Below are 57,671 nucleotides of genomic sequence, written 5' to 3' on the forward strand. Positions count from 1 at the left end.
GTCGTCTCGTCGACGCCGGTGCCGCCCTGCCCCAGTTTCTGCGCGAGGAGGGTGGAAGGGGTGACGGCCGCGAGTGCGGCCGTCACGGCGAAAAGACGGGCAGCGTTACGCACCGGCCTTCGCTCCCTTGGCATGGGTGGTCGGGTCGCAGATGCCGGCGCGTTCCTCGTTGGTCGGCGTCGCCTTCGCCACCTTGTCGCAGTCGTCACACTCCCGGCAGTCCGCGCAATCCTTGCACTTGCCCTTGTGGTGGGCGTGCGCGCGGTAGTGCGCGGTCTTCTCCGCGGCGCGGTGCGCGGCGTCGGCTCCGGCGGTCTCGCCGGCAAAGCTCGCCATCGCGAGCAGGACCGGGCTGGCCGGCGCCGCGCTTGCTGCTGCCGGCATCGCGAACGCGAAACCGGCGAGCAGAAGCGATGAAATGGATTTCAAACATTATTTCCTGCCGCTGGTCACCCCGCTCTCCGTGTTCGCGGCGGCCACCTTCGATGTCGGGCGGCGCGATCGCTGGCGCGCCGTGGCGGTGCTGGGGCTGGGCCTCGTGATCGCGGCCGGAATCAGCATGCAGCGCGGGCGCCTGCGCGGCGGCGAGGATCGTGTGGCTGACGTGGTCGCGGCGATCCGCCCGCACCTCCATGATCGTCTGTTCGTGTTCGATGGCGAGCCGATCCTCTATCTGCTCACCGGCGCCCGGCTGGCGACGCCTTATGCTTTCCCCCTGCATCTGGCGGAAAACAAGGAGGCGCCCGCGATCGGCGTGGATCAGGCGACGGAGGTGCGCCGCGTCATGGCGACGCGGCCGAGCGTGGTGGTGGTCACGGATCGCCCCGCGCGCGATCGCAATCCCGTGACGTGGGAGATCGTGCGTACCGCGCTCGCCCGTGATTATCGACGGGTGGGAGCGGTCCATTTCCACAAGAACTGGCGGCTCGTCTATGCGCTGCGCGGCAGGATGCCGGCGGAGGCACGCCTCCTCCCCGCCAAGGCGCGGAGCCTGCCCGAGAAAAGCTGAACCCGGGCAGGCCCGCCCCTGGGGGAGGCGGGAAGAGGGGGGAGGCGGGAAGAGCGGCCGCGATCAGCCCGCGAGCGACGCCATATCGATCACGAAGCGATATTTCACGTCGCTCTTCACCATCCGATCATAGGCCGCTTCGATCTGCTGGATCGGGATCATCTCGATATCGGCGGTCAGGCCATGCTCGGCGCAGAAATCGAGCATCTCCTGCGTTTCGGCGATGCCGCCGATCAGAGATCCGGCGATGGCGCGGCGCTGGAAGATCAGATTGCCCACGTTGGGCGACGGGTGGGGATGTTCCGGCACGCCGACCAGCACGAGCGGTCCGTCGCGCTTCAGCAGGCTGGTGAAGGCATCCAGATCATGCGCCGCCGCCACCGTATTGAGGATCATGTCGAAGCTGCCGGCATGCGCCGCCATCTCGTCCGGATTTCGCGAGACGACCACCTCGTGCGCACCCAGCGTCTTCGCATCATCGATCTTGGAGGGCGAAGTGGTGAAGGCCACGACATGCGCGCCCATCGCCGCCGCGATCTTCACGCCCATATGGCCGAGCCCGCCGAGGCCGACGACGCCCACCTTCCTGCCGGGGCCGGCGCCCCAATGCTTGAGCGGGGAATAGGTGGTGATGCCGGCGCAGAGCAGCGGGGCGACCGCCGCCAGATCAGGCTCGGCATGCGCGATCTTCAGCACGAAATGCTGATCCACCACGATTTTGTCGGAATAGCCGCCTAGGGTGTGGCCGCCCGAATGCCTGTCTCGCCCGTTATAGGTGCCGACGAAGCCGGTGGTGGTGCAATATTGCTCCTCGCCATCCGTGCAGGAAGGGCAGGTGCCGCAGCTATCGACCATGCAGCCCACGCCGACGACATCGCCCACGGCGAATTTGGTCACCTCGTCGCCGATCGCGGTGACGCGGCCGACGATCTCATGGCCCGGCACGCACGGAAAGACCGTGCCGTGCCATTCGCCGCGCGCGGTGTGGAGATCGGAATGGCAGACGCCGCAATAGGCGATATCGATCGCGACATCGGTGGGCAGCGGATCGCGCCGTTCGAAGCTGAACGGCGCAAGCGGTGTGGTGGCGGACTGGGCCGCGAAAGCTTTGGCTTGGCTGGGCATGAATCGTCCCTGGGGCTGGGCGTTATTCGGGGTCGCGCCCGCGAAGGCGCGACCCCGAATATAGCGACAGGGACGATATTTCTCTACCGCCCGGTAGAGAAAAGATCGCGATACCGGTTCGGTTGCGAACGGAGATATTGCGGGGCGGCCGAAACATGCGCGCCAAGATGGGCCGCGGCATGCCAGGGCCAGCGCGGATCATAGAGGATCGTGCGGGCGAGCGCGACCAGATCGGCATCGCCCGTGGCCACGATCGCCTCGGCATGGTCATAATCGGTGATGAGCCCGACGGTGACGACGGGGATGCTCACCGCCTTCTTCACCGCACGGGCCAGCGACACCTGATAGCCCGGCCCCACCGGGATCTTCTGGCGCGGATCGAGGCCGCCGGAGGAAACATGGATGGCTGCGCAGCCGCGTGCTTCCAGCGCCTTGGCGAAGGCGATGGTCTGCTCGATATCCCAGCCCCCCTCGACCCAGTCCGTGCCGGAAACGCGGATGGTGACGGGCTTTTCGGCCGGCCAGACGGCGCGGACCGCGTCGAAAATTTCGAGCGGGAAGCGCATGCGGTTTTCCAGGCTGCCGCCATATTCGTCCTCGCGCCGGTTGGAGAGGGGCGAGAGGAACTGGTGGATCAGATAGCCGTGGGCGCCATGAAGCTGGATCGCATCGATGCCCAGCCGATCGGCGCGGCGCGTGGCCTCGACAAAGGCATCGCGGATGCGGGCAAGCCCTGCCTTGTCGAGCGCGACGGAGGGGGCATCGCCCGCCGTAAATGGCTCGGAGGAAGCGGACACGGTCTGCCAGCCATTCTCCGCATCGGGCGCGATCTGCGCGCCGCCCTTCCAGGGCAGATCGGTGGATGCCTTGCGGCCGGCATGGCTGAGCTGGATGGCGATCGGGATGGGGGACCAGCGACGGATGCTCTGTAAGACCTTGCCCATCGCCGCCTCGGTGCGATCGTCCCACAGGCCGACATCGCCATAGCTGATCCGGCCTTCGGGCAGGATGGCCGTGGCCTCGACCGTGAGCAGGGCCGCGCCGGATTGGGCGAGCTGGCCCAGATGCTGCTGATGCCAGTCCGTCATCGCGCCATCCTCGGCGGAATATTGGCACATGGGCGCGATGACGATGCGGTTCGCCAGCTCCAGCCCGCCGACGTTGAGCGGCGTGAACAATTTCGATGCCATGAAATACTCCCTCACAATGTGAATCACGACGGGCATGCGAACCTACGCCGCCTCTTCGGTCCGCCTATGCCGAACAAGGGCAAAAGTGGGCGAGCGGCCATTTATGTACCGAAAGGTAGCTTTCAATCCCCCGCGCGACTACCTAAGTGGCGAGCGTAGGAGACACGTGGATGGTTGCAATCTCGATCCTTGATCTCGTTCGCATCCGCGAACGGGGCGATGCGCGCCAGGCGCTGGACGAGGCGCGCGATCTTGCGGCCCATGCCGAGACGCTGGGCTATACCCGTTTCTGGATGGCCGAACATCACAACATGCCCGGCATCGCATCGGCGGCCACCTCGATCGCGATCGCGCATGTCGCGGCCGGCTCGCGCCGCATCCGTGTGGGGGCGGGCGGGATCATGCTGCCCAATCATTCCCCCGTGGTGATCGCCGAACAGTTCGGCACGCTGGAAGCCCTGTTTCCGGGCCGGATCGATCTGGGGCTGGGCCGGGCGCCGGGCACGGACCAGATCACGCTGCGCGCGCTGCGCCGCGATCCCTCCGCCTCCGAACATTTCCCGCAGGACGTGCAGGAATTGCAGCAACTGCTCGGCCCCCTCCAGCCGGGCCAGCGCGTGCAGGCCGTGCCGGGCACGAACAGCCACGTGCCGCTGTGGATTCTGGGCTCCAGCCTGTTCGGCGCGCAACTGGCCGCGCATCTGGGGCTGCCATATGGTTTCGCCTCCCATTTCGCGCCGCAGGCGCTGCTGCCCGCGCTGCAAATCTATCGCGAGCGCTTCCAGCCTTCGGCGCAGGCCGCGCGGCCGCACGCGATGGTGGGCGTGAACATCATCGCCGCGCCGACCGATGAGGAGGCGCGCTTCCTGGCGACGACACAGCAGATGGCGATCGCCAATCTGTTTCGCGGCGCGCGCGGGCTGAGCCAGCCGCCGATCGACGATATCGACAGCTACTGGACGCCGCAGGAAAAGGCGCAGGCGCAGGGCTTTCTCGCCCGCGCCATCTATGGCGGGCCGGAGACGGTGGCCGCCGGGATCGCGGCGCTGGTGGCGGAAACGCAGGCGGACGAACTCATCATCGTTTCCGACGTCTACGATCATGATCTGCGCAAGCGGAGCTATCGCCTGATCGCGGAGGCGGCAGGCGCAACCGGGCTGGCGGAGGCTGCCGAATGAACGACGTCATGACCATTGCGCGCCAGCCGACGCTCTATATCCCGCACGGTGGCGGCCCCTGCTTCTTCATGGAAGATCCACGCGGCATGTGGACCGAAATGGCGGCGTTCCTGCGCGGCCTTCCCGCGATGCTGCCGGAGCCGCCCAGGGCCATCCTGCTGGTATCGGGCCATTGGGAGACGCAGGGCTTCGCCTTCACAGGCTCTGCCGCGCCCTCGCTCGTCTATGATTATTATGGCTTTCCGCCGCACACCTACCAGTTGACCTTCCCGGCACCGGGCGATCCGGCGCTGGCCGCGCGTGCGGCGCGCCTGCTGGAAGAGGCCGGGATTGGCGCGCATGTCGATGCCGGGCGCGGGCTGGATCATGGTGTCTTCGTGCCCCTCAAGGTCGCCTGGCCGGAGGCGGACGTGCCCGTGGTCGAGATGTCGGTGGATCGTTCGCTCGATCCGGCGCTGCACATCGCGGCGGGCCGCGCGCTCGCGCCGCTGCGGGACGAAGGCGTGCTGATCGTGGGCTCGGGGATGAGCTTCCATAATATGAGGGCCTATGGCGATCCTCGCGCGCTGGATCCCTCGGCGCAGTTCGATGCGTGGCTTACGGAGGCCACGGGCAAGACCGGCCCGTCGCGCGATGCCGCGCTGGGCGGGTGGCGCGCGGCGCCGGCGGGCGCCTTCTCGCATCCCCGCGAGGAGCATCTGATCCCGCTGATGGTGGCGGCGGGTGCCGCCGCCGGGCCGGGCGAGCGGATCTTCGGCGGCGAAGTGCTCGCGACACGGATATCGGGCTATCGCTTCGACTGATTGTCCCGGCGACAAGTTTATCTTGTCCCGCGCCAATCCGATCGCGGATCCCCTCTCCGGCTGGCCCTGCTAAGGCGCCATCCGGGCACGGGGCCGCCTCGCTCATTCCGCAAACTTCGCTTCGCATCTTCGCAAGATTGCACTCGCCTTGCCGCCGGGGGCTGCTAGGGGCCGCCCGTAAAGACGAGGGGAGGACCGATGTTTGCGATCGCTCTGCTGGCGGCCAATGCCGCCGGGGCCGCCGATGCCATGCCCGCCGCCGGCGCGGAGATCGTGGTGACAGCGACGCAGCGGCCCACGCCGGCCGGCGACGTGCCCGTGGCGATGACGACGATCGATGCCGAGGCGATCCGGGCCGGCGCCGTGATCGATATCCGCACGCTCAACATGCTCGCGCCCTCGCTCCTCGTTTCCTCGTCCTCCAATGAATCGGGCGGCGGGGGCGCGCGCATCCGGGGCATCGGCACGGTCGGCGACAATGCCGGGCTGGAAAGCTCGGTCGCGACCTTCGTGGATGGCGTCTATCGCGCCCGCGCGGCGGTGGCGCTGACGGAGCTTGGGCCGCTGGAGCGGATCGAGGTGCTGCGCGGGCCGCAGGGCACCCTTTTCGGGCGTAACGCGTCGGCCGGGCTCATCAACGTGGTGACGGCCCAGCCCTCGCGGACATTGGGCGGCTATGCCGAGGCGAGCGTCGGCAATTATGATTACCGGCGGCTCTCGGCCGGGATCACCGGGCCGCTGGGCGATCAATTCTCCGCGCGGATCGATGGCGTCTATGTGAAGCGCAGGGGCTCCATCGAGGATGTCGTCTCGGGCAGGCACATCAACAATCGCGATCGCTGGCTCGCGCGCGGCAAGCTGAAATGGGAGCCGGACGCGACCTTCGCCGCGACGCTGACCGTGGATGTCGCCAGGCGCGACGAGGAATGCTGCGCCGGCGTGTACAGCGTCGTCCGCGATCTGCGCAGCACCACGCCGGGCGCGGGCGGCGGCGGCCTCGTCTCCGCGCCATCCTCGATCGCGGCGCTGATCCGCGCGATGCCGGGCGGGCAGGTGCTGGAGGGGCTGAGCGAGCGCAAGGTCGCGCTGTCGCCCGGCCAGAGCTTCCGTCAGGACGTGAAGGACGGCGGCATCGCGCTGAACGCGACGAAGACGCTGGGCGGCGTGACGATCGACAGCATCACGGCCTGGCGATCCAACACGTTCGTCCGCGGGCAGGATGCGGATTTCTCGAGCCTCGATCTGATCCGGCGGCCGAGCGATGGCACGGGCTTCATCCGCTTCCGCAATTTCAGCCAGGAAGTGCGCGCGCGGGGCGATGCGCTGGGCGGCCGGCTCGATTGGCTGGTCGGCGGCTATTGGGGAGAGGAGCGGCTGACGCTTCAGGACAATATGGCCTATGGCGCCGATTATGATCGCTTCGCCTCGGCGCGGATCGGCGCGCTGGGCGGGGCCTTTGCGAGCTTTCCCGCTTATGGCTTCGCGAACCTTTCCGGCTTCGCGCAGGCCTATGGCGGGGCGGCGCTGGCGGCACAGGTACGGAATGTGCCGCTGGCGGGTACGGGCGAACTGGATCGCTTCCGCCAGCATGACAGCAACCAGGCGCTGTTCACCCACGATATCCTGCGCATCACGGATCGCCTCTCGCTAACGCTGGGCGCGCGCTATACGCGGGATCGCAAGACGCTGGATGCGAGCCTCGCCTCGAACAGCGCCTGCGGCGTCTATATCGACAATATCGCCCGCCTGCGCGCGCTGGGCACGGCGGCGGCCACGACGCTCGCCAATTCGGTCCTGGCGCCGCTGACCGGCTATCCCTGCAACATCAATAGCGTCAACGGAGCTATCTCGCAGCGCCGGACCGAGCATCGCTGGTCGGGCACGGCGGCGCTGGGCTATCGGATCGCGGCGGGCGCGAACGTCTATGCGAGCTGGTCGCGCGGCTACAAGGCGGGGGGCTTCAATCTCGATCGGGGCGGCCTGTTCAACACCGGACGCCTCCAGCAGCTTCCCACCACCAGCCTGGGTTTCGCGCCCGAGACGGTGGATGCGTTCGAGCTGGGCGCGAAGCTGCACCGGCGCCTGTTCGATCTGGATATCGCCCTGTTCCACCAGGCGTTCCGCAACTTCCAGCTCAATTCCTATACGGGCACGAATTTCATCGTTTCCAACGTGCAGGGCTGCAAGGCATCGCTCGGCAATCGCGATTCCGACACGATCGCCGCCAATTCCGCCTGCTCCGATACGAAGGCGGGCGTGATCTCGAAGGGCGTGGAGCTGGATGCCGCGCTGCGGCCGGCGGCGGACTGGCTGCTGGCCGCCGGCTTCACCTATGCCGACACGCGCTATGCCAAGGACATTGTCGGCTCGCCCGATGCGCTGACCGGCGACAATTCGCTGCCACCGGTGCTGTTCCTGCTGCCCGGATCGCGCCTTTCCAATGCGCCCGCTTATACCGCCACCGGATCGGTGCGGTGGACGCCGGCGATCGGCGATCGGCTGCGCGCGCTGGCCTATGTCGGCGCGCGTTATCAGAGCCGGATCAATACCGGATCGGATCTGCTGACGGAAAAGGCGCAGAAGGGCTTCGGGCTGGTCGACGCGAAGATCGGGCTCACCGCCACGTCGGGCTGGAGCCTGGAGCTGTGGGCGCAGAATCTGTTTAACGTGACCTATCGGCAGGTGGCGTTCAGCGAGCCGCTTCAGGGTGGCGGTTCGGGCGGCGTGCCGGGCACGGCCGCGGCGGTGACGGCGTTCGGCACGACATCCACCCAACTCTTCGGCGCCTTCCTCGGCGAACCGCGAACATGGGGGCTGACGGCGCGGAAAAGCTTCTAGGCGCGGTCGCGCATCGCTAGAATGACGGGCGACTGTAAACGGGGGCTGGCGTGAGCGCGATCATCCGAAGGGCGCTGCGCAAGGCGGAACGCGCACGCGTCAGGGCGATGTGGATGGCGCATCGCGCGCACGGGCGGCGCCCGATCGCGGTGTTTCTCGGGGATTCGATCACCGAGCAATGGCTGGAGCATGATCCCGGCTTCTTCCGGGGCAAGCGGCGGCGCAATGCGGGAAGAGGCGGCGAGACAAGTGCGGACATGCGCGCGCGCTTCGAACGGGATGTGCTGAAGGTGGCGCCGCGCGTCGTCCACATCATGGCCGGTACGAACGATCTGTGGCATGGCGATCCCGGCCCGGAGGCCAGCCGGGCGATCGCCAACATCGCCGATATGGCGGCCCGCGCGAAGGCGGCCGGCATCGCCGTGATCCTGGCCGCCCCGCCGCCGATCGGCGCCAATGCCGTGCCCCTGTTCGGGCGGCCGGGCCTGCTGCCGATCCTGCGCGAGGGGGTGGCGCGGCTGTGCGGGCCGGGCGGCCCTGTCCATGTCGATTATGCGGCGTCGCTTTCTGACGGGATGGGCGGGATCAGGCGCGAACTGACGACGGACGGCGTGCATCTGACGCGGGCGGGCTATCACGCGATCCGCGCGCAGGCCGAACGCGCGCTGGCGGCGGCCTTGCCGGAGTGAATGGCGGATCGGCGGGCGGCCTTGCCCCCCATCGCCCTATGCCGCAAACCCCCGGGCCATGAGGGAGCCATCATGACCGACCAGACCGCCCTGCGCACGCCGATCCGCTCGATCCTCGGCGCTTCGGGCGGCAATCTGGTCGAATGGTATGATTGGTATGCCTATTCGGCCTTCACGCTCTATTTCGCGCCGGCGCTGTTTCCGAAGAGCGATCCCACCGCGCAATTGCTGAGCGCCGCCGCCATCTTCGCGGTGGGCTTCGTGATGCGGCCGCTGGGCGCATGGATCATGGGCGTCTATGCCGATCGCCACGGGCGCAAGGCCGGCCTCACGCTTTCTGTGACCTTGATGTGTGCCGGATCCCTGCTGATCGCGGCCACCCCTTCCTTCGCCACGGTGGGCGTGCTGGCGCCTGCGATGCTGCTGATCGCGCGGCTGATGCAGGGCCTTTCGGTGGGGGGCGAATATGGGGCGAGCGCCACCTATCTTTCCGAAATCGCCACCAGCCGGCATCGCGGTTTCTTCTCGAGCTTCCAATATGTCACGCTGATCGCAGGGCAGCTCGTGGCGCTGTGCCTCGCTTTGCTGTTGGAGAGCGTGCTGAGCGAGGCACAGCTTAAGGCATGGGGCTGGCGCGTCCCATTCGTCATCGGCGGCGCGCTCGCCATCGCGGTGTTCTTAATCCGACGGCGGATGGAGGAAACTCAGGACTTCCTCGCCACCAAGGTCGAGGCGCCAAGATCGAGCGGACTCTCTCTGTTTCGCGAGCATCCGAAAGCTGTGGCGCTCGTCATCGGCCTCACGGCGGGCGGCACCGTCGCTTTCTATGCCTACTCGATCTACATGCAGAAATATCTCGCCAACACGGTCGGCTTTCCGGTGAAGACGGCCACATTGATTATGGCAGCCGCGCTCTTCTGCTACATGCTGCTCCAGCCTGTCGTGGGCGCCCTGTCGGATCGGATCGGGCGGCGGCCTTTGCTGATCGCGTTTGGCGTGCTGGGCACGTTGGGCACGGTGCCGCTGTTTCGCGCAATCGAAGGCACTGGCGGGCATCCGCTGCTCGCCTTCGTGCTTGTGATGTGCGGGCTGGTCGCTGTTTCCGGCTACACGGCGATCAACGCTGTGGTGAAGGCGGAGCTGTTCCCCGCGCACATCCGCGCGCTGGGCGTGGCGCTGCCTTATGCGATCGCCAACGCCATCTTCGGCGGCACGGCCGAATATGTGGCCCTGCTGTTCAAGTCGATGGGCGTGGAACAGGGCTTCTACTGGTATGTCGCCGGGCTGATCGCGATCTCGCTGATCGTGTTCGTGCGGATGGGCGATACGCGGAAAACCTCCACGATCGGGCGATGATCGCCGCTTTCTGCCATCGGATTCAGGTCTGCGAGAGGCTCAGGACATTGCCGTCGGGATCGAGAAACCAGGCGACCTTCGTCCGGCCGTCCGGCGCGGTCCAGATCCCGTCCTCGTCCTGATTGATCCCCTCATAGATATTGAGCGTCACGCCACGCGCAGTGAGCGTGGCCACGGCGGCGCGGATGTCCGTGACGCTCCAGCCCAGCACGGGATGCGGGTGGGCGACATAATCGGGGATCACCGTCATCCGCAGCAGCGCATGATCGAGATCGAGGAAATCGCCGAACGGATCGCTGCTCCGGAGCGTGAAGCCAAGCCTGTCGCGGTAGAATTCCAGCGCGCGCCCGCGATCGGAAACATGGACGAAGGCGACGATCCCGGCCTTGGACAGATCTTCCATGCGCGCCGCTCCCGGCATCTTGCGATCACGCATCGTTCCGGAGCGGGACTAGCCTGTCAAGCGGCGGCCTATGGGCTTTTCCGGAAGAGCGCGCGATCATCGCTGGTGAAGCCGAAGCGCCACACGATCGCACCATAGACGCCCAGGATCAGCGGCACGCCGAAGGCCAGCTCCACCCATTCCAGATGATGCGGCAGGCGCGTGACGGCCCAGCCGGCCACGCCGGCCACGATCGCGGCAAACACGAGCGACCAGCGCCAGCCCGAAACCTTCGCGCGCAGGATGCGCCGCAGCAACAGCGCCTTGGCGATGGAGGCGCCGCCCAGCGCCAGCATCAGCGCGATGGCCGGGCCGGCGGCGGCGATCACATCATCGTGCAGATCGGGGCGCGGCCTGATCCAGCCCCAGCGCGCCACATGCGGCAGCGCCGCGCGCAACGCCCAGACGAGCAGCACTGACAGCACGGCCTGTCCGACGATCATGGCGAGCGAGATGGCGAGGTTCCGCTTGGCGGCGACATAGATGAGCGCGGCTTCGCTGACGACGGCGGTGGCGGCGATCGCCTCCGCCGCGAGCAGCACGGCCAGCGCGCCCGTGCCGCTCACGAAGCTGGGGCCGACGAGGCCCATCACGGCCTTGCCGGGAATGGAGAGCGCGATGGCGATGCCGAGCTGTGCCGCGATGATCCAGAAGCCCACCTGCCGCACCTGCCGCGCCACCGCCTGCAGATTATCCTCGGCGAGATTCTGGGTGATGACGGGCCCCAGGATCGGATCGAAGCTGGTCTTCAGCTTCTGGGGCAGGCTCGCCACCTGCTGGGCGACATAATAGATGCCGACGATGGCGGGTGAGAAGAACAGCCCCAGCATCGCGATATCCAGGCGGCGCGATCCCCATTCGATCGCGTCGGCGCCGGCGATGGGCAGGTTGCGCAGCGCCGTCCTGCCCAGCTGCAACGGCTCCGGCCGCCACTGATCCGGGCGGCCATAGGTGCGGAAGAGCGGCCACAGCGAGGCGCCGAAAGCGGCGATGGCCGAAAGCGCATAGGACAGGATCAGGCCATCGCGCGTGGAATAGAAAGCGAAGCCGAAGGCGGCGATGCTGATCGTCCATGGCTCGATCAGGGATCGCGCGCGCACGGTGGCGCCGATGTCGCCGCGATAGGCGAGCGCGGCCAGCGCGATATCCGATCCCGCCCAGCCGAAGATGGTGAGCGCCAGCAGCCGATCCATGCCGTTGATCGCGCTGTTGGGAAACATGATCTCGGGCACGGCGATCAGCACGCCCGAGGCGACGAGCGAGGCGATGAAGGCCACCAGCAGCGCATCCCACACGACATGGACGTGCGGGCGATGCGTGGTGGAAAGCTGCTGGGCGAGGCCGCGCTTGAGGCCCATCGTCGCCAGCTGCCCGGCAAATTCCACGATGATCGTGGCATAAGCGAAGCGGCCGAGCGCGTCTGCGCCATACCAGCGGCCGGCGATGAACAGGAAGGGCAGGCGAGCCGCGAGGCGCAGCAGGAACCCGAAGAAATTCGTGCGGCCGCCCTTGGCGAGCTGCTCGATATCGCCGGGGCCATCGGGGGTGGGATCAGCCATGGGCGGGGATACCGACAATGCCGTTCGCGCCTTTCGCGCCGGGCGACGCCGAGGCGCAGGCTGCGGGCGCGGCGCCTGCGGCACGCCCTTCGCCTTCGCCGGGCGCGAACGGAATGAATGGGCCGATCATTTCAAAAATGCTGGAAGGCGAAATCAATGCGCGGCGCCCCAGCTCGGCCCGTGGCCGATCTCCACGCCCAGCGGCACGGAAAGCGTGAGATAGGGCTCGGCCGCGCCGGCCATCACCTGCCGGATCACGGCCTTGGCTGCCTCGATCTCGGCATCGGGCGCCTCGAACACCAGTTCGTCATGCACTTGCAGCAGCATGCGCGTGCCGCCGAGCCCGGCCTGCGCCAGTGCATCCGGCATGCGGATCATCGCCCGCTTGATGATATCGGCGCAGGTGCCCTGGATCGGCGCGTTGATCGCCTGCCGCTCGGCCGACTGGCGCTCGCCCACCGTCTTGCCCTTGATCCCCGGAAGATGGGTCTTGCGGCCGAAGAGCGTGGTGACGAAGCCCTTCTCGCGCACCTGCGCCACCGTTTCCGCAATATAGGTCTGCACGCCGGGAAAGCGCTCGAAATAGCGATCGATGATCGCCTGCGCCTCGTTGCGATCGACCCCCAGCCGGCCGGCGAGGCCCCAGGAGGAGATGCCGTAGAGGATCGCGAAGTTGATCGTCTTGGCGCGTCCCCGCGTTTCGCGATTCACCTCGCCGAACAGCTCTTCCGCCGTGAGATTGTGGATATCCGTGCCCTGGGCGAAGGCTTCGCGCAGCTGCGGCACATCCGCCATGTGCGCGGCCAGGCGCAGTTCGATCTGGGAATAATCGGCCGAGATCAGGCTGTGGCGGGGTCGGGCCACGAAAGCCTCCCGGATGCGGCGGCCGATATCGGTGCGGATCGGGATGTTCTGCAGGTTGGGATCGGTGGAGGAGAGGCGACCGGTCTGCGCGACCGCCATGGAGAAGCTGGTGTGGACGCGGCCCGTGGCCGGGTTGATCTGCTCCTGCAGCGCATCCGTGTAGGTGGATTTCAGCTTCGAAAGCTGGCGCCATTCCAGCACGAGGCGCGAAACCTCGGCCGCCGCATCATCGCCCGCGCCGATCCGCTCCAGTTCGTTCACATCGGTGGAATAGACGCCGCTCTTGCCCTTGCGCCCGCCGGCGGCGCCGAGCCGGTCGAACAGGACCTCGCCAAGCTGCTTCGGGCTGCCGATGGTGAAGGGCCCCTGCGCCTTTTCGTGGATCACGCCTTCGAGGCGCAGAATTTCCTCTCCGAATTCGGCCGAGAGCTTCGCCAGCTGGGCACGATCGACGAGGATGCCGGCGCGCTCCATCTCGGCCAGCACGGGCACGAGCGGGCGATCGACCAGTTCATAGACGCGCGTGGCGGATTCGCGGGGCAGGCGGGGCTTGAGGCGCTTCCACAGGCGAAGCGTGACGTCCGCATCCTCCGCCGCATATTCGGTGGCGCGGTCGAGCGCGACCCTGTCAAAGGTGATCTGCGCCTTGCCGGTGCCGCACACGCTTTTGAAATCGATGCAGACATGATCGAGATGGCGCTTGGCCAGTTCGTCCATGCCATGGCCGCCAAGGCCGGCGTCCAGATCGTAGGAGAGAAGCATCGTATCGTCGTAGGCGACGATGTTTGCGCCGTTTTTGCGGAACATGATGAGATCGTATTTCAGATTCTGGCCGATCTTCAGGATCGACGGATCCTCCAGCAGCGGCGCCAGCTTCGCGAGGACCAGTGCCTGATCGAGCTGCACGGGCTTTTCCGCGAGCAGATCGTCTCCGGCATGGCCGTGTGCCAACGGAATGTAACAGGCCCGGCCAGGCTCGGTGGCGAGGCTGATGCCGACAAGCTTCGCGCGGACGCAATCGACGTGATCGGTCTCGGTATCGACCGCGACGATGCTGGCCGCGCGGATCGCCGCGATCCAGGCGTCGAGCTGCGCCTCGGTCGTGACCGTCTCATAATCCTTGTGGACGAAGGGGATCGCATCCTCGACGCGCGGCGCGATCGTCTCGGTCGCCACGTCCGCGCCCGCCAGCTTCGTCAGAAGCGAGCGGAAGCCCATGTCGGCGAGAAATTCCTTCAGCGGTTCGGGCGGGATGCCCTTCATCGCCAGATCTTCCAGCGGCTCGGGCAGCGGGCGATCATCTACGAGGCGGACCAGCTCGCGGCTGAGGCGCGCATTGTCCGCATGATCGATCAGGTTCTGGCGGAGCTTGGGCTTCTTGATGTCGGGGGCGGCGGCCAGCACGGCCTCCAGATCGCCATAGGTCTGGATCAGCTCGCTCGCCGTCTTGGGGCCGACGCCGGGCACGCCCGGCACATTATCGACGCTGTCGCCCATCAGCGCCAGAACGTCGCCGAGCTGCGCGGGCTCGACGCCGAATTTCTCCAGCACATGCTCGCGACCGAGCCGGCGATTGTTCATCGTATCATAGAGATCCAGCCGGTCAGGCTCGATCAGCTGCATCAGATCCTTGTCCGACGACACGATCGTCACCTGCCAGCCCGCTTCCAGCGCGGCCTTCGCGTAGCAGGCGATGATGTCATCCGCTTCCAGCCCCTCCTCCTCGATGCACGGCACGGAGAAAGCGCGCGTGGCGACCCGGATCAGCGGGAATTGCGGAACGAGATCCTCGGGCGGTGGCGGCCGGTGCGCCTTGTACTGATCGTACATGTCGTTGCGGAACGTCTTGGAGGACGCATCCAGAATCACCGCGAGATGAGTCGGCCCATCGGCCTTGTGGAGATCGTCGAGCAGTTTCCACAACATCGTCGTAAAGCCATAGACGGCGCCCGCAGGCACGCCATGGCGATTTGTGAGCGGCGGAAGCCTATGATAAGCCCGGAAAATATATCCCGAGCCATCGACCAGATAGAGGTGATTGGCGGACATCGCGCGGCTTGTAGCAGCGCTTCTCGCCCCTTGCATCGCCCGTTTATCGGGGGAAGAGGAACGGCACGCGCTCCGCGCGTGTTACGCGTGCACCAGAAGGCCCCCGAAAAGCAGAAGGAACCGCCATCCATGCGTCTGTCCCATAGCCTCTCGCTGCTGATCGCCGTCGCGCTCCCCGCGGCCGCCATCGCGCATGTCGTGCCGCTCAAGAATGCTGCGGGTGGATCCGCCGGCTCCGTCGATATCCTCGCGGCACCCAAGGGGCTGCTCCTCAAGGTGGACGCCACGGGGCTCACGCCCGGCTGGCACGCGATCCACATTCACGAAAAGGGCGATTGCTCGGATGCCGCGTTCAAGAATGCGGGCGGGCATGTCCACGATGCGACGCCGGTCGTGCATGGCCTGCTCAACCCGCAGGCGAACGACAAGGGCGACCTGACGAACATCTATGCCGGCGCTGATGGCACCGCCAAGGCCGAGATCTTCACCCCGCTGACGATGATGGCGCCGCTGCATGACGCGGATGGCTCCGCGATCGTGATCCATGCCAAGGCGGATGATTATACGACGCAGCCGATCGGCGGTGCTGGCGATCGCGTCGCCTGCGGCGCCTTCAAATAAGGGAGTTTGCGGGGGCGTCCGTTGGCCGCCCCCCTCCCTCGGCGCCACGCCGCGCGTCGGGCTTCGTCGCGCTGGCAGGGCTGCATCCTGGCTATCGCGGGATGCCGCGCCTTTGTGCCGCCGCGCCGTTTCGTTTCAGTCTTTCCGCTGGTCCGCGCGATCGATCGCCGCGAGCAGATCCTGGAAATCATGCTCCTTTTCCAGTCGATAGGCGCGCCGGAACCCTTGTCCGAGCACGCCCAGATCATGCTCGGTGAGAAAGCCGACCGCGACGATGCGTTCTTGCTGTGTCGGCTGGATGGGATCGATGTTCGGCATGGGAAGGCAGGAACGATCGGCCATGCCATTTTGTGCCGGGATTTTTCCGGCGAGGCGCAAGATTTCTGGCCAAAACGCGCGGCGCCTGCGTCAAGACGTGGCTATATGGCGATGGAATGAGGAAAATCTGAAAAATCGGCATTGACTTCTGCATCCGATGGATCGTCGTGGCCGTAGCTTCGTTTTGCCGACAAGGTTCACGGAGCGTCATCATGAAGTTCAAACGCCGGCCTGCGCCCGCCGATTGGCGCCTTCTCCTGCTCACCGGCGCGGCCTTCTGCGCGATGGGAGCGGGCAGCGTGCCGGAAGCGCCTGTAACGGCGCCTGCCGCCGCTGTGGCCGGCGAGGCGGAGACAGTCGCGCCTGCTCCCGCGCCCGCCCCGATATGGAAGAAATCCGCTGTGAAGGATCTGATCGGTGCGATCGAGGCATCGGCCGATCAGGGCCTGCGCCCGGAGGATTATGGCCTCGCCGCGCTGAAGACCGAACTGGATGCGGGCGAAGGCCCCGCCCTCGATGCGATGGCCGAGCGCGCGGCGCTGACCCTGGCGCATGATTATCAATATGGTCGGGTGGGCGATCGTGCCGATCTCGGCTGGCATATCGATCGCGCCGGCGGCACGATCGATCCGATCGTGCTGAACGCCATGGTCGAACGCGGCACGGTGCGCGGGTATCTGGAAAGCCTGCTTCCGGTGGATGCGCGTTACAAGGCGCTGCGGGCGGCACTGGCCGATACGCCCGATGGGGCCGCCCGCGATCGCATCCGCGCCAATATGGAGCGGTGGCGCTGGATGCCGCGCGATCTGGGCCGCGACTATCTCTATGTGAACGTGCCGAGCTATCGTCTCCAGCGGATCGAGGACGGCACGGTGCTTTCCACCTATACGGTGGTGGTCGGCGCGCCGGAGACCCCCACCCCGTGGATTGCGGGCGACGCCCCCTCGCTCGTCGTCAATCCGTGGTGGAATGTGCCGCAGAGCATCGTCAGGAGTTCCAATCTGCGGCCCGGCCGGGGCGGCTATGTCTTCAAGGCCTCATCGTCAGGCTATGTCGTGCGGCAGCCCCCGGGGCCGCGCAACGCGCTGGGCCGCCTCAAGATCAATCTGACCAACGATCAGGCGATCTACCTGCACGATACGCCGGCCAAGGCGGGCTTCACCAAGGATGATCGCGCGCTGAGCCACGGCTGCATCCGCGTGAAGGATATTGATCGTCTGGCCGCCGAACTGATGTCGGATGGCGGCGACGATGGCCGGCTGGACGAGGCGCTCGCCCAGGGCGATACGCGCACGCTGCAATTGCCGAAGCGGACGAATGTCTATCTCGTCTATTTCACGCTCGATCGGGGCGAGAATGGCGATCTGGTTTCCTATGGCGATCCCTATGGCCGGGATGCTCAGGTGATCGCGCGGCTGGATGGCCCGCCCGCGAAAGACAATCGGCCGAGCCTTCAAATCGCCCAGAACTGAGCGGGCCGCCACTTTCATCGTTGCCGGCAAGGATAGGCCATCGAGCAGCATTGCACGATGCTGCCCGCTTCGCGCGCAATGGCGGCGAGTCGGGGCCTTGATGCCGCAGGTGCGAACCGGCAGGCAGACGCCACGAACTTTCGAGAGGCGTCGTCGATGAAGACCGGTTTGATGTGTGGTGTGGCTTTCTTCCTGGGTGCGGCGCCGTTGTTCGCTCAGGCTGCTCCCTCCCATTTCGATGCCGCCCGGATCGCCGGGCATATCGAGACGCTTTCTTCCGATGCCTTCGAGGGGCGCGGCCCGGCGACGCCGGGCGAGGACAAGACCATCGCCTATCTTTCGCAGAAAATGGGTGAAGCGGGGCTCGTGCCCGCCGGCGATCCCAAAGCGGATGGCACGCGCGCCTGGACCCAGGATGTGCCGCTGCTGCGATCGGAAAATGTCGGCACGCCGGCCATCACGCTCACCGAAGGCGGATCGACCAAGGCGCTCACGCAGGGTGAGGAGATCGCCGTGCGCGCGCCGCTGGACGGCACCAACGCGATCGACATCCGGAATGTGCCGCTCGTCTTCGTCGGCTACGGCGTGACCGCGCCTGAAAAGAAATGGGACGATTTCAAGGGCGTGGACGTGCGCGGCAAACTGATCGTCGTGCTCGTCAACGATCCCGATTTCGAGACCGGTCAGGGCGATTTCGGCGGCAAGGCGATGACCTATTATGGCCGCTGGACCTACAAATATGAGGAAGCGGCGCGGCGTGGCGCGGTCGGCACGCTGATCGTGCACGAAAGCAAGCCTGCCTCCTACGAATGGGCCACGGTCAAGAATTCGAACACCAATGCGATGTTCGATATCGTTCGCGAAAATCCGAAGGCCAGCCACGCGCCCGTGGAAGCCTGGATCCAGCGCGATCTGGCGGTGCAGCTGTTCCGCGCCTCCGGCCTCGATTTCGATGGCGCGAAGAAGGCGGCGCAGAGCCGCTCGTTCCGGCCCATGCCACTCAACGCGACGCTCTCGATCGATCTGAAGGCCACGAGCGGGACGATCGTTTCCCACAATGTCGTGGGTCGCGTCATAGGCTCCACCAAGCCTGACGAGACGCTGATCTATTCGGCGCACTGGGATCATCTGGGCGTCGGCGCGCCGGATGCGAAGGGGGATAAGATCTACAATGGCGCGCTCGACAATGCCTCCGGCACGGCGGCGCTGATCGAGATGGGCCGCGCCTTCGCCACCGGACCCCGGCCGCAGCGCTCCGTCGTCTTCCTCGCGGTGACGGCGGAGGAGAAGGGGCTGCTCGGCTCCGAATATTATGCCACCCACCCGCTCTATCCGCTGGCGACGACGGTGGGCGCGATCAACATGGACGGCATCCAGATGCTGGGCGTGGCCAGGAATTTCAGCATTTTGGGTAGCGCCAAGCTGGGCCTGCTCGATGATCTGATCGCGGAGGGCGCGAAGGTCGGCCGGACGTTCACGCCCGAGGCGCATCCCGAAAATGGCGGCTTCTTCCGATCGGATCACTTCACGATGGCGAAGCAGGGCGTGCCGGCCATCTCCTTCGAGGCCGGCAACGATCTGGTGGATGGCGGCACGGCGAGGGGCGAAGCGCTGGTGGCCGAATATACGAAGAACCGCTATCATCAGCCGGCGGACGAATGGGATCCGAAGACCGATCTTTCGGGCGCGGTGCAGGATCTGGATCTGCTCTACACGCTGGGCGAGCGGCTCGCCAATTCGCGCGAATGGCCGCAGTGGAGCGCGGACAGCGAATTCCGCGCCGCGCGCGACCAGACGGCCTCGGCGCGGAAATAATCCGATCATGGCGCCGGATCGGGATGCCGAGAAGGCGATCGCGGCGGAAGCCGCCGTCGCGATGGTCGAGGCCGGCATGCTCGTGGGCCTCGGCACCGGCACCACCGCCGCGCATGCGATCAGCGCGCTGGGGCGCCGCGCGGCGGGGGGATTGAAGGTCCGCACGGTAGCGACCTCGCTCGCCACGGCGCGGGCGGCCGGGGCGGCGGGCCTTGCGGTGCTGGATTTCGCCGATTGCGCCGCGGTGGATCTGGCGATCGACGGGGTGGACGAGATCGATCCGTCGCTGCGCGCCATCAAGGGCGGTGGCGGGGCGATGCTGCGCGAGAAGATCGTGGCCAGTGCGGCCGCGCGCATGATCGCGATCGCGGATGGATCGAAGCCGGTGCCGGTGCTCGCCCGCGCCGTTCCGGTGGAGATATTGCCCTTCGCGCGTGCATCGGTGCTGGCGGCGTTGCGCCGGCTGGGCGGCGATCCGGCCTTGCGCGCGGGCGCGGCGAGCGATCAGGGCAATCTGCTGGCCGATTGTCGCTTCCCCGATCTGGGCGATCCGGCCGCGCTGGCGCTGGCGATGGCGGCGATACCGGGCCTGCTGGGGCATGGCATCTTCCTCGACGAGATCGACATGCTGATCGTCGGCCGGGAGGGGGGTGTCGAACGATACGACAGGCCGTTGGCTTAATCGCGATCGGCGCGCATCCTTCCGGCGGCCGCTTCGTTCAGGCGGTTCATCAGAAGCGGATGCTGGCTTCGCGCGTCATGCCGATGCCGCCAGCGTCCGGCGAGGGATCCTCCATGAACGATCAAAGCGCAGATTTCTCCCGCATCCACGAGGACGGGTCTCCCGAAAGGCTGGCGATCGATACGATCCGGACGCTGGCGATGGATGCCGTGCAGAAGGCCAATTCGGGCCATCCCGGCACGCCGATGGCGCTGGCCCCCGTCGCCTACACGCTGTGGCGGGATTTCCTGCGCTACGATCCGGCCACGCCCGACTGGCCTGATCGCGACCGCTTCGTCCTCTCGGTCGGCCATGCCTCGATGCTGCTTTATGCGGTGCTGCATCTCGCCGGCGTGATCGAGATCGACGCGGACGGGAAACCGACCGGGGCGCCCGCCGTGAGCCTGGAGGATATCGAGCAATTCCGCCAGATGGGTTCGAAGACGCCCGGCCACCCGGAATATCGGATGACGACGGGCGTCGAGACGACGACCGGCCCGCTGGGGCAGGGCTGCGGCAACTCGGTGGGCATGGCGATCGCCGAGCGCGCCCTGGCGGCCCGCTTCAACCGCGACGGCTTCGATCTGTTCGATCACGACGTCTATGTGCTGTGCGGCGACGGCGACATGATGGAGGGCGTTTCGGGCGAGGCCGCCTCGGTGGCGGGGCACCTGAAGCTCTCCCATCTCTGCTGGATCTACGACAGCAATCATATCTCGATCGAGGGCAGCACCGAGATCGCCTTCACCGAGGATGTGGGCCTGCGCTTCCAGGCTTATGGCTGGAACGTCCTCCACGTGGACGATGCCAATGATACCGCCGCCTTCGCGCAGGCGATCGCCGCCTTCAAGGCGACCGACGACCGGCCGACGCTGATCGTCGTCCACTCGGTGATCGGCTGGGGCAGCCCGCGTGCCGGCAGCGAGAAGGCGCATGGCGAGGCGCTGGGCGAGGAGAATGTCGCCAAAACGAAGGAAGCCTATGGCTGGCCCGCCGACAGGACATTCTATGTGCCGGAAGGCGTGGCGGAGGGCTTCCACGATGCGATCGTCGCGCGCGGCCGCCCCGCGCGCGAAAGCTGGGAGGCCGGGTTCGCCCGTTACGCCGAAGCCTTCCCGGCCGAGGCGACCGAATTCCAGCTGATGCGCGAGGGCCGGCTGCCCGATGGCTGGGAGAAGGCCGTCCCAATCTTCGAAGCCGATGCCAAGGGCATCGCCAGCCGCGATGCGGGCGGCAAGGTGATGAACGCGATCGCGCCGAAGCTGCCGATGCTGATCGGCGGCGCGGCCGATCTCTCGCCTTCGACCAAGACCGACATCAAGGGAGCGCCCTCCTTCGAGGCCCGTGATTATGGCGGCCGCAACCTGCATTTCGGCGTGCGCGAACATGCGATGGGATCGATCGCCAATGGCATGGCGCTCTCCTATCTGCGTTCCTACACGGGCACCTTCCTCGTCTTCGCGGACTATATGCGAGCGCCGATCCGGCTGGCGGCGATCATGGAAGTGCCGACCATCTTCGTCTTCACGCACGACAGCATCGGCGTGGGCGAGGACGGGCCGACCCACCAGCCGATCGAGCATCTGGCGACGTTGCGCGCCATCCCCGGCCTCGATACGATCCGGCCCGGCGACGCCAACGAGACGGCCGTGGCCTGGAAGGTGGCGCTGACGCACACGCACGAGCCCACCGCGCTGATCCTCTCGCGCCAGGCGATCCCGACGATCGATCGCACGAAATATGCGGGCGCCGATGGCGTGGAGAAGGGCGGGTATGTGCTAGGCGATTGCGAGGGTACGCCGGATCTGATCCTGATCGCGACTGGCAGCGAATTGCCGCTGGCGGTGCAGGCGCATGAGACGCTGACGGCCGAAGGCGTGAAATCCCGCGTGGTTTCGCTGCCGAGCTGGTATCTCTTCGAAAGGCAGGATCGGGCCTATCGCGAGAGCGTGCTGCCGCCGGGCGTCACGGCGCGTCTCGCGATCGAGCAGGCGGGGTCGCTCGGCTGGGATCGCTATGTCGGCACGAAGGGGGGCACGATCACCATGTCCACCTTCGGCGCATCCGCGCCCCTGGCGAAACTGCAGGAGAAATTCGGCTTCACGCTGGATAATGTGTGCAAGGTCGCACGCGACCTGATCGGAGGCGCAGACGCATGAAATTGGCGATGATCGGCCTTGGCCGGATGGGGGCGGGTATCGCCCGCCGGTTGATGGAGCACGGCCACGAAATCGTGGGCTACGACCGTGATGCGGAGGCGGTGAAGAAGCTGGAGGCGGATGGCGCGATCGGCGCCGCCTCGCTGGAGGAGGTGCTGGAGAAGCTGGAGCGGCCCCGCATCTTCTGGGTGATGCTGCCGGCCGGCGCCCCCACCGAGGAAACGGTGGCGAAGCTGGCCGGGATTTTGGAAGAGGGCGATATCGTCATCGACGGCGGCAATACCTTCTACAAGGATGATATTCGCCGGGCGAAGGCCTGTGCCGCCAAGGGGCTGCACTATGTCGACGTGGGCACGTCCGGCGGCGTGTGGGGCCTCCAGCGCGGCTTCTGCATGATGATCGGAGGCGAGAAGGCCGTGGTCGACGGGCTCGATCCGATTTTCGAGGCGCTGGCGCCGGGCATGGGCCAGATCGCGCGCACGCCGGGGCGGGAATGCGACGATCCGCGCCCCGAAAAGGGCTATATCCACGCGGGGCCGGCCGGAGCGGGCCATTTCGTGAAGATGGTGCACAACGGCATCGAATATGGCCTGATGGCGGCCTATGCCGAGGGCTTCGATGTGCTGAAGGGCAAGGCATCCGAGAAATTGCCCGAAGAGGAGCGCTTCGATCTGAACCTGCCCGATATCGCGGAAGTCTGGCGGCGTGGCAGCGTGATTTCGTCATGGCTGCTCGATCTCTGCTCGATCGGCCTCGCCAAGGATGGCCAGCTGGAACAGTTCACCGGCAACGTGGCGGACAGCGGCGAGGGCCACTGGACGATCGACGCGGCGATGGAGGAGGCGGTGCCCGCTTATGTCCTCTCGGCGGCGCTGTTCGCCCGCTATCGCAGCCGCGTGGAGCATACGTTCGGGGACAAATTGCTGTCCGCCATGCGCTTCGGCTTCGGCGGCCATGTGGAGATGCCGCAATGAGCCGCCGGCCCGCGAGGCACGCGGCGTGAGGAAGCCGCCGGTCGCGCCGCTGGCGACCTTCGTGATCTTCGGCGCCCTTGGCGATCTCACGCGCAGGCTGCTGGCGCCGGCGCTCGTGAATCTCGTGCGCGACGGGCTGCTGACGCCGGGCACGAAGATCCTGGGCGTAGCCCATACGGACGGCGACGACGAAAGCCTGCGCGCCGTGCTGGCCGAATATATCGAGGACAAGAGCGACTGGCCGGGCATGGCGGCCCATGTCCATTATCGGAAGGGCGATTTCACCAGGGCCGAAACCTTCGCGGCGCTGGCGAAGGAACTCAGGGGCAATGCCGTTTTCTATCTGGCGACGGCACCGCAATTTTTCGGGCCGATCGTGGATAGCCTCGGCGATGCGGGGCTGCTGGACGAGGGGGATGGCTTCCGCCGGGTCGTGATCGAAAAGCCGTTCGGCACCGATCTCGCGTCCGCGCGGGCGCTGAACGAACGCATCCTCGCGCGCGCCTCCGAAGAGCAGATCTATCGGATCGATCATTTCCTGGGGAAGGAAACGGTTCAGAACATCCTCGTCACGCGCTTCGGCAACGCGCTGATGGAGGCGGTGTGGAACCGTCGCTATATCGATCATGTGGAGATCACCGCGGCCGAACTGGTGACGGTGGGCACGCGCGGCGCCTTCTACGACGCGACGGGCGCGCTGCGGGATATGGTGCCCAACCATCTGTTCCAGCTGCTCTCGCTGGTGGGGATGGAGCCGCCCGGGGATCTTTCCGCCGATGCGATCCGCACCGAGAAAGCGAAGGTGATCGCGGCGGTCCGCCCGATCGCGCCGGAGGATGCGGTGCGCGGCCGCTATACGAAGGGCAAGGTCGGCAAAGCGAAGGTGCCGGATTATACGGCCGAGCCGGACGTGAACCCCAAGGGCCGCACCGAAACCTATGTGGCGATGAAGGTGCTGGTGGAAACGTGGCGCTGGTCGGGCGTGCCCTTCTATCTGCGCACGGGCAAGGCGATGGCAGCGCGCGATACGGAGATCGTGATCCATTTCCGCGATGCGCCGCTCTCGCTCTTCCCGGATGCCCAGGGCGGGCGATTGCCGCCCGATCGGCTGCTGCTCCAGATCCAGCCGAATGAGGGCGTGAGCCTGGAAATCGCCGCGAAGGCGCCGGGGCCGATCGTGGCGCCGGTGCCCGTGAGCCTCCAGTTCGCTTATGCGGATCGTTTCGAAATCGGCCATCGCACCGGTTATGAAACCCTGCTTTACGATGTCCTGATCGGAGACCAGACCCTGTTTCAGCGTGCGGACCAGATAGAGGGCGGCTGGGCCGCCGTGCAGCCCCTGCTCGATTCATGGGGGCGCAAGGGCAAGCCGGAGCCCTACAAGGCGGGCAGCGACGGCCCGGCGGGCGCCGCGGCGCTGCTGGAGCGGGAGGGCCGATCCTGGCATCCGATCCGATGAGCGCGCCTTCCATGCGCGGGCCGCTCCGGCTCGTCATCTCGGATGTGGATGGCACGCTCGTCCGCCGCGACAAGACGCTTTCGCCCGCGGTCGTGGCGGCGGTCGGGCGGCTGGAGCAGGCGGGCCTGCCCTTCACGCTCATCAGCGCGCGGCCGCCCAGCGGGCTGCTCTGGATCGCGGAGCGGCTGAAGCTGAGGCAGCCGATGGGCGCGTTCAACGGCGGCACCATCGTGCATCCGGACGGCACGATCCTCACGGCGGACCGGCTGGATCCGGACGTGGCGGCCCGCGCGATCGCGATGCTGGCGGAAGCGAAGGTCGCCCTGTGGCTGTTCGCGCACGGCAAATGGTATGCGCAGGATGCGGGCAACACGCATATGGATTCGGAGCGGAACTCCGCCAATGCGGAGCCCGTGATGTTTCACGATCCGGCCGAGGTGGAAGGGCCGTTCGACAAGATCGTGGGGGTTTCGGACGATTATCCGTTTCTCGCCACGCTCGATGCGAAGCTCTCGGCGGCGTTGGGCGAGGGCGCGACGGTCGCCCGCTCCCAGCCTTATTATCTGGATGTGACAGCGCCCGGCGCCGACAAGGGCCATGGGATCGAGGCGCTCGCCAGTGCGCTCTGGGTGGAGCTGGATGAGGTGGCCGTGCTGGGCGATCAGCGCAACGATCTGCCCATGTTCGCGCGCGCGGGCTTTTCGGTGGCGATGGGGCAGGCCCCCGAAGAGGTGCGCGCCGCCGCCACCTGCACGACGCTTTCCAACGAGGAGGATGGCGTGGCGCATGCGATCGACACGATCCTGCTGCCGATGGTGAAGGCCGGGTGAGCCGGCCGCCGCTGATTGCGCCTTCGGTGCTGGCGGCGGATTTCGGGCGGCTGGCGGAGGAGGTGCGCGCGGTGGATCGCGCGGGGGCGGACTGGATCCATGTCGATATCATGGATGGCCGCTTCGTGCCCGAAATCTCCTTCGGGCAGCCGGTCGTGCGGGCCATCCGGAAGGCGACGCAAAAGCCGCTGAACCTGCATCTGATGGTGGTCGAGCCGGAACGGTCGCTCGCCGCCTATGCGGCAGCGGGTGCCGATCATCTGCTGGTGCAGGCGGAGCCCGGATCCACCGTTCACCTCCATCGCGTGCTGAGCCAGGTGCGCGAACTGGGCCGGAAGCCGGGGGTCGTGATCGATCCGGCAACGCCGATCGTCTGGATCGATCATGTGCTGCATCTGGCCGACATCATCCTGGTGATGACGGTCAATCCCGGCTTTGGCGGGCAGGCATTCCTGCCGGAAATGCTCCCCAAGATCGCGGCCCTGCGCGCGCTTTGCGCGGAACGGGGCCTGCATCCGCATATCGAGGTGGATGGCGGGCAGGATGCGGGGACGGTGCGCCGCGTGGTAGAGGCCGGCGCCGACGTGATCGTGGCGGGCACGGCGATTTTCGGGGCGCAGGATTATGGCGCGGCGATGGATGGCATCCGCCGCTGCGGCACAGGCGGAGAAGCTTGATGAAGACCATGATCGCTTTCGATCTGGATGGCACGCTGGCGGCAAGCAAGCAGCCGCTGGCGGATGACATGGCCGCCACCCTGAAGACCCTGCTGGACGTGGCCTTCGTCGCGGTGATTTCGGGCGGCGACTGGCCGCAGTTCGAAAAGCAGGTGGCCTCGCGCCTGCCGGAGGGCACGAAGCTGGACAGGCTGTTCCTGATGCCGACGACGGGATCCAAGCTCTACCGCCATCGCGACGGTGCCTGGGATCGCATCTATGCCGAGGATTTCTCGCGCGGGGAGCATGACGAAATCCTCGCGGCGCTGCGCAGGGCGGCAAAGGCATGCGGCTATGACACGGAAAGGACCTGGGGCGAGCAGATCGAGGATCGCGGCAGCCAGATCACCTTTTCCGCGCTGGGGCAGGAGGCGCCGCTGGATGCCAAGGAAGCGTGGGATCCGGACCAGAAGAAGCGCCGCGCGATGCAGGCTCTGATCGAGAAGGATCTGCCCGGTCTTTCGGTTAAAGTGGGTGGTTCCACCTCGATCGACATCACGCGCGCGGGCGTCGACAAGGCCTGGGCGATCGAGAAATTATGCGAACATTCGGGCGTCGCGCGCGATGCCATCCTGTTCATGGGCGACGCCATCTATCCGGGCGGCAATGACGATCCCGTGCGGGCGGCGGGAATAGACAGCATCAAGGTGCGCGATCCGGCCGAGACGATCACGGCGATTTCAGCGGTGGTGGCCTGTCTGAAATAGGGCCGGTCGCTGCGTCGCCCGGATTTTCCGGGCGATTATCCCTTCCAGCCTATGCCGTGCCCCGGCGACGGTAGGGCGGGCCGAAAAGGAAAGGGCGGCGACACCCTCCAGTGCCGCCGCCCCTCTTTCTCACGCTTTCCGCCCGATCAGAATTCGAACTTTGCGCCCACGCGGATCGCATAGAGCGAGACGCGGCCGACATTGTCGACGGCGGGGTTCGAGAAGTTCGAATAGCGATACTGGGTGCAGTTGCTGCCCGAGGTGGTGGCGCAGGCGACGTTCACCACCGAGGCGAGGTACGGGAAGGTCACCTGCCGCAGCGAACCCCAGTCTTTGTTGAGCAGGTTCAGCACGTTCTCGATATCGGCGAACAGCTTGATGCGGCCGCCGCGCAGCACCGGAACGGGCACTTCCTGATCGACATGGAGATCGATCTTGAACCAGCTCGGCGCGCGCATCGTGTTCTTGCCGATGATCTGGCCCTGCTTCAGCTTGTTCGTCTGCACGAAATTCTGGAGCGAGGCGAAGGTCGCGGCGCTGTCATAGGAGACGAGCGGATCGGCGGTGATGCTCGATACGTTCGGCACATAGAGCAGGAAGCGGCTCGACGAACCGGCCACGCCGAAGACGTTGCCATGGCTCAGCGTCTGGACGCTGTCGTTCATCGTCAGGCTGTAGGGAATGCCCGAGCGCCGCTCGCCGAACAGGCTGAACCGGGTCTTGTAATCGCCGAAGAAGGCGTGATCGAAATCGACGTGGAACTTGATGCTGTTCTTGATCTCGTAGATCGAGGTCCCATAGGCGGCGATGTTCGGATCGACCATCGCATTCTGGCCATAGGTGCCCGATGCGGTCGTGCCGTTCATCGAGCTGCGATCCTTCACGTCCTGATAGGTATAGCTGACGCCCAGCGAGAGGCCGAAGTCGAAGCTCTTGTCGATCCGGGCGACCGTGACGAGCGAATAGCCGTCGCGGCTGTTGGTCAGCAGCAGATCGGTGTTGGCGCTCGTACTGGTGAGCGAGGCGTAGCGCGGGCGGCCATCCGGCGTCACGCCGATCTGGCGCAGGCGCAGATCCTTGTAGATCGGCGCATAGTTCACCCAGCCATAATAGACGTCGCCGCCGACATTCCAGCCGCCACCCAGGAAGCCTTCGAACTTGGGCGTCCAGTCGACCGACAGGCTGGATTTCCAGGTGGATTCCATCCGGTAGCCCGGATCCATCGCATTGACGTTGGCCACGGAGAGCGAGGCCGTGTTGGTGCGGAGGTAATCGGTGAGCAGCGAATTGAAGTTCGTGCCCGTCACGCCATCCAGCGCGGCCGAGCAGAGGGCCGTCGAAATGCCGCCCTGGCAGCCCACGCCGTTCAGGTTGCGCGTGATCGTCACCGAATTGGCGAACACGCCTGACACCGAATAGCTGTTGCCCAGGAACACGTCCGGCGATCCGCCGGCGAACAGGCCGATGCCGCCGCGGATGCGAACATCATCGATCGGCTTCCACGTCGCCTGCAGGCGCGGCTGGATCACTTCCTTGCCGTTGATCACGCTCTGGTTCGAGAAACCGTAGCGGCCATAGAAGAAGTTGTTGAGCGCCGGCGCGTCGATGCCGCCCCACATGTCGGTGCGGACGCCGGCCGTGATGTTCAGATCCGAATTGGGATCCCACGCCACCTGGCCGCCGACCGTATATTGATCATATTTGAAGCTTGCGAGCGTATCGTTGAGATTGCCCGTGATCGATCCGGCCAGCGTGACGCTGCCGGCGCGGCGCGCCTGGAAATCGGCGAGGCTGTCGAAATAATAGGTGCCCAGCGCATTCGCGGTGAAGGCGTTGGCCACGTCCAGATGGCTCCACGCCGCTGTCAGCTTCATCGAAAACTGGCCGGCCTCCCAGCGAACCGCGACATCGCCGCCATATTGCTTGGTGCGGACATAGTTGAAGTGGCGGAACTGGTCCGGGCCGAAATAGACGCGCGCGGCGCCCGGCGCGGAGGTGGAGCCCTGCGAACAGAGCGTCGCGTTGCTGTTGGTGGCACCGTTCAGCTGCGTCGAGGCGTCCGGATCGGTACAGACCTGCATCTGCGAGAAGTTGAACGCGCCGAACGGCACCGGCGTCAGATCATATTTGCGGTAATTGCCGCGGATTTCGGTGTGGAATTTGCTCGACCAGTCGGAATTCAGCTGGGTGACGTAGCTGTCCACCTTCTCGGGGCGCTGATAATTGTTCGATTGCAGCGCCAGCGCCGGGCTGGCCGAAACGGTGGAGGAGAAGCCCGCCGTGGAGGCGTTGTTGCTGTTGTTGTGGATCCAGGTGGCGGAAAGGCGCTGGCCGGTCGTGATGTTCCAGTCGGCCTTGACCGTCCACTTCTCGTCCGTCTCGATCGTGGTCTGCTGCACGCCGAGCGTGTCGTAATTGTAGATCGACTTGGCGATGGACGAGACGTTGGTGATCTGCGCGTCCGTCAGGTTCGGCACGACGCTCGGGAAACCGGCGGTGCCGATCTGGATTGGCGTGCCTTCGCGCAGATGCTCATAGGAGACGGCGAGGAACAATTTGTCCTTGATGATCGGGCCGGAGAGGAAGCCGCCGTAATTCTTGGAACTGAAGTCCAGATTGATCTTGCCGGTGGGGTTGGCGATGCCGGGCTTGGTCTTGCTGCCCGTCAGGCTGTCGCTGTTGTAGGTGTAGAAGCCCGAGCCGTGATAATCGTTCGTGCCCGAACGGAGCACGACGTTGACGGCGCCGCCCTGGAAATCGCCTTCCGAAATATCGAAGGGCGCGATCTTCACCGACATCTGCTCGATCGCGTCGATCGGCACCGGGCCGCGCGCGGTGGGCAGGCCGCCCGTATTCAGGCCGAAATTGTCGGAGAAGCGCAAGCCGTCGACCGAGAATTTGTTGAGGCGCGCATTCTGGCCGGCGATCATGACGCCGCGATTCTGGCCCGGATCGATCGTGGCGAAGGGATCGCGGCGGACGATGTCGCGAATGTCGCGGTTGACGGTGGCGACGCCCTGAATGTCTTCACGCGTGATGTTGGTGGAGGGGCCGGCGGCGAGATTGACCGTCTTGGCGCGGGTCGCGCTCACCACGATCTCCTGCCCCTCGGGCTCGAGCGCGAAGGGGATGGCGAGCGGCTGGCCGGCGACGAGCTGCACGTCCGTCACCGTGCTGTCGGCATAGCCGGGTGCGGAGACCGTGACGGTGAAGGGGCCGCCGACGCGCAGACCGGAGGCGGAGAAGGCGCCGTCCGCGCCCGATTTCGTAACGGCCTTCGTGCCGGACGGAACGTGCGTCACCGTGACGGCGGCGGCGGCGATCGGCGCGCCCGCCGCGGTGACGGTGCCGCGCACCGACGAGGTGACTTCCTGGGCAGAGGCGGCGCCGGCGACACACAGCGCCGCGACACATGCTCCCGCATAGAGATAATTCCGCATCGATAACCCCCTTCTGGTTGATCGCGCGGTCCGGCCTCCCCCTTTCCGCTCGATCCGTGATTGCGCTTACTTCGTGACAATTTCCTGCGCGGCGCCGGGAACGGTGTCGCGATAGCGGCTCCAGTTTCCGGTGATCTCGTCTTCCACCTTGCTGCCCACGCCGAAGGCCGCGTCCAGCGATGCCTGGAAGGCGGACAGCCCCTTCAGCTCACCGATCAGGCTGGATGCTGCGTCTCCGCCGGCGGGCTGGGTGGTGAAATTGCTGCCCGTCCGCAGCACCATCAGCCGCGACGGATCGGCCTTGCCCAGCCGGCCCAGGCCGTTGAGCGCATTGGCGACGCCCGTATCTTCCATGCCCGTCATCACGAAGCTGTCCGGGCGGCCCGTCCAGTAGGCCACCCAGCGCTCGGCATGGTCGTTCATCAGCTTGCCGTGCCAGAAGGTCTGGCCGGTCGCCTCGTCGCCCCGGATCACCGAGGGCGGCTTCATCGCGGCGGGGCTATCGGCATAGCCGGCGCGGATCTGCTGCAATGCTGGCGTGTCCGGCAGCTTCATGTCCTTCGTGAGCGCATAGGCCCAGTCGCGCAGGCCCTTGTTCAGCGGGAACAGATTATACTGCGTATCTCCGGCCTTGCCCTGATAGGGCGCGGTGCGATCGCGCGGGAACATGCCGGTCGTCCAGCCCTTCGGGGCCTCGCGCGGATCGACGCCATAGCCATAATCGGTATCGACGAGATCGCCGATCCACGCGGCGGAGCCCACGGTGGCGGTATGCGGATTGGCGCCCGCGATCGCGGCGATCATCCAATAGGCATGGGTGAGATCGAAGCGCGGATCGAGGCCCAGCGCCATGATCGAGGCGGCGGCCCGGTTCGTGCCGATGCCGGTCATGATCAGCAGCGCCTGCTTCTTCGGATCATAGCGCAGATGGCGGAAGCCGGCCGGGAAAGGCAGCACCTCGGGCATCACGGCGGCCCAGGCCTGATATTCCGCCGGCTTGTCGCCGGTATCCTCGCCAATCTCGAAGGCGGTGACGATCACCATCCGGATCTCGATCGGCCTGGCGGCGGGCGCCACGGCGGCGGATGACGGGGCCTGCGCACAGGCCAGTGCTGGCGCGCACAGGGCGGCCAGTGCCGTCAGGAACAATCGGTATCTTTCCCCCAAGTGCGGCCCCGTACTGCGACGTAGACCCCTCCTGCCAAGCCTCTGTCGGGCCTCGATGAAAACGCTAGCAGCCGGGCGGCCGCCGGCCAAGGGGAGGGGCGGTTCGGGCTGGCGAGGCACGCACGCTTTCCGCTAGGCTGTTGCCATGAAGCTGCACCTCATCCTCCCGATCGTCGTCGTCCTCGGCCTGGCTGCCCCCGCTTTATCGCAGGAGGCGGCGGTTGCGCCGCCGGCCGTCGCGCCCGCGCCGCCCGCCGCCCCGGCGCCGAAGCCCGCGACGGTGAAGGTGACGCTCACGACGAGCGAAGGCCCGATCGTGCTGGAACTGGAAAAGGAACGCGCGCCGATCACCACCGCGAATTTCCTCAAATATGTCGATCAGAAGCGCTTCGACGGGATCGGCTTCTATCGCGCGGTGAAGGTGCAGCCGGGCTTCGGCCTGATCCAGGCCGGCCTGCGCAACGATCCCAGGAAGGTCTTCCCCAATATCCCGCACGAGCCGACGACGAAGACCGGCCTGCATCATGAGGACGGCACGATTTCGATGGCGATGGCGGCGCCCGGCACCGCCTCGGCCGATTTCTTCATCATGGTGGGGCCGTCGCCGACGATGGATGCCGATCCCGCGACCAACAATCCGGGTTTCGCCGCCTTCGGCCATGTCGTGGAAGGGATGGATCTGGTGCGCAAGATCATGGACGAGCCCACCTCCGCCACTGCCGGCCCGGCGGCGATGAAGGGGCAGATGCTGGTGGCGCCGGTGAAGATCATCAGCGCGCGGCGGAGCAACTGAGCCTGCCTGCAGGGGCTGGTCCGGCCCGGCGTGGCGCTCCGCCTGCCGGGTAGCCGGCTCGCGCGGGCGAGGGGGATCAGGCCGCGGTGTCGGTCTTGTCCGCGCGGCGCTTTCCGAACAGCAGGTCGCGCTCCAGCCACGCCCCCAGCGCCTGATAATAATCGGCGAGGAAGCCTGCATCGTCGCCATCATCCGGAATGCCCGCCTTTCGCCGGATCGTGCTGGCGACGATCGTGATGGAGTCGCCGTCTCCGCCGCGCAGCACCTCGGCGAGCTTCTGAAGCTCGAAGGCGCCGTAAAGGCCGAGCGCTTCCCTCGAGAAGCTGCGGCGCGGCATTTCCATCGCGAGATCGGGTAGAAGCCGGGCCTTCACGGTCTGCACCACCCATGTGCCCGCCACCAGATCGCCCACACGCAGGCGATCGCGATTGAACAGCGGGAAGAAGAGGAAGATGCCACTCCAGACGAGCGTCATCAGCGTGAGCGTCGCATCGGCGCCATTCTCCGCCGCGCGCGCGCCGAGGAAGGAGAGCGGCAGGAAGATCTCGATCTCGCGCATCGCATTGCGCGCGGTGATCGCCGCGCCGGTGAGCTGCCCGCCGTCCCGCGCCACCACGCGCAGCCCCATCGCGCGCTTCCCGATCGTCGCCGCGCGGCCGCCGCCCTCGAACAGGATGAACCACGCATTCCGCAGCAGGAAGAAGCCGATCAGCCACAGGATCATGAGCGCGCCCATGCCCTGCGTGCCGAGGCCGCGGCTGAGGAAGGCCAGCCCGATCGTCAGCGCGATCAGGATGCCGGCGATGATCGCGAAATCGATCAGGAAGGCGAGCGCCCGGTTGGTGGCGCTGCCCAGCTCGATCCGGAGCGGAATGCCCTCCGGCGTCACCAGCCGGCGCACGAGATCGCGCGGCGCCCTTGCGCGGATCCTGTCAGCGCGACGGATCACGGCGCCACGATCCATAGAAATAGAAGAGCCATCCGGCGAGTGCCGTCGCGGCGATGGCATAACGCGCGATATCGCTCGTCACCGTCTGTCGCCCGATCCCTTCCAGTATGCCCGCCACGCCGAGCATGAAGACGACGCCCAGCATCGCCGTGGCCGCCTCGCGCCCGGCCGCCGTGATGGCATCCAGCCGTGCGGCGCGGCCCGGAAAGGCCATCGCAAGGCCGATCCGGAAGCCGGCGGCACCCGCCAGGATGATCGCGAAAAGCTCGGTCGTGCCATGGATCAGCAGCCAGCCGCCGAGCGGTATCACCAGGCCGTGCGCAGAATAAAGCGCGAGGAAGGCGCCGAGCGTCACGCCATTGTAGATCACGAGCAGGGCGGTGGGCACGCCGAACGCGAAGCCGAGAGCAAAGGCGAGGATCGCCATCTGGGCATTGTGCGTGAAGAGGAAGGTGGCGAAGGTCGCCAGCAGATTATCCTCGCGCTTGTAGAGCATGTCGCGCAGCGTCGAAGCCGCCGCCGAGGGATCGCGCCCGCCGGCAAGCTGCTTGTCGACGATGCCGTAGAACCAGCTCGGATCACTTCGGACGAGCAGATAGCCCACGATCGTGCCGAGCAGCAGCAGCAGGGCGGCGGCCAGCGTTTCGCGCTTCAGGGCGGAGACAGCGGTGGGCAATCCCCGCAGAAAGAAATCGCCTATCCGCCGCAGCGCCGGGGTGCGGACGCCGTAGACGACGAAATAGGCCCGCACCGAAAGCTGCTCCAGATAGTCGATCAGCGCCTTGTCGAGCGAGGTCGACCGCGCGAGCGAGAGGGAGGAGAGGGTGGCGCGATAGAGCACGGGAAGTGCGACGAGGTCTTCCGTCGACAATCGTCGCACCGATCCTTTCTCGATCAGGTCGAGCAGGCCCGCGAGGCGCAGCCAGTCCGCCTCGTGCGTCTCGCGAAAGCGGGTGGCGGCCAGCATGGCCGGCCGGATCTCCATCTGCGCGCTCACAGCAGGTTGCGCCGCTTGAGCGCCAGATAGGCGGTGGCGAGCTGCTCCGGCACATGATCCGGCTCGCACTCCACGATATGGGCGCCGAGATGCTTCAGGCGGGCGAGCACGAGGCGCCGTTCGCGCAGAAGGGCCGACGCCGTGACGGCACGGATCACGTCATCGGCGGTCGCGGGTTCGGCGGCGACGAACTCTTCCAATTCGGTGTCGCGGAAGATGGCGACGAGCAGCAGGTGGCGGCTCATCAGCTGCTGTGCGGCGCGGATCAGATAATCGGCGCTCGTGAGATCGGTGAATTCGGTGAACAGCACCACGGTGGAGCGTCGCGCGAGGCGGGCGGCGAGTGTCGTCAGCCCGAGCGTGAAATTCACTTCCTCCTCGCCATAGTCGATCGACGCGGCGAGGCGCTGGAGGCCGGCAAAGGCGCGCGTGCCGGTGACGAGGCCGGAGGCGACGCGGGGCTTGGCATCGAAGGCGTAGAGCGCGACGCGATCGTCCAGCTTCAGGCCCAGCCATGCGGCCAGCAGCGCGGCGGATACGGCGCGGTCGACGCGCGGCACGCCCCCGATCGGCTCGGCCATCTGCCGCCCGCAATCGACCGCCAGCACCAGCTGGCTGTTGCGATCGGTGCGATAATCGCGCGCGTGCAGCTTCACATGGCGCGCGGACTGCTTCCAGTCGATCGTCCGGCGATCCATGCCCGAACGATATTCGACCATCGAATCATAATCCGATCCGTCGCCGCGATGGACCTGCGCCTGATTGCCGATCTGAAGATTGTTGCTGAGCAGCCGGGGCGCCTGATCGTAAATGGCGCGCAGATCGGGGAAGATCGGCACGGCGAGATCCACCATGTTCGCCTTCTGCTTCCAGACGAGGCCGAGCCGCCCTTCCCAGCGCACCCACAGCCTGTCCAGCCGCGCCAGCCCGCGCCGCACCGCATGGAAGGCGAAGGCGCGGCTGCCCGCGCCGTCGACAATATCCAGCGAAAGCCGCCCGTCATCGGCCCCGGCGAGCAGCGGATCGGCCGAAACCGCCGCTTCGGCCCTGCGCAGATCGCCACGCGCTATCCGTATCTCCACGACCGGGGCGATCGTCTCGCCGATCATCGCGGCGGCCGGGGCGGCGAGGCTCGCCTGCACGGCGGCGGGCGACACGCCCGTCACCGCATCCACCAGCATCGCCAGCAGGATGGCGAGGGGGCAGGCGAGGCCGATATACCAGCGCGCCGGATCGATCATGGCGATGATCAGCGCGGCCGGCGCCGCCGCCGCCGCCGCGATCAGCACCGCCCGGCGCGTGGGATAGATCAACGCGGCGCCTCGATCGATTCGATGATCCGCGCGACGACATCCTCGACCAGACGGCCCTCGATCTCGGCCGCAGGCGAAAGGACGAGCCGGTGGCGCAGCACCGCCGGCGCCAGCGCCTTCACATCGTCCGGCACGCAGAAATCGCGCCCGTCCAGCGCCGCCACCGCGCGCGCAGCCGACGCCAGCATCGCGCCCGCACGCGGGCTCGCCCCGCTTTCTATTTCGGCCACGGCGCGCGTGCCGCGCACGAGCGCCACGATATAATCCAGCACCTCGTCCGCCATGCGGACCCCGGCGACGGCGGCGATCGCGGCCTCGATATCGTCGGCCTTCGCGCAGGGCTGCACGCCCCATGTTTCGGGCGCCATCGCATGGGCGCGGGCGCCATGCGCCGCCACGATGCGCCGCTCCTCCGCAATGTCCGGATAATCGACGCGCTGCTTGAACAGGAAGCGATCGAGCTGCGCTTCGGGCAGCGGATAGACGCCCTGCTGCTCGATCGGATTCTGGGTGGCGATCACCATGAAGCGATCGCTCAGCGGATGGCTCTCGCCGTCGATCGTGACGGTGCGTTCCTGCATCGCTTCCAGCAGCGCGGCCTGCGTTTTGGGCGGGGTGCGGTTGATCTCGTCGGCGAGCAGCAGTTCGGTGAAGACCGGGCCGCGCGTCAGCGTGAATTGCGAGGTCTGGAAGTTGAACAGGTTGGTGCCGATGATGTCGCCCGGCATCAGATCGGGCGTGAACTGGATGCGGGCGAAGGAAAGGCCCACCGCCTGGCCGAAGCTGTGGGCCAGCAGGGTCTTGGCGGTTCCGGGCGGCCCTTCCAGCAGGACGTGGCTGCGCGCTAGCAGGGCGACCAGCATCAGCTGCAACGTCGCGTCATGCCCCACCACCGCCTTGCCGACCTCGGCGCGGATGCGTTCCCCCAGCTCGCGCACATCGTCGATCGTCAACCCGGATTCCTTTCCCATTCGCGCAGCATATCGGCCGCGTGGATCAATTCGGTCGCGGTGGCCGCCGCCTCGGCGCGCCGCACCAGTTCGCTGAATCGTTCGCCGCGCCCCAGCCCATCCAGATAGGCGTCGATCGCATCGGTGCTCAGGCCGGCCGGCACGCCATAGGCGGCCATCGCGCGCTCCCGCACCAGCGCGGCATAGCCCGATCCGAAATCGGCCTCGCGGCGGGCGCGGCGGACAAGCGACGTGGCATTTTCGATCAGGGCGGCCTTGCCGAAGCCGATGGCGCGCGGCCGGGCGAGGGCCGGGCCGAACCGGCCGAGCCCGTGGAAGCCGGCCAGCAGTGCCACGATCAGCAGGCCGATCGAAAAGGCGAGGAAGGGAGGCGACAAAGCGAGCTTGAGCAGCCCCATCTCGCGGCCGAAGCCGTTCAGCGTCACATCGAAATAGATGGCCTCGGCGCCGTTCGAATTGAGCCAGTCGAGCAGGGCGATCGTCGATTCCGCCTGCGAGAGGCTCGCCATGCCGCGATTGGACATCAGATCGGGATCGGCGAGGATGTAGAGCGAGCGGTTGTCCAACTGCGCGAGGACGATCCCGCCATGGCCGTCATGGATCAATGGCCGCAGGTGGCCATATTCCACCTTCCGGCCATTTTCCTCGCCCGTCGTGATCTCGCTGCCGGTGATTACCTGCACCGGCCGGGGTGCGGTGAAGCGGATCGTGGCGGGCAGATCCCGATCGTTGATGAGTGGCCTGCCGCCGCTGCGGCGCAGCGCGACGTGCAGCTTCGTCCCCGGCGCCATCACGCCTTGCGGATTGTCACGATCGTAGAACTGGATGCGCCGCACCCAGCCCGGCCTGTCGCGATCGGGGGTGGTCGTCCACTTGGGCAGGACGATCAGCGTCGGCTTGGCCCGCCGGGGGCGGATCGCGGCGTCGATGCTGGTCGTGGCGCTTTCCGGCGCGAGGATCACCAGATCCTCCGTATCGAAGGTGCGTTCGTCGCGGATGATGGTGGCGCGGCCGCCGCTTTCGTTGATGAGGCGCACGATGCCGCTGAAGCCGACCGCCGATCCGGACAGCGCATTGGCCCGGCCATTGTTGCGGGTGCCCCAATCGGGCGCATAGGCGCCAAGCACGAGCATCGCGATGAAGGCCGCGCAGCCGATGCCGATCACCAGCGCCACCGCGCGCGCGCCGAAGCCATGGTCGGCGGCGTTCATCGCCACGTTCCCGCCAGCGCGAAGCCGGCATAGGCCTCGCGCGCCGTGCGCCAGTCCTTCTCCGCGAGCGGCTTGCCGGCGAACAGGTTGCGCTCGACGAGCCGGGCGATCTGGCCGAAAGCCAGACGGGCGCCGAGCGGGAGGGCCGCCGATCCCGCGATATCCCGGCTGGTGAGCGAAGGCCGCAGCAGATCCGGCCGGCGCAGGGCGATATCGCCGACGCTGGATTGCAGGAGCAGGTGGGTCGCCTCGCCATAGCGCCCCTCCGCCGCCAGCCGATCGGCCGCCTCCAGCAGGGATCGGGCGCCAGCCTCGTCGGGGCGCCATTCCGGCGGCGCCTCCTCCACATCGGCCTCCCGGCGTTTCGGCCACCGGATCTGGCGGACGACCAGCCACAGGATGGCTGCCACGCCCAGCGCCAGCAACGTCCACAGCAGGACGCGCGCGAACGACGCCTGCGGCATGAAGCTGCCGATCCAGTGCAGGGCCTGGCCGATCGGTTCCGCGATCTTCTTCAGCAGGCGGGCGATGGCCTGCGCCCAGGCCGGCGGCGCGCGCGGCGGCAGCACGGGCGGCAGATCGAACTGGATCGAAGGATCGGCGCGAAACGCGCGATGCGCCGCGGCGAGCCGCTCATGCGCCGCCTGCACCGTATCGCTCATATCCCGAACAGCCCCATTCGAAGGGAAGCCTAACCGATGATTCCGGCGATGGACAGAGCCAGTCGAACGCGACAATGTGGCCCGCTCAGGGGGAGAAACAGGGTGGCGTCAGCGGCGGTGAACGATGGTGCGAAGCTTTCGATCGGCAATGTATTTTCGCGTGGGGTCAGCGCGGTCCATTCCGATCCCGCAGTCTTTTTCGGGATCGTCTTTCTCTTTTCGACCCTGCCCAGCGTGGCCCTGGGAATTCTCCAGCGCAACATGATGCTGGCGTTGCAGGGAGGCGCATCGTTCGCGGCGGCCTTCTCCCTGATTGTCGGCGGCGTTGCCGGTTTCGCTCTCATCATGATCACGCAAGGGGCGCTTGTCCGGGCCACGCTGGCGGCGAGCGAGGGCGTGCGCGTCGGCTTCGGCCCCTGCGTGGCGACGGGGATACGGTATCTGCTGCCGCTGCTGGTGGCGTCGATTCTGGGGTGGCTGGCGATCATGGTCGGCCTGCTGCTCATCGCCGTGCCGGGAATCATCCTGGCGACGATGTGGGCGGTGGTCGGCCCGGCGATGGTGGCCGAGGATCTGGGGATCGTGGAAAGCTTCGGTCGCAGCCGGGCGCTCACCAAGGGCTCGCGCTGGCGCAGCCTCGGCTTTTTCGTGCTGCTGGCCATCATCCTGACGATCGTGAGCGGCGTCGCCCAGTTGCTGGGATTCGCCCTTGGCCAGAGCGCGACGGATCCGCTGAACCCGCCGATCGGCACCATCATTTTCACCGCGATCACCGGGCTGATCACCACCACCTATCTCACGGCCTGGATCGCGGCGCTCTTCATCGAGGTGCGCTCGCTCCACAGCGGAGGCGAGCCCGATCATCTGGAAGAAGTCTTCGCCTGAGCCCCGTCGCCCTTCTGGTCAGGCCGGAAAGGCGCGTTCGATCAGTCGCTTGGGAGGAGGATTGGCTGGGGCGGCAGGATTCGAACCTGCGGATGGCGGCACCAAAAGCCGCTGCCTTACCACTTGGCGACGCCCCAACGGAGGGCGGCTTATAGCCGCCCGGACGCGGGATGGAAGGACGTAGTTGGTCTCTTCATAGGCTGGTGGCGCCGTCCCGTTTCCCGATCCGGCTTCCCATGGAATATCCGGTCGGGAAGCCGGGAGGAGCGAGCGGGGCGGCGCCGCGATCCCGTCAGAAAAGCCGTTCCATCCAGCCGTGCGGATCGGGCGCCAGGCCGCGCTGGATATCCACGAGGCGGGACTTCAGGCGATCGGTCGCGACGCCGATGCCGCCATTGCCGATGCGGAAATCGCGCGTGCGGCCGCGCACCCGGCCGATCGGCGTGACGACCGCCGCCGTGCCGCAGGCGAAGGCCTCGCGCAGGCGCCCGCTGGTGGCGTCCGCCTCCCACTGCTCGATCGAATAGGGTTCTTCGCGGATCGTGATCCCCTCTTCGCGGGCGAGCAGCATCAGGCTTTCGCGCGTGATGCCGGGCAGGATCGTGCCGGACAAAGGCGGCGTCTGCATCGATCCATCCTCGAATACGAAGAAGACGTTCATGCCGCCCAGTTCCTCGATCCACTTGCGCTCGACCGCATCGAGGAAGACGACCTGATCGCAGCCTTCGCCGATCGCCTCCTGCTGGGCGACGAGGCTGGAGGCATAGTTGCCGCCGCACTTGGCCGCGCCCGTGCCGCCGGGGGCCGCCCGCGTATAATCCTCCGAAACCCAGAGCGAGACACCCGTGGGCGTCTTGAAATAGGCGCCGACTGACGAGGCGATCACCATGTAGAGATATTCGGAAGCCGGCTTCACGCCCAGGAACACTTCCGACGCGAACATGAAGGGGCGCAGATAGAGCGCGCCACCCTCCGCCTCGGGGATCCAGTCGCGATCGGCGGCGACAAGCTCGCGGCAGGACTGGAGGAACAGCTCCTCCGGCAGCTGGGCCATGGCCATGCGCTTCGCGCTCTCGCGGAAGCGGCGGGCATTGGCGTCCGCGCGGAACAGGGCCGCGCCGCCATCCGGAAGGCGATAGGCCTTGAGCCCCTCGAAAATCTCCTGCGCGTAATGGAGCACGGCGGTGGCGGGATCCAGCACCAGCGGCGCGCGCGCCGTGACCTTCGCGTCATGCCATCCCTTGCCCTCGATGTAGCGGATCGTCACCATATGATCGGTGAAGACCTTGCCGAACCCCGGATTGGCGAGAAGGGCGGTCCGTTCGCTGACGGAAACCGGCGCGGAATGCTCCTCGCGGGCGAAGGACAGCGCGGCGGTCATTTCACTCTCTCCAAAAGGCCGGGCCGAAAGATGGGCCGGATCGGTTGCATGTCCCTAGTCGGCGTGGCAGAAAGGGTCAATATGACTGTCCCGTCCGCATCGCCGCTGTTCCTGCGCGAAACCGAGATACGCCGCGGAATAGAATTGCTCTTCTTCGGCTACGCCAATCTCTACAGGCCTAGCGACAGTCTGCTCGCGGAGCAGGGGCTGGGGCGGGCGCATCACCGCTCGCTCTACTTTATCGCGCGCCAGCCGGGCATGACGATCGGGGCTCTGCTGCGGTTGCTGGGCATTACCAAGCAGTCGCTGGGGCGTGTCCTCAACGAACTCGGCCAGCGCGACCTGATCGAGGTGACGGCCGGTGAGGAGGATCGCCGGCAGCGGCTGCTGCGGCTGACCGAGAAGGGCGCGAAGCTGGAGGCGGATCTGTTCGCGGTGATCCGCGAGAGCCTGTCCCAGGCCTATGGCCAGGCCGGGCAGGAGGCGGTGACGGGCTTCTGGCGCGTGCTGGAATTGATGAGCCCGCCGGCCGAGCGCGCGCGCGTGGCCGAGCTGGGGCGCGAACCGCGCAAGAATTGAGGATGGCGATACCGGGCGCGCCCCGGCATGTGCCTCTGCTGATCGCCATTGTGTTCGACGCGGAAAGCGCACAGTCTGGCGGCGACGTCCTGAAGGGTGGGCATGGTCGACGTGTTTGCCGGTTTTCTCCTGTTCAATGCGGTTCCGTTGATCTTCTCCGTGCCGGGCTCGATCCCCGGTCCGGGAGGAGGCGGGATGCTTCGCGCGTGCGGCGCGACGCGGGCGCGCACCGCATAGGCTGGACATGAGCGTTTCCAATCTGCCCCCCGCCCGCCACAGGATCGCGGCAACGCTCCGCGCGCATCGCGACCCTCTGATCGAGGCGCTCATCGCGGGAACGCACAGCGGAGTGCCGCGCGAGAACCGGTTCAGCGAGGAAAAGGCGCGCTTCTCCCGGCGCATCGGCACATGGGTGGATCTCATGATCGGCCATGTGGAAGGCAAGGCCGGCTATGACGCGCTCTTCGCGGGGCAGACGGTGCTGGAGATCCACCAGCCCGAACGGCCGGCGGAGGAGAATCGGGCGGCCGTCGCCCGCGCGCTCGACAGCATCTGGATCGAGATTGCGGGCGCCGGGGGGCTCGAGGAGGAGCCGCTCGGCGAGATGAAGCGGATCTTCGACGATCTGGTGCGCGGCATGCGGATCGAGCCGCGCGTTCATGTCCGCACGCTATTGGTGGGCGATTGCCTGATGGGCGAGATTGCCGGCATCGCGGCCGATGGCCTTGCCCGTGCCGCCATTTCGTTCGATCCCTTCCCGCTGAACGCCCGCGAGCCGACCGAGCTGAACCGGCAGATCTCGCGCATGGCCAATCAGGGCTATGACGCCGTCTTCTTCAGCCCCTTCAGCCACGCGCGGATCAGCGAGATCGAGGCATTGCTGGATCCGCGCCGCGCCCTGCAGGGCGAAGGCGCGCTGGTGGAGGCGGTGATCGAGCAGACGAGGGCGCTGCTCGTCTATCTGGTCGGCAAGTTCGAATGCCCGATCTACGTGCACAATGCCGCGCTCGTCGCGCGGGCCAGCACGCCGCTGCGGGGCGCCATCCGCAACGGGCTGACGAGCCGGAGGCGTGGCCGTGCGCGCGTGCGCTTCAACACCTGGCTCAGGGAATTCGTGGACGCGCGCAACGCCGCGGGCGCCCGCCAGCTCCATATCGTGGATGAGGAGGCGATCTATGCGCGGCAGGGCAGCGCCGCGGGCCGCTACCTCTACGAATCCGATTTCCAGCATGCCACGGCGCTGAGCCTCGCGCTGGCGGGGGATTATGCCCGCCGGATCGAGATGCTCGCGACGCTGAAGGGCAAGAAGCTCGTGATCTGCGATCTGGACCATACTTTGTGGGAGGGCGTGATCGGGGAGGGCTCGGTCGCGCACTTCGCGGATCGGCAAGCGTCGTTGCGCCGGCTGCGGGAAAAATCGGGCGTGGTGCTGACGATCGCGTCCAAGAACGATCCCGAGAAGGTGCATTTTTCGGGCGGCGTGCTGGGCATGGAGGATTTCGTCGCCCCGCAGATCAGCTGGGGCCGCAAGGTGGATGCGGTGGCGCGGCTGCGCCAGCAGCTGAACCTCCAGTATCGGCACATGGTGTTCGTCGATGATCGGCCGGACGAGCGGGCCTTCATGGCGGAGGCCTATCCCGACATGCTCGTGCTGGATGCGACCGATCCGGAGACCTGGGCGCGAATCGCGCTCTGGGCCGATGCGACGGAGGGATCCAGCGATCTGGATCGCACCCAGCTTTATCAGCAGCAGCTGGAGCGCGATTCCTTCGTGGGCGAGGGCGATGTCTCGCAGCTGGGCGAGGATGTGCTCGCCAAGCTGGAGCTGAAGATCGAGGTGCGCGAGGCCGGCAAGAGCGATCTCAAGCGCTTCGCGGAGCTCATCAACCGCACCAACCAGTGGAACATGACCGGCGCGCGCACTACGCTGGAGCGCGTGAAGCAGCAGGCGGGCGCGGCGGACGCGATCCTGCTGCTGGCTTCGGCGCGCGACAAGTTCGGAGACATGGGCGATGTCTGCGCGGCGACGGTGACGATCGCGGACGGTGCGGCGACGATCGATGCCTTCGTGCTCAGCTGCCGCGTGTTCGGTTATGGCGTGGAAGGCGCCACGCTGGGGGCGATCCGCGAAAAGGCGGCGGCGCGCGGCGCGGCAAGCCTGACGGGCCAGTTCATTCCGACCGCGCAGAATCACATGGCGCGCGACATGTATGCCGACAATGGCTTTGATGCCGCTTCCGAAGGCGTATTCCGAACGGCGCTTTAAACCCCGGTCTGGCCGGGAGGCCCCGTTCGGCGGACCGCTTCAGGCGGTCGCTTCTTCCCGCCAGTCGAATGCGAGGGGGGCTTCGCGGAAAGCGAAGCGATCGAGGTGGCGCGCGACCACGCTTTCCAGTGCCACCAGCTGCTCGCTGGTCGAGGCGTCGACGCGGACGGTGAGGCGCTCCGGTGCGGCATCGAAGGTGACGAGGCCGTCGCCGGGGAAGGTGCCCGCCCGGCCGTCGCGCGGGAAAACCACGGTGCCGTGATCGGCCGTGAATTCCACCTGCAGATTGTGGGACCAGTGCTTGCAGAGCTGCTGGAGATACTTGCTGCCGCTCGCGGTGGGAACCTGGGCGGTGGCGGCGATCGTCTGGGTCATGAGAACACTTTCTATATCGTCCCGGTCGCTCGGACCGGGCCGGTCGAACCCCCGTCTTTTCCGTCGTCGCGGAAAATGGCGGGCAGTTCAACAGGTTCGGCGCGAGCGGGCCGGGTGGTGTCTGCCGGGGCGTCGGCACGGGCCTGCGAGAGGCGCAGGCCGATGGCATCGGGGAGGTGCCCGAACAGCGGGAGTGGGGCCATCGGGGCGGTGATGCCGAGGCGGCGGCGGAGAACCTCCAGCCTCGGCACGGTTACAGGCGCTCGATCTTGCGGGCGGCCTCGTCGAGTATCTCGGCGATGGCGTGGGCCCGCTCGCCGTCGCCATCCGCCTCCATCGCGGATTCGCGCAGCGCCAGCTTCAGGTTGATCATCGCGCGGCGGATCGGGGCATGATCGCTGCGGTTGCGCTCGGCGCCGATCGATTCGAGCCGGGCGAGCAAGGCGTCGGCCTGGGCGCGGCGCTCCTCAAGCCAGGCGCGGCCCGCCTCGGTGATCCGGAAGCGGCGACGGGCGCCCTCTTCCTTCACTTCCTCGATCAGGTCCATTTCGTCGAGCAGGGTGAGCGTCGGATAGACGACGCCGGGGCTGGGGGCGTAGCCGCCGCCCGTCCGCTCCTCGATCTGACGGATCAGATCATAGCCGTGGCGGGGTGCCTCCGCGAGCAGCGCCAGCAGGACGAGCTTGAGCTCGTCGCCGTCGAAGACGCGCCTGCGGCCGCCGCCGCGCCCGCCGAAGCCGCGCTCGTCGCCGTCCATGGACCAGCTGAATTCGAACGGCCCGCGCCGGAAGGAGCCGCCGCGCGGCCCGGAATGACGATGACGGTGGCCAAAGCCTCTAAACATGTTCGTATGTCCTTTCATGCGACTCAAGATATATCTTAGATGGATTTTTGCAAGTGCAATTTCCGGGAACGTGGACCGCCGCGTCGGGCAGCCTATATTTCGGGGCGATGGCTGACCTCTTTTCCGCAGATGCCCCCGCCGACGATGCCGCCGCGACGGAGGCCGGGCCGCTCGCGGATCGGCTGCGCCCCCGCACGCTGGAAGAGGTGATCGGGCAGGAACATCTCACCGGGGCGGATGGCGCGATCGGCCGGATGGTGGGTGCCGGGCGCCTTTCCTCGATGATCCTGTGGGGGCCGCCGGGCACGGGCAAGACGAGCATCGCCCGTCTGCTGGCCGATGCGGTGGGGCTGCGCTTCGTGGCGCTCTCGGCGGTCTTTTCGGGCGTGGCCGATCTGAAGAAAGCCTTTGCCGAGGCACGGGAGCATGCCCGGCTCGGACGGCGGACGCTGCTGTTCGTGGACGAGATCCACCGCTTCAATCGCGCGCAGCAGGATGGCTTCCTGCCTTATGTGGAGGATGGCACGGTCGTGCTGGTCGGCGCCACGACGGAAAATCCCTCGTTCGAGTTGAACGCCGCCCTGCTCAGCCGCGCGCAGGTGTTGATCCTCAACCGGCTGGACAGCGCGGCTCTGGGCAGGCTGCTGGATCGCGCCGAGGCGATCGAGCAACGCCCGCTGCCCCTGAATGGGGAGGCGCGTGCCGCGCTGATCGCCAGCGCCGATGGAGATGGCCGCTTCCTGCTCAATCAGGCCGAGACTTTGTTCGCGATCGGCGCGGTGGACGAGGCGCTGGATCCGGCCGGGCTGGCGGCGCTGTTGCACCGGCGAATGCCGGTCTACGACAAGGATCGCGAGGGGCATTACAATCTGATCTCCGCGCTCCACAAATCGGTGCGCGGATCGGATCCCCAGGCGGCGCTCTATTATCTGGCGCGGATGCTGGTGGCGGGGGAGGAGCCGCTTTACCTGCTCCGGCGCATGGTGCGCATGGCCTCCGAGGATATCGGGCTGGCTGATCCGCAGGCGCTCGTCCAGTGCCTGGCCGCCAAGGACAGCTATGATTTCCTGGGCTCGCCCGAGGGCGAACTCGCGATCGCCAACGCCATCGTCTATCTGGCCACGGCACCCAAATCGAATGCCGGCTACAAGGGCTGGAAGGCGGCGGCGCGGGCCGCGAAGGAAACGGGATCGTTGATGCCGCCCGCCAATATCCTGAACGCACCGACAAAGCTGATGAAGCAGATCGGCTACGGCAAGGATTATGGCTATGACCATGACGCGCCGGATGCCTTTTCCGGCGACAATTACTGGCCGGAGGGGATGGCACCCCAGACCTTCTACGAGCCCGTGCCGCGCGGCTTCGAGGCGAAGATCGCCGAGCGGCTCGCTTACTGGCAGAAATTGCGCGAGGAACGTGGCCGGTGACGTGGGAGGATGTGTTCGCTTTCGCCGCCGGCCTGCCCGGTACGGAGCGGACCACCCATTATGGCGGCCCCGCGATCAAGGCGAACGGCCATCCGATCGTGACGCCCAGCCGCGAGGCGGACAGCTTCTGCCTCCATATCGATCGCGACATGGTGGAGATGCTGAAGGAGACCGATCCCGCCACCTTCTGGCAGACGCCGCATTATGAAGGCTGGCCGAGCGTGCTGGTGCGCTATGCGAGCGACGATCCGGACCGGGTCCTGGCGATGATCGGGCGCGCGCATCAGGCTGCGATGGCGCGCAGTGCCAGGCGGCCGCGCAAGGCGTGACGCGGCCCCGCTTCGATGCCTTCGCCTGCATCGACTGGTCTGGTGCGGTGGGCGAACGGCTGAAAGGCATCGCCATCGCCGAATGCGCGGCCGGGGACGAGGTGCCGGAACTGGTATCTCCCCCGCACAGGCGCTGGTCGCGGCAGGAGGTGCTCGAATGGCTGGACGCACAGCGGCACAGGCGGCTGCTGATCGGGCTGGATCTGTCGCCGTCGCTGGCTTTCGCGGATGAGGGCGCCTTCTTTCCGGGCGAGGAAGGCTCACCACCCGATGCGCGTGCGCTGTGGGCCTATGTGGAGGCGCGATCGGCGGGGGAAGCGCATCATGCCGCGTCCCGCTTCGTACTCGATCATGCCGCGCATTTCCGCATCAACGATCGTACGGGGGCGCTCTTCCGCACGGTGGACAACGGGCGCAAGCGGCGGACGGAGATCGCCGCGCGTGCGCTCGGCGTGCGGCCCTATTCCTGCTTCAACCTCGTCGGCCCCTCGCAGGTCGGGCGATCGAGCCTCACGGGCATGCGCGTGTTGCATCGGCTGGCGGGGCGCATTCCTTTCTGGCCCTTCGATCCGGTGCCCGCCGATGGCGCGCTGCTCGTGGAAATCTACACCAGCATCGCTGCGCGCCGGGCGGGCGTGACCGGCGGCAGCAAGCTGCGCACGATCGGAGCGCTCAACCGGGCGCTGACGGCGCCGGCGATCGGCTCCGCGCCGATGCCGGGCGAAGGGCCGATCGACGATCATAGCAGCGATGCGCTGCTCACCGCCGCCTGGCTGCGCCGGGCGGCGGACGATGCGGCCCTGTGGGAGCCGGACGGAATCGGGCCTGTCCGCCACACCGAAGGTTGGACCTTCGGCGTACCCTGATCGGCCGCTCCGGACTTTTCCGATCGCGATATCCGCGCCGGCTGGTGGTTCGCCGGCCGCGAGATCGCTCTAGCCGGGCTGGGCGACGCGGCCGGAACGCTCCAGCTTGCCCCAGCCGACCCATGGCCCCCGGATCGCGGCCGTCACCGCGCGCACCACCACCGAATACATGATCTGGCGATACACGAAGCGCTGGGCGAGCAGCAGGAAGAGGGGGAAGTGGCCTTCCCGCTTTTCCAGCCGATAGGCGATCCAGCCGCACAGCGCATCGATCGCCGTGAACAGGATCCAGTATATCCCCATGCGCAGCACGTCTGACTGGGTCTGCGCCCAGCCATGCTGCTGCACGCGCAGGATCGTCGCCACGATCGAGATGGCGAGCGCCAGATCGATCAGCGGGGAAATCAGCGCGAAGCCGATCTGGAACAGCCACGCCTGCGGGATGCCGACGAGCGCGAGGCCGGAAGGCTTTCGATCGATGAGGATGCGGCGATGCTTCCATAGGCATTGCAGCGTGCCGAACGCCCAGCGGAAGCGCTGCTTGGCGAGCGCGCCGAAGCTTTCCGGCGCCTCCGTCCACGCCACCGCATCGATATCGTAGCGCACCAGCCAGCCGCCGCGCTGGATGGCGATGGTGAGATCCTGATCCTCCGCCAGCGTATCGTGCGGATAGCCGCCCACGCTATCCAGCGCGGCCCGCCGCCACGCGCCCACGGCACCCGGCACCACCGTGATCGCATCGAAACGGCTGAGCGCGCGCCGCTCCAGATTCTGCGCGGTCACATATTCCACGGCCTGCCAGCGCGTGACGATATTGATCCGGTTGCCCACCTTGGCATTGCCCGCCACCGCGCCCAGCGCGGGATCGGCGAACCACCGGCCGAGGCGCGCCATCGTCAGCGGCTCGAACTGCGTATCCGCGTCCAGCGCGACGATGATTTCGCCCGTGGCCAGTTCGAGGCCCTTGTTCAGCGCGCGCGCCTTGCCGCCATTTTCCAGTGTCAGCAGGCGCACGCGGGGCTCGTCCGCAAAGGCGGTGCGGACGATCTCGCTCGTCTCGTCCTTCGATCCGTCGTCGATCACGATCACTTCAAGCTCGATCTGCTCGCTGGCGAGCACGCGCCGGACCGATGCCTCGATCACGCGGGCCTCGTTGAAGGCGGGGATCAGCACCGAGACGAAACGGGCCGGATCGATCTCGGGCGCCACCGGCCGGTTGGCCTTCGCGTTCGAGCGGACGGCGAGGAAGGCGAGCAGGATCGCACGGAACGTCCCCACGAAGATCGCGACGAAGAACAGGAATTTCAGCGTCGCATCCAGCCCGGCGAGCACGAGGAACACGCCGACATCGAAGCGCACCGCGAGCAGATCGCTGCCCGAAATGGTGGGGTTCACCTTGGCTGGCGACAGGCCGGCCAACTGCGAGACCGGCACGATTTCATAGCCGCGTTCGCGCAGGCCATCGATGATCGCGGGCAGCGCCGCCACGGTTTCGGCGCGATTGCCGCCGGAATCGTGGAGCAGGATGACGTTGCCCGATTTCACCGCATCGCCGTCGTCCACGCCGCGAAAGGTGTTGTCCAGGATCGCCTGCACGCCGGGCCGAGTCCAATCCTCGCTGTCCACATGCAGGCCGACATTCACATAGCCCGCATCCTGGGCGAGCAGCGCCGGCCCCAGTTCGTCCTCCGTGGTCGGCTCGGCGTCTCCGAAATAGGGCGCGCGAAACAGGCGCGTCGATCGCCCGGTATAGGCCTCGATCAGGCGCTGCGTGGTGTTGAGCTCGATCCGCGCGCCGCGCGGGGAGACGAGCGCCATGTTGGGATGGGTGTAGCTGTGATTCCCGATCTCGGATCCGTCGCGCAGGATGCGATCCAGCAGGAACGGATGGGCAAGCGCATTCTCGCCGATCACGAAGAAGGTGGCGGGTGCCTTCTTGGCCTCCAATATGTCGAGGATCCTGGGCGTCCAGACGGGATCGGGGCCGTCATCGAAGGTAAGCGCCACCTGTTTCGCGCGATAGCCGGTGCGCTTGACGACATAGGGCGTCGGATAGCTCTTATACCGTTCGTCCCGGATCAGGCCATTCGCGTCGGCCGTGGCGGTGCGATAGCCTTCGGTGGGCGTGGCGGTGATGCGCAGGATCTCGCCATTGCCCTGCACGTCGACATTGCCGATCGATCGTACCGGGCCGAATGCGGGCGGCTTGTCGCCCCGCCGGATCGCCGCGAAGCCATCCCATACGCCGGGATCCTCGCCGCCCAGCCGCCACAGCGCCACGCCATAGGCGCCCGCCGTCTTCACGGCGCGAAGCTGGTTCCAGCCGCTCGCCGCATCCAGCATCCATACGTGGCGCAGCGTGCCGTCATCGTCGCGATAATCGAAGGTGGCATTGCCGCTGGCGGGATCGAAGCGGGTGGTGACCTGATTGTCGTGGGCGATCAGATACGCATCCTCGTCGGTCATCGAATCCGCGTCGGTGCCGCCGTCCGGCCAGTCATAGGCGTAATTGCCGATCGCCACGATCGCCTTGTCGCGGCCCACCTCGGCGATCGTCCTGCGCAGCTTGTCGACGAACCAGGGCTGCGAGGCGATCGGGCCTGCCGGGCCGCCCGGATAATGTTCATCATAGGTCATGAGGAACAATTTGTCGGCCGCTTTGGCATAGGCTTTCAGATTCCAGCTGTCGTCGTCCACCGGCACGGAAACGGTGACGAGCAGCTTGCCGAAGCGGGCATTGGCCTCCGCGATCAGCGTGCGGTAATCGGCCTGGGCGCTCTGCGGCAGCTCCTCGAAATCGAAGGCGACGCCGGCGGCATTTTCGGCGGCGAGCATCCCCGCAATCTGATCCAGCAGGCGCGCGCGGGCCGCCTTGCTGTGCAGCAGCTTCGCCATGTTGGCGCCGTCCCAGCTGTCATCCTTCACATTCTGCACCATCGGCAGGATCAGGGGGCGATGCTGGCTGGTGGCGAGCACGGCCTTCAGCGGCTTGTTGGGCGTATAGGTGAAGGCGTGATCCGGCCCGACGACCGAAGAGATGACGGGCACCACCCAATCGAGCTGGTTGATATGCGCGGAGAGGGTCGCGCGGCTCGCATCGTCCCACGGTACGTAGAAGCCGACCGTGACCTGCCTGCCCGCCGCCGGCGTCGCCGCCGGCTTTCCGCCCGGCAGCCAGCTCTTGACGGAGCGCACCCGCCTGTCGACGTCGTGGCGCAGATGCGCCACCTGTGCATTCAGCGAGCGCGGCTGCTGCCGCTCGATCCCCAGCTTCAGTGGATCGGGCGCGGGAACGTTGAGGATCGTGGTGGCAAAGCCGATCGCGGCCAGCGCGATGACCACGAGGAATGCCCAAAGCAGCCGGAGCGACCAGATGCGCCGGCGGCCGCTGGGATCATAGAAGACCGGTGCTTCCATCCGTTCACACTCCGTCGCCCCCGCCCGGAAAGCATTGGGGGGCGGGCCGCGCCTCTATGAGGAACGGATCGGGCGGGCAAGCGGGCGCGCGAGGGGCATGTCAGGCGGAGCGGACGGTGAAGCGGCGCTGCCGCATCGTCGCGCCGATCAGACCGAAGCCGATGACGAAGGCGGCCCACGTCGCGGGCTCGGGCAGTTCGGTCGCGGCGGAAGCGCCCAGCCACGCGGCCACATTCTGCTGGAAACGGCGATTTCCATAAACATCGTCGAGCACGTTCACATCGAGGATGGTCAGCAGGTTGGATTGTGCCCGCCACAGCGTCACGGCCTGCTGTTCGTACAGATCGATTCCTCCGGTCGTGTGGGAACCGCCGAAAATGATGTTGAGCGGCCCCGTGCCCTCCGTCAGCTCGTTCGCCACGATCGGCAGGGCCAGCCCGTTCGATCCCAGCAGCGTATCGGGCGCATTGTTTCCGGCCAGCGCCAGGATGCTCTTGTCCCAATTGGAGAAGGACTGGTTGTCGCCCACGATCACCACGCGCTTGCCCGTCGCCAGGAAGGCGTTGACGTTGGCGATCTCGGCATCCGTGAATTGCTGATCCTGGCCGACGGGATCGTCATAGCTGCCAATGTCGAACATCCGCAGATTGATGAAGAGCGCCGATGCGGCGGCGACCGCGGCGGCATCGTCCAGCGCGCCGAACGCATAGCCGCCCGGCTGGCCGGCAAGATCGGCGGACAGGGTCTCCATGTCCCCGCCCGTGCCCATATAATAACTGTCGGGCGCGAAAGAGGAATTCACCAGAATTGTCGATGTGGCAGGAGATGCGATCGCGAACAGGGCCGCAGCCAGAAGATGGCGCATGATCCTCTCTTCCCCTTGTTTCGGCAATGCTGCGGGGGGAACTCGATTCGAGTCAAGAAGAGTCTCGTTCTCCGGTCGGTCGTAAATGGCGATTCACTTGCGTTGATTGCCGAAGGGATGTTGCTGAGCTTTCCGGAAAATCGGCGAAGGGCGCTCCACATCCGGCCCTTCGCGCGCGATCGCGATGGGAGACGAAAAAAGGCGTGGGCCTTTCGGTCCACGCCTTTTTTCGGAAAAGCCGCTTCCGGCCTCAGCCGAACAGCTTGATGGCGACCTCCGCGACCTTCTGGCCCTGGTGGCGGGCGCCTTCCAGATCCAGCGCGCTCGGCTGGCGCGATCCGTCGCCGCCCGCGATCGTCGTCGCGCCATAAGGCGATCCGCCGACGATCTCATCCAGCGTCATCTGGCCCTGATGGCTGTAGGGCAGGCCCACGATCGTCAGGCCGAAGTGCAGCAGGTTGGTGATGATCGAGAAGAGCGTCACTTCCTGCCCGCCATGCTGGGTGGCGGTGGAGGTGAAGGCCGCGCCGACCTTGCCGTTCAGCGCGCCGCGCGCCCACAGGCCGCCGGCCTGATCCAGGAAGGCGGCCAGCTGGCTCGGCATCCGGCCGAAGCGCGTCGGCGCGCCGACGACGATCGCGTCATAATGTTCGAGATCCGCGACGGTCGCGATCGGGGCTGCCTGCTCCAGCTTGAAATGGGCGCCCCTGGCGATCTCTTCCGGCACCGTCTCGGGGACGCGCTTGATGTCCACGGTGGCACCGGCCGAACGCGCGCCTTCCGCGACCGCGCCGGCCATCGTCTCGATATGGCCGTACGAGGAATAATAAAGAACCAGAACCTTCGCCATCGTCATGCTCCCGAGTGATCGGAAGCCCGAATGGCATGCCGGATCTTACCGCGCGAGCCCGATAAGATCGAGCAGATCGTTCGAGAAAATAGAAAAGCGCGGCGCCGTGGTCATTCAGTCAGATGGAGGGCGGGATCGCCCTGTTCATCTGCCTCGCGATCGAAAAGCTCGGCCAGCTTGCCATGTGCCAGCCGGGCCGGGCCACCAGCGGCGGCCTCGGCCATCTTGCGTTCCTCGTCCGCCCGTCTTCGCAGATAGGCAGCATCCTTCGCGCCGATCATCGCGATTCTCCTCTCCGCTTGTGCCGGCGTCTGGCGACTCGCCCGGCCATATCGGCAGGATAGGCCGTTCCGACGATCGCGGACAGAGCGGCCTTATGATGGCGGGATTGCGATCCACCACGGCTGGCCGCACGCTCATACGCCGGCGCCTGGTATCGGCAAGTCATTGAAATAGATGGTCGGGGAGACAGGATTCGAACCTGCGACCCTCTGGTCCCAAACCAGATGCGCTACCAGGCTGCGCCACTCCCCGAGGTCGGCGGGTGCCTTATGGGCTGGGCGGGGTTAGCGCAAGCGTCGCGCGCTGTTATCGGCTGGTGCGGGTGCAATCGGGCGCGTTGCTCCGTGGGGCTGATACCCACGGGGATGCTGGTTGCGGCGGGGGGGATGGACCAGTTCGTCCCGCCCGGCGATGATCGCCGCGCCGCGCTGCTGCTCCTTGGCGTCATAGAGGGCCTCGTCGGCGCACTGGAGAAGCTCGCCGCGCGTTTCGATCCCCTCCCTCAGCCAGGCCGCGCCGATCGTAGCCGAAACCCGGATGGCAAGGCCGTTGCGCGTGACCGTGTGGCGCAGATCCGCAAGCATGCGGCGCAGCAAGGCGGGCAGATCGGCCAGCACATCGGGGGAGGTGATGACCATTACGAATTCGTCGCCGCCAAGGCGCGCGGCGAAGCTGGTTTCCAGATAGGGGGCACGCAGGCGCTTGGCCATGAGGCGCAGCAGATCATCGCCTGCGGCATGTCCGCAGCGATCATTGACCTCCTTGAAATGATCGAGGTCGATCAGCAGCAGCGCGAGCGGCGATCCGGTTTCCCGCGCGGTGGCGATCCGGGCATCGATCGTCGCGTTGAAATGGCTGCGGCTGGCGATGCGGGTCAACTCGTCCGTTTCCGCGATGTTGCGCAGCGCCTGCTCCATGCGGTGCCGTTCGGTCACGTCCTGGAAGACTCCGACCAGCGCGATCGGCTCGCCGTCGCGCATTTCCAGTTCGCCCATGCTGCGGACGCGGCGTTCCTGCCCTTGCGCGGTGATGAAATCGGATTCGATGTCGAAAGGCTCGCCCGATGCCATCGTCCGCTTGACCGCCACATCCAGCACCGCGCGCGATGCCAGCGGATAATGGGCGAGCGCATCCGTGAGCGACGGCATATCCTCCGGCGAGCGGCCGTGGATCGCATAGGTCTGTTCGGACCAGATGAGCGTGTCATCGTCCAGATTCAGCCGCCAGCTGCCGATATTGGCCATGCGTTCGGCCTGGCGGAACAGGCGATGCGAACGATTGAGCCGTTCGAGCGCGGCCTGATATTGGGCGGCGAGCCGGGTGGCGCCGATGGCCGCCGCGCGCGCATCGATCAGCGCCTCGGCGATCCGCGCGAGCGAGCGCAGCGTGCGCCGCTCGGCCGTGGCCAGATCGCGCGGCTCGGGGCCGAGCACGCAGAGCGTGCCGATGGGCAGGCGCTCCTCGCCCGCGGGATGCTTCGCGCTGATCGGCATGCCCGCATAGAAGCGGATGGCGGGGCCGCCGGTGACGAGCGGATTGGTGGCGAAGCGATGATCGCGCGTGGCATCGGGGATCAGGAAGATATCCTCCTGCGCGATGGCGTGCGCGCAGAAGGCATATTCACGCGGCGTCTGCGCGGCATCGAGGCCTTCCCGCGCCTTGAACCACTGGCGATGATCGTCGACGAGCGAGATGAGCGCCGTTTCCGCGCCGATCAGTTCGCGCGCGAGGGCCACGATCTCGTCAAACTCGCGCTCGGGCGGCGTATCGAGTATTTCCAGGCTGGCCAGCGTGGCGAGACGCTCGGCTTCTACGCTATCGTTAACCATGGCTCGTCATAGCTGATTCAGGTTAAGAATTCACCACGATAGGCCCCTTTCCGATGCCGGTGGGCCGTACTTTTTCAATGAAAATCGCGTGACGGAGGCAGAACCCGCACGTTGCGGGGATGGCGGCCGCGCGGCACCCTGGAACGCGGATGCTGGGGATGGGCGAATTCGTCCGCCCGGCTCAGGGGCTGGCGCGCCTGATGATCGGCGGAGAGGCGATCAAGCTCGGCCGTCCGATCGATGACGGCGGTGGTCATCAGGTGCACCACGCCTTCCTCGCTCTTCTGGACGATGCCTCGTACCTCCATCAGGCGCGATGCCATGACGGGCGCGCGATATTTCTCGAAGTCCGCCGCCCAGAGGAGGACGTTGGTGACGCCCGTCTCGTCCTCCAGCGTGACGAAGATCGCCTTGCCCTCGCCCGGGCGCTGGCGGACGAGGACAATTCCGACCATGCGGGCGGGCCGCCCATCGGGCAAAGCGGAAATTTCGGCGGCGCTGCGGATGCCTTCGGCGCGGAAGAGCCCGCGCAGGAAGGTCATCGGATGATCTTTCAGCGAGAGGCGCGTCACCTGATAATCGGCGGCGACCTCTTCGGAGAGCGGCATGGCGGGTAGTGCGGCCTCCGCCTCCGTCGCCAGTTCGCGCGCATCGGCGGCGGCGAAGAGCGGCAACGCATCGGATGGTGTGCGGCGCGCCTCCCACAGGGCATCGCGGCGGCCCAGATCGAGTGAGCGGAAGGCGTCCGCGTCGGCGAGCAGGCGCAGGGCGCGGGCGGGGATGCGGCGCGCGAGGCGTTCGAGAAAATCCTTTCCTCCGGCAAGGGGTGGGGAAGGGCCGGCAACTGCCTCCACCGCCTCCGCCCATTCCTCCCGAAAGCCATCGATCTGGCGCAGGCCCAGCCGCACCGCCGGCCCCTTCGCGCCAAATTCCAGCCGGTTGTCCCAGCCGCTCGCCGTCACGTCGATCGGGCGCACCTCCACATTATGCTCGCGCGCGTCGCGCACGATCTGGGCCGGGGCATAGAAGCCCATCGGCTGCGAATTGAGCAGGGCCGCGCAGAAGGCGGCCGGGTGGCGGCATTTCAGATAGGCGGAGGCATAGACGAGGATCGCGAAGCTCTGCGCATGGCTTTCGGGAAAGCCATAGCTGCCGAAGCCCTTGATCTGATTGAAGCAGCGTTGCGCGAATTCCTCCGAATAACCCCGCTTCATCATGCCGCCGACCATCTTGTCCTCGAATTCCGGCATGGTGCCCACGTTGCGGAAGGTGGCCATTGCGCGGCGGAATTTGTTCGCCTCGGCCGAAGTGAATTCGGCCGCCGTGATGGCGAGCTTCATCGCCTGTTCCTGAAAGAGGGGCACGCCCAGCGTCTTGCCGAGCAGCGTCTTCAGTTCGTCGCGGGGATGCGGCGGTGCTGGCGCGGGATAGTCGACCGCCTCGATTTCCTGCCGGCGGCGCAGATAGGGGTGGACCATATTGCCCTGGATGGGGCCGGGTCGCACGATCGCCACCTGGATGACAAGATCGTAGAGTTTGCGCGGTTTCAGGCGCGGCAGCATGTTCATCTGCGCGCGGCTTTCCACCTGGAAGATGCCGATGCTGTCGCCCTTGCAGAGCATGTCATAGACGTCTTCCTGCTCGCCGGGGATCGTCTTCAGATCATAATCCGTGCCGTCATGATCGCGGATCAGATCGAAGGCCTTGCGGATGCAGGTGAGCATGCCGAGCGCGAGGATATCCACCTTCATCAGCTTCAGCGCGTCGATGTCGTCCTTGTCCCATTCGATGAAGGTGCGATCCTCCATCGCGGCATGATGAATGGGCACGATCTCGTCGAGCCGGCCCTGCGAGAGGACATAGCCGCCGACATGCTGGGAGAGGTGTCGCGGAAAGGGCGCGTCCAGCAGAAGGCCGACGAAATGATTGAGCCGGGCGATCTCGGGATTGTCGAGGCGGAAGCCGGTTTCGTGGAACCGCTCTTCTTCCATCTGGCTGGAATAGCTGCCCCAGACCGTGCTCACGAGCCGTGAGGTGACATCGTCGGTGAGGCCCAGCGCCTTGCCCACCTCGCGCACGGCCGAGCGCGAACGATAATGGATCACGGTCGCGACGATGCCCGCCCGATGCCGGCCGTAGCGCTTGTAGATATATTGCATCACTTCCTCGCGCCGCTCATGCTCGAAGTCGACATCGATGTCGGGCGGTTCCTGGCGGTCGGCCGACATGAAGCGCGAGAAGAGCAGTTCGTGCTTCGCGGGATCGACCGAGGTGATGTCGAGCAGGTAGCAGACCATCGAATTGGCGGCCGATCCTCGCCCCTGGCACAGGATTGGCGGTTCGCGGGTGCGCGCGAACCGCACCACATCATGCACGGTCAGGAAATAATAAGGCAGGTCCGGGCGGCTGCCGATGAGCGTGAATTCCTCCTCCAGCATCTTCTGGACATCTGGCGGCACGCCGTCTCGCCAGTGGCGGGACGCGGCCGCGTCGACGAGGTGGCGCAGCCAGGCGAGGGGCTCCCAGCCTTCCGGCACCGGCTCGTGCGGATATTCATATTGAAGATGTTCGAGATCGAAGCCGATGCGATCCAGCAGGCGCAGCGTTTCGGTAAGGGCCTGTGGGCAGTCGCGATAGATTTCGGCCATTTCGGCTGCCGATTTCAGGTGGCGTTCGGCATTGGCCTCCAGCTGCCGCCCGGCATCCCGGATCGTCAGCCCCAGGCGGATGCAGGTGAGCACGTCCTGCAGCGGGCGATCCTCGCGCCTGGCGTGAAGCGCTTCCGTGGTGGCGAGCGGGGGCACTTGCACAGCGCGCGCGATCCCGAGCAGGCGCGCGCGGTGGCGCTGGTCGGTGCCGGATGTCGTGGCAGGCAAAGCCAGCCAGACCCGATCCGGGCAGGCCGCGTGAAGAATCCTGAGACTATGCTCCAATATTCCGCTCCCGCCTGGCGGCGGCGGGGCGCTTTCCTCCTCGAGCCCCGCCGGCGGGCGGGCGGGAAAGGCGATGATGTTGCTCCCCTCCTCACCGTCATTCCCATGAAGGTGGGAGGTCGGTTGTACCGATGCTGGGCGGGGCC

The 57,671-nt window shown here is 66.6% G+C and carries 47 protein-coding genes and 2 tRNA genes (1 of these 49 running past the window's edge); 24 read left to right on the plus strand and 25 right to left on the minus strand.

All coding sequences use genetic code 11. From position 1 onward, the window contains the following. Positions 1-105: 105 nt before the first annotated feature. A complete protein-coding gene (locus DI605_RS18575; RefSeq protein WP_293976800.1) occupies positions 106-429 on the minus strand; it encodes a hypothetical protein in 324 nt (107 codons plus the stop codon). On the opposite strand from DI605_RS18575, the gene DI605_RS18580 reads away from it, so the two are divergent. Then, positions 419-1,009: a hypothetical protein gene (locus DI605_RS18580; protein ID WP_293976801.1), complete on the plus strand. Its 591-nt coding sequence runs from the start codon at positions 419-421 to the stop codon at positions 1,007-1,009. The genes DI605_RS18575 and DI605_RS18580 overlap by 11 nt on opposite strands. Before the next feature lie 63 nt (positions 1,010-1,072). On the opposite strand, the gene DI605_RS18585 is transcribed toward DI605_RS18580, so the two are convergent. Continuing rightward, complete coding sequence (locus tag DI605_RS18585) at positions 1,073-2,134, minus strand: NAD(P)-dependent alcohol dehydrogenase (protein WP_293976802.1); 1,062 nt, start codon at positions 2,132-2,134, stop codon at positions 1,073-1,075. 83 nt (positions 2,135-2,217) lie between these two features. Then, positions 2,218-3,324 (minus strand): NADH:flavin oxidoreductase/NADH oxidase, encoded by a 1,107-nt coding sequence (locus DI605_RS18590; protein WP_293976803.1) that lies wholly within the window; start codon positions 3,322-3,324, stop codon positions 2,218-2,220. Positions 3,325-3,494: 170 nt separating this feature from the next. Between DI605_RS18590 and DI605_RS18595 the strand changes: the two genes are divergently transcribed. The 5 genes from DI605_RS18595 (at position 3,495) to DI605_RS18615 (ending at position 10,188) form a co-directional block, all read left to right on the plus strand. After that, on the plus strand, positions 3,495-4,502 hold the full coding sequence (locus DI605_RS18595; protein ID WP_293976804.1) for an LLM class flavin-dependent oxidoreductase: 1,008 nt from the start codon (positions 3,495-3,497) through the stop codon (positions 4,500-4,502). Then, positions 4,499-5,305 (plus strand): class III extradiol ring-cleavage dioxygenase, encoded by an 807-nt coding sequence (locus tag DI605_RS18600; protein WP_293976805.1) that lies wholly within the window; start codon positions 4,499-4,501, stop codon positions 5,303-5,305. The genes DI605_RS18595 and DI605_RS18600 overlap by 4 nt, the downstream gene beginning before the upstream one ends. Before the next feature lie 198 nt (positions 5,306-5,503). Then, a complete protein-coding gene (locus tag DI605_RS18605) occupies positions 5,504-8,143 on the plus strand; it encodes a TonB-dependent receptor (RefSeq protein ID WP_293976806.1) in 2,640 nt (879 codons plus the stop codon). 50 nt (positions 8,144-8,193) lie between these two features. Further along, entirely contained in the window at positions 8,194-8,832 is a 639-nt protein-coding gene (locus tag DI605_RS18610) for a GDSL-type esterase/lipase family protein (protein WP_293976807.1), read from the plus strand. Between the two features lie 72 nt (positions 8,833-8,904). Beyond that, positions 8,905-10,188, plus strand: coding sequence for an MFS transporter (locus tag DI605_RS18615; protein ID WP_293976808.1), 1,284 nt, complete (start codon positions 8,905-8,907; stop codon positions 10,186-10,188). Between the two features lie 22 nt (positions 10,189-10,210). Here the strand turns inward: DI605_RS18615 and DI605_RS18620 are convergent, their stop codons facing one another. The 3 genes from DI605_RS18620 to polA form a co-directional block, all read right to left on the minus strand. Beyond that, the gene (locus DI605_RS18620) at positions 10,211-10,591 is read right to left on the minus strand and encodes a VOC family protein (RefSeq protein WP_293976809.1); all 381 of its coding nucleotides are present in this window, start codon (positions 10,589-10,591) and stop codon (positions 10,211-10,213) included. Between the two features lie 68 nt (positions 10,592-10,659). After that, positions 10,660-12,189, minus strand: a complete 1,530-nt coding sequence (locus DI605_RS18625; protein WP_293976810.1) for a lipopolysaccharide biosynthesis protein — start codon at positions 12,187-12,189, stop codon at positions 10,660-10,662. A 153-nt stretch (positions 12,190-12,342) separates the two neighbouring features. Further along, positions 12,343-15,102: a DNA polymerase I gene (gene polA / locus DI605_RS18630; protein ID WP_293976811.1), complete on the minus strand. Its 2,760-nt coding sequence runs from the start codon at positions 15,100-15,102 to the stop codon at positions 12,343-12,345. A gap of 129 nt (positions 15,103-15,231) precedes the next feature. Here polA and DI605_RS18635 point away from each other — a divergent pair, with 129 nt between their 5' ends. From DI605_RS18635 to DI605_RS18685, 11 genes are all read left to right on the plus strand, one after another. Beyond that, on the plus strand, positions 15,232-15,723 hold the full coding sequence (locus DI605_RS18635; protein WP_293976812.1) for a superoxide dismutase family protein: 492 nt from the start codon (positions 15,232-15,234) through the stop codon (positions 15,721-15,723). 21 nt (positions 15,724-15,744) lie between these two features. Continuing rightward, positions 15,745-16,161: a hypothetical protein gene (locus tag DI605_RS18640; RefSeq protein ID WP_293976813.1), complete on the plus strand. Its 417-nt coding sequence runs from the start codon at positions 15,745-15,747 to the stop codon at positions 16,159-16,161. 92 nt (positions 16,162-16,253) lie between these two features. Beyond that, positions 16,254-17,513, plus strand: coding sequence for a L,D-transpeptidase family protein (locus DI605_RS18645; protein ID WP_293976814.1), 1,260 nt, complete (start codon positions 16,254-16,256; stop codon positions 17,511-17,513). Between the two features lie 156 nt (positions 17,514-17,669). Continuing rightward, positions 17,670-19,328 (plus strand): M28 family metallopeptidase, encoded by a 1,659-nt coding sequence (locus DI605_RS18650; protein ID WP_293976815.1) that lies wholly within the window; start codon positions 17,670-17,672, stop codon positions 19,326-19,328. Between the two features lie 7 nt (positions 19,329-19,335). Further along, positions 19,336-20,010, plus strand: a complete 675-nt coding sequence (gene rpiA, locus DI605_RS18655; RefSeq protein WP_293976816.1) for a ribose-5-phosphate isomerase RpiA — start codon at positions 19,336-19,338, stop codon at positions 20,008-20,010. 113 nt (positions 20,011-20,123) lie between these two features. Beyond that, positions 20,124-22,208, plus strand: coding sequence for a transketolase (gene tkt / locus DI605_RS18660; protein ID WP_293976818.1), 2,085 nt, complete (start codon positions 20,124-20,126; stop codon positions 22,206-22,208). Continuing rightward, entirely contained in the window at positions 22,205-23,182 is a 978-nt protein-coding gene (gene gnd / locus DI605_RS18665) for a phosphogluconate dehydrogenase (NAD(+)-dependent, decarboxylating) (RefSeq protein WP_293976820.1), read from the plus strand. The genes tkt and gnd overlap by 4 nt, the downstream gene beginning before the upstream one ends. A 25-nt stretch (positions 23,183-23,207) precedes the next feature. Further along, positions 23,208-24,641, plus strand: coding sequence for a glucose-6-phosphate dehydrogenase (gene zwf, locus DI605_RS18670; RefSeq protein ID WP_293976822.1), 1,434 nt, complete (start codon positions 23,208-23,210; stop codon positions 24,639-24,641). Then, positions 24,638-25,471 carry an HAD family hydrolase gene (locus DI605_RS18675; RefSeq protein ID WP_293976824.1) on the plus strand — a complete coding sequence of 278 codons (834 nt, stop codon included), beginning with the start codon at positions 24,638-24,640 and terminating at the stop codon, positions 25,469-25,471. Before zwf ends, DI605_RS18675 begins: the two co-directional genes overlap by 4 nt. After that, positions 25,468-26,148: a ribulose-phosphate 3-epimerase gene (gene rpe, locus DI605_RS18680; protein ID WP_293976826.1), complete on the plus strand. Its 681-nt coding sequence runs from the start codon at positions 25,468-25,470 to the stop codon at positions 26,146-26,148. Before DI605_RS18675 ends, rpe begins: the two co-directional genes overlap by 4 nt. Beyond that, a complete protein-coding gene (locus DI605_RS18685; protein ID WP_293976828.1) occupies positions 26,148-26,894 on the plus strand; it encodes an HAD-IIB family hydrolase in 747 nt (248 codons plus the stop codon). Before rpe ends, DI605_RS18685 begins: the two co-directional genes overlap by 1 nt. Before the next feature lie 146 nt (positions 26,895-27,040). On the opposite strand, the gene DI605_RS18690 is transcribed toward DI605_RS18685, so the two are convergent. Beyond that, positions 27,041-30,334 (minus strand): carboxypeptidase regulatory-like domain-containing protein, encoded by a 3,294-nt coding sequence (locus tag DI605_RS18690; RefSeq protein WP_293976830.1) that lies wholly within the window; start codon positions 30,332-30,334, stop codon positions 27,041-27,043. 66 nt (positions 30,335-30,400) lie between these two features. Beyond that, on the minus strand, positions 30,401-31,483 hold the full coding sequence (locus DI605_RS18695) for a purine nucleoside permease (protein ID WP_293976832.1): 1,083 nt from the start codon (positions 31,481-31,483) through the stop codon (positions 30,401-30,403). A gap of 163 nt (positions 31,484-31,646) precedes the next feature. On the opposite strand from DI605_RS18695, the gene DI605_RS18700 reads away from it, so the two are divergent. Continuing rightward, complete coding sequence (locus tag DI605_RS18700; RefSeq protein WP_293976834.1) at positions 31,647-32,294, plus strand: peptidylprolyl isomerase; 648 nt, start codon at positions 31,647-31,649, stop codon at positions 32,292-32,294. A 76-nt stretch (positions 32,295-32,370) separates the two neighbouring features. On the opposite strand, the gene DI605_RS18705 is transcribed toward DI605_RS18700, so the two are convergent. Genes DI605_RS18705 through DI605_RS18730 form a run of 6 tightly spaced genes read right to left on the minus strand, consistent with a single transcriptional unit; the run spans position 32,371 to position 38,397 of the window. Beyond that, the gene (locus DI605_RS18705; RefSeq protein WP_293976836.1) at positions 32,371-33,243 is read right to left on the minus strand and encodes an RDD family protein; all 873 of its coding nucleotides are present in this window, start codon (positions 33,241-33,243) and stop codon (positions 32,371-32,373) included. Continuing rightward, the gene (locus tag DI605_RS18710) at positions 33,227-34,240 is read right to left on the minus strand and encodes a stage II sporulation protein M (RefSeq protein WP_293976838.1); all 1,014 of its coding nucleotides are present in this window, start codon (positions 34,238-34,240) and stop codon (positions 33,227-33,229) included. The genes DI605_RS18705 and DI605_RS18710 overlap by 17 nt, the downstream gene beginning before the upstream one ends. After that, positions 34,237-35,553 (minus strand): DUF58 domain-containing protein, encoded by a 1,317-nt coding sequence (locus tag DI605_RS18715; protein WP_293976840.1) that lies wholly within the window; start codon positions 35,551-35,553, stop codon positions 34,237-34,239. The genes DI605_RS18710 and DI605_RS18715 overlap by 4 nt, the downstream gene beginning before the upstream one ends. Beyond that, positions 35,550-36,506, minus strand: coding sequence for a MoxR family ATPase (locus DI605_RS18720; RefSeq protein WP_293976841.1), 957 nt, complete (start codon positions 36,504-36,506; stop codon positions 35,550-35,552). The genes DI605_RS18715 and DI605_RS18720 overlap by 4 nt, the downstream gene beginning before the upstream one ends. Then, the gene (locus DI605_RS18725; RefSeq protein WP_293976843.1) at positions 36,503-37,735 is read right to left on the minus strand and encodes a hypothetical protein; all 1,233 of its coding nucleotides are present in this window, start codon (positions 37,733-37,735) and stop codon (positions 36,503-36,505) included. Before DI605_RS18725 ends, DI605_RS18720 begins: the two co-directional genes overlap by 4 nt. Further along, the gene (locus DI605_RS18730; RefSeq protein WP_293976845.1) at positions 37,732-38,397 is read right to left on the minus strand and encodes a DUF4129 domain-containing protein; all 666 of its coding nucleotides are present in this window, start codon (positions 38,395-38,397) and stop codon (positions 37,732-37,734) included. Before DI605_RS18730 ends, DI605_RS18725 begins: the two co-directional genes overlap by 4 nt. 102 nt (positions 38,398-38,499) lie before the next feature. On the opposite strand from DI605_RS18730, the gene DI605_RS18735 reads away from it, so the two are divergent. Continuing rightward, positions 38,500-39,282: a hypothetical protein gene (locus DI605_RS18735; protein ID WP_293976847.1), complete on the plus strand. Its 783-nt coding sequence runs from the start codon at positions 38,500-38,502 to the stop codon at positions 39,280-39,282. Between the two features lie 62 nt (positions 39,283-39,344). On the opposite strand, the gene DI605_RS18740 is transcribed toward DI605_RS18735, so the two are convergent. Beyond that, positions 39,345-39,419, minus strand: a tRNA-Gln gene (locus DI605_RS18740). A 155-nt stretch (positions 39,420-39,574) separates the two neighbouring features. Beyond that, positions 39,575-40,663 (minus strand): branched-chain amino acid aminotransferase, encoded by a 1,089-nt coding sequence (locus tag DI605_RS18745; RefSeq protein WP_293976849.1) that lies wholly within the window; start codon positions 40,661-40,663, stop codon positions 39,575-39,577. An 81-nt stretch (positions 40,664-40,744) separates the two neighbouring features. Here DI605_RS18745 and DI605_RS18750 point away from each other — a divergent pair, with 81 nt between their 5' ends. Together DI605_RS18750 and DI605_RS18755 are read left to right on the plus strand one after the other, a co-directional pair. Next, positions 40,745-41,242, plus strand: a complete 498-nt coding sequence (locus tag DI605_RS18750) for a MarR family winged helix-turn-helix transcriptional regulator (protein WP_293976851.1) — start codon at positions 40,745-40,747, stop codon at positions 41,240-41,242. 244 nt (positions 41,243-41,486) lie between these two features. Continuing rightward, a complete protein-coding gene (locus DI605_RS18755) occupies positions 41,487-43,508 on the plus strand; it encodes an HAD-IIIC family phosphatase (protein ID WP_293976853.1) in 2,022 nt (673 codons plus the stop codon). 39 nt (positions 43,509-43,547) lie between these two features. On the opposite strand, the gene DI605_RS18760 is transcribed toward DI605_RS18755, so the two are convergent. Together DI605_RS18760 and DI605_RS18765 are read right to left on the minus strand one after the other, a co-directional pair. Further along, positions 43,548-43,883: a DUF2218 domain-containing protein gene (locus DI605_RS18760; RefSeq protein ID WP_293976855.1), complete on the minus strand. Its 336-nt coding sequence runs from the start codon at positions 43,881-43,883 to the stop codon at positions 43,548-43,550. Positions 43,884-44,136: 253 nt separating this feature from the next. Then, positions 44,137-44,727, minus strand: a complete 591-nt coding sequence (locus DI605_RS18765; RefSeq protein WP_293976857.1) for a PadR family transcriptional regulator — start codon at positions 44,725-44,727, stop codon at positions 44,137-44,139. 107 nt (positions 44,728-44,834) lie between these two features. Between DI605_RS18765 and DI605_RS18770 the strand changes: the two genes are divergently transcribed. Genes DI605_RS18770 through DI605_RS18780 form a run of 3 tightly spaced genes read left to right on the plus strand, consistent with a single transcriptional unit; the run spans position 44,835 to position 47,349 of the window. Next, positions 44,835-46,154: a replication-associated recombination protein A gene (locus DI605_RS18770; protein ID WP_293976859.1), complete on the plus strand. Its 1,320-nt coding sequence runs from the start codon at positions 44,835-44,837 to the stop codon at positions 46,152-46,154. Next, positions 46,151-46,483 (plus strand): MmcQ/YjbR family DNA-binding protein, encoded by a 333-nt coding sequence (locus DI605_RS18775; RefSeq protein WP_293976861.1) that lies wholly within the window; start codon positions 46,151-46,153, stop codon positions 46,481-46,483. Before DI605_RS18770 ends, DI605_RS18775 begins: the two co-directional genes overlap by 4 nt. Then, positions 46,480-47,349, plus strand: coding sequence for a hypothetical protein (locus tag DI605_RS18780; protein WP_293976863.1), 870 nt, complete (start codon positions 46,480-46,482; stop codon positions 47,347-47,349). The genes DI605_RS18775 and DI605_RS18780 overlap by 4 nt, the downstream gene beginning before the upstream one ends. A 69-nt stretch (positions 47,350-47,418) precedes the next feature. Here the strand turns inward: DI605_RS18780 and DI605_RS18785 are convergent, their stop codons facing one another. The 7 genes from DI605_RS18785 to DI605_RS18815 all read right to left on the minus strand — a co-directional run. Continuing rightward, positions 47,419-50,766, minus strand: a complete 3,348-nt coding sequence (locus DI605_RS18785; RefSeq protein WP_293976864.1) for a glycosyltransferase — start codon at positions 50,764-50,766, stop codon at positions 47,419-47,421. A 100-nt stretch (positions 50,767-50,866) separates the two neighbouring features. Beyond that, the gene (locus DI605_RS18790; RefSeq protein ID WP_293976866.1) at positions 50,867-51,631 is read right to left on the minus strand and encodes a PEPxxWA-CTERM sorting domain-containing protein; all 765 of its coding nucleotides are present in this window, start codon (positions 51,629-51,631) and stop codon (positions 50,867-50,869) included. Between the two features lie 250 nt (positions 51,632-51,881). After that, complete coding sequence (wrbA, locus tag DI605_RS18795) at positions 51,882-52,481, minus strand: NAD(P)H:quinone oxidoreductase (protein WP_293976868.1); 600 nt, start codon at positions 52,479-52,481, stop codon at positions 51,882-51,884. A gap of 110 nt (positions 52,482-52,591) precedes the next feature. Beyond that, positions 52,592-52,762, minus strand: coding sequence for a hypothetical protein (locus DI605_RS18800; RefSeq protein ID WP_293976870.1), 171 nt, complete (start codon positions 52,760-52,762; stop codon positions 52,592-52,594). 176 nt (positions 52,763-52,938) lie between these two features. Further along, a tRNA-Pro gene (locus tag DI605_RS18805) sits at positions 52,939-53,015 on the minus strand. 32 nt (positions 53,016-53,047) lie between these two features. Then, complete coding sequence (locus DI605_RS18810) at positions 53,048-54,592, minus strand: diguanylate cyclase (protein ID WP_293976872.1); 1,545 nt, start codon at positions 54,590-54,592, stop codon at positions 53,048-53,050. Positions 54,593-54,666: 74 nt separating this feature from the next. Further along, positions 54,667-57,671: the 3' portion of an error-prone DNA polymerase gene (locus tag DI605_RS18815; protein ID WP_293976874.1), read on the minus strand. Its footprint extends 544 nt past the window's final position; 3,005 of the gene's 3,549 nt are visible here — the last part of the coding sequence; the start codon falls outside the window, past its right edge; the stop codon is at positions 54,667-54,669.

It is taken from the genome of Sphingomonas sp. (assembly GCF_003248515.1).
GTDB lineage: Bacteria > Pseudomonadota > Alphaproteobacteria > Sphingomonadales > Sphingomonadaceae > Sphingomonas_I.

What these genes read in the sequence shown, in the direction of transcription:
- DI605_RS18725 (WP_293976843.1), bottom strand. Translation starts at nt 37,735, where the DNA reads ATGAACGCCGCCGACCATGGCTTCGGCGCGCGCGCGGTGGCGCTGGTG.
- DI605_RS18650 (WP_293976815.1), top strand. Translation starts at nt 17,670, where the DNA reads ATGAAGACCGGTTTGATGTGTGGTGTGGCTTTCTTCCTGGGTGCGGCG.
- DI605_RS18590 (WP_293976803.1), bottom strand. Translation starts at nt 3,324, where the DNA reads ATGGCATCGAAATTGTTCACGCCGCTCAACGTCGGCGGGCTGGAGCTG.
- DI605_RS18685 (WP_293976828.1), top strand. Translation starts at nt 26,148, where the DNA reads ATGAAGACCATGATCGCTTTCGATCTGGATGGCACGCTGGCGGCAAGC.
- DI605_RS18765 (WP_293976857.1), bottom strand. Translation starts at nt 44,727, where the DNA reads ATGTTTAGAGGCTTTGGCCACCGTCATCGTCATTCCGGGCCGCGCGGC.
- tkt (WP_293976818.1), top strand. Translation starts at nt 20,124, where the DNA reads ATGAACGATCAAAGCGCAGATTTCTCCCGCATCCACGAGGACGGGTCT.
- DI605_RS18730 (WP_293976845.1), bottom strand. Translation starts at nt 38,397, where the DNA reads ATGAGCGATACGGTGCAGGCGGCGCATGAGCGGCTCGCCGCGGCGCAT.
- DI605_RS18760 (WP_293976855.1), bottom strand. Translation starts at nt 43,883, where the DNA reads ATGACCCAGACGATCGCCGCCACCGCCCAGGTTCCCACCGCGAGCGGC.
- DI605_RS18615 (WP_293976808.1), top strand. Translation starts at nt 8,905, where the DNA reads ATGACCGACCAGACCGCCCTGCGCACGCCGATCCGCTCGATCCTCGGC.
- rpiA (WP_293976816.1), top strand. Translation starts at nt 19,336, where the DNA reads ATGGCGCCGGATCGGGATGCCGAGAAGGCGATCGCGGCGGAAGCCGCC.
- DI605_RS18700 (WP_293976834.1), top strand. Translation starts at nt 31,647, where the DNA reads ATGAAGCTGCACCTCATCCTCCCGATCGTCGTCGTCCTCGGCCTGGCT.
- DI605_RS18745 (WP_293976849.1), bottom strand. Translation starts at nt 40,663, where the DNA reads ATGACCGCCGCGCTGTCCTTCGCCCGCGAGGAGCATTCCGCGCCGGTT.
- DI605_RS18800 (WP_293976870.1), bottom strand. Translation starts at nt 52,762, where the DNA reads ATGATCGGCGCGAAGGATGCTGCCTATCTGCGAAGACGGGCGGACGAG.
- polA (WP_293976811.1), bottom strand. Translation starts at nt 15,102, where the DNA reads ATGTCCGCCAATCACCTCTATCTGGTCGATGGCTCGGGATATATTTTC.
- DI605_RS18770 (WP_293976859.1), top strand. Translation starts at nt 44,835, where the DNA reads ATGGCTGACCTCTTTTCCGCAGATGCCCCCGCCGACGATGCCGCCGCG.
- DI605_RS18625 (WP_293976810.1), bottom strand. Translation starts at nt 12,189, where the DNA reads ATGGCTGATCCCACCCCCGATGGCCCCGGCGATATCGAGCAGCTCGCC.
- DI605_RS18755 (WP_293976853.1), top strand. Translation starts at nt 41,487, where the DNA reads ATGAGCGTTTCCAATCTGCCCCCCGCCCGCCACAGGATCGCGGCAACG.
- DI605_RS18595 (WP_293976804.1), top strand. Translation starts at nt 3,495, where the DNA reads ATGGTTGCAATCTCGATCCTTGATCTCGTTCGCATCCGCGAACGGGGC.
- DI605_RS18635 (WP_293976812.1), top strand. Translation starts at nt 15,232, where the DNA reads ATGCGTCTGTCCCATAGCCTCTCGCTGCTGATCGCCGTCGCGCTCCCC.
- DI605_RS18605 (WP_293976806.1), top strand. Translation starts at nt 5,504, where the DNA reads ATGTTTGCGATCGCTCTGCTGGCGGCCAATGCCGCCGGGGCCGCCGAT.
- DI605_RS18600 (WP_293976805.1), top strand. Translation starts at nt 4,499, where the DNA reads ATGAACGACGTCATGACCATTGCGCGCCAGCCGACGCTCTATATCCCG.
- DI605_RS18580 (WP_293976801.1), top strand. Translation starts at nt 419, where the DNA reads ATGGATTTCAAACATTATTTCCTGCCGCTGGTCACCCCGCTCTCCGTG.
- DI605_RS18645 (WP_293976814.1), top strand. Translation starts at nt 16,254, where the DNA reads ATGAAGTTCAAACGCCGGCCTGCGCCCGCCGATTGGCGCCTTCTCCTG.
- DI605_RS18790 (WP_293976866.1), bottom strand. Translation starts at nt 51,631, where the DNA reads ATGCGCCATCTTCTGGCTGCGGCCCTGTTCGCGATCGCATCTCCTGCC.
- DI605_RS18620 (WP_293976809.1), bottom strand. Translation starts at nt 10,591, where the DNA reads ATGGAAGATCTGTCCAAGGCCGGGATCGTCGCCTTCGTCCATGTTTCC.
- DI605_RS18585 (WP_293976802.1), bottom strand. Translation starts at nt 2,134, where the DNA reads ATGCCCAGCCAAGCCAAAGCTTTCGCGGCCCAGTCCGCCACCACACCG.
- DI605_RS18810 (WP_293976872.1), bottom strand. Translation starts at nt 54,592, where the DNA reads ATGGTTAACGATAGCGTAGAAGCCGAGCGTCTCGCCACGCTGGCCAGC.
- DI605_RS18690 (WP_293976830.1), bottom strand. Translation starts at nt 30,334, where the DNA reads ATGCGGAATTATCTCTATGCGGGAGCATGTGTCGCGGCGCTGTGTGTC.
- DI605_RS18750 (WP_293976851.1), top strand. Translation starts at nt 40,745, where the DNA reads ATGACTGTCCCGTCCGCATCGCCGCTGTTCCTGCGCGAAACCGAGATA.
- DI605_RS18675 (WP_293976824.1), top strand. Translation starts at nt 24,638, where the DNA reads ATGAGCGCGCCTTCCATGCGCGGGCCGCTCCGGCTCGTCATCTCGGAT.
- DI605_RS18785 (WP_293976864.1), bottom strand. Translation starts at nt 50,766, where the DNA reads ATGGAAGCACCGGTCTTCTATGATCCCAGCGGCCGCCGGCGCATCTGG.
- gnd (WP_293976820.1), top strand. Translation starts at nt 22,205, where the DNA reads ATGAAATTGGCGATGATCGGCCTTGGCCGGATGGGGGCGGGTATCGCC.
- wrbA (WP_293976868.1), bottom strand. Translation starts at nt 52,481, where the DNA reads ATGGCGAAGGTTCTGGTTCTTTATTATTCCTCGTACGGCCATATCGAG.